The organism is Bacillus sp. UNC438CL73TsuS30 (genome assembly GCF_000482325.1).
Taxonomy (GTDB): domain Bacteria; phylum Bacillota; class Bacilli; order Bacillales; family Cytobacillaceae; genus Neobacillus.
Window position 1 is genome coordinate 314,995 of sequence record NZ_AXVA01000005.1, and the last position, 57,671, is coordinate 372,665.

Sequence of the window (57,671 nt, forward strand, 5' to 3'; positions counted from 1 at the left end):
AGGGCAACCCCAGTCGCTGTTGCTAATATGATGGCAGCCATCGCAAGGGGCGGTAAAAAAGAAATGGTCAGGGCTGTGTCTAAGATTGAATATAAAAATGGGACAACCATGGTGAATTTTCCAAAGCAGGATTTGGCTGGTGATACAATTTCCCCTTATACCGCTATGAAATTGCAAAAATTGTTAAGGGAAGTTGTAAAAAACCCTAATGGTACGGGAAAATGGTTTCAGGACCTGCCCTATGAAGTTGCCGGGAAATCAGGTACTGCAGAAACGGGTAAGTTTCAGGACGGAAAGCAGCTTCATAATAAATGGTTCGCAGGGTATTTTCCTTATGAGAGCCCTAAATATGCGCTGGTAGCCGTAAATTTAGATGTGTATGACAATGAGGGCGGGGTTAATTTATTATTTGCTGACATGGTCAAAATGCTGTATCAACACGATCATGGTAAAGAATAGTACTTTTCGAATGGTTTAAGGGATATCTCTTCAAGTTCACGGCAATTCATGTTAGAATGTTGACAGCTTTATTTTTAGGAGGAGAGTAACTTGAATAACGATTTTGATTCTCGATCGGGATACAGAGCAAAACGTAAAAAGACAAATTTAATATTAAATAGTTTGATTGTCGTTGTAATCGTCTTAATTGTTTTCGTTGCTTACAGAATCTTTGCGTCAGGTGATAGCAGTGCATCACCGAAAAATGATGTTCAACATACAACTGAAAAACAAACAACACAAAATAAGACTCAAACTGAATCTGCTGAGGAAACCAATACATCTGTAGCAGATGAAAATGCTTCCTCTGATACTGCAACAGACGATACATCAGTAGAAGATCAAGAGGGCAGTACAAATGATACACAGGAAAAAGCTACAGACGAAGAAAATACCGCTAATGACGAAAAAACCACTGAAAATAAAGATTGGAAACCAGTCGGTACTACGCAAACAGGGGAACATACTCCTGTATATGATACAAGCTCAACGGACTGGCAGGAAATGCTTAATGCAATTTCCTCTGCAACCGGTTTGGACCAAGATAATATGATTGTTTGGCATTTAGGCCGAGACCGAAGCAAGCAGAATGCTTCGATTGGTACGGTATCATCAAAAGATAAAAAACAAAATTACACAGTCTATATTGAATGGGTTGACGGTCAAGGCTGGAAGCCGACAAATGTAGAAAAAAACTAAGGATGGGCCTAGCGGCTTCATCCTTTTTTTTATTGTTTAGGCTTGTGCTGTTCCATGTTTTCTTTTAAACAAAGTAATTGGAACGGAAATCAAAAACCAGGTTTAACCATATATATTGAGTAAAAAAATGTATTATGGTAACATAGTATTTGTCTAATCCATAGCATACTTATAGGAATTATATGTTTTCATCAGGAGCGTGGAAATAATGGGCAGAGAATTTTTAGATCTATTTGAGCAATGGGCAGATTCATATGATGATACAGTCATTGGCTGTGATCAAGAGTATAAAGAAGTATTTTCCGGATATGAAGAAATTTTAGATTTAGCAGCTTTCCAGTCTTCTGGTCATGTGGTAGAGTTTGGGGTTGGGACTGGAAATCTGACCAAAAAGCTATTATCACGTGGTTTAATCGTAACAGGAATTGAGCCTTCCTCGTCCATGAGGGAAATTGCTCTCCAAAAACTAAATAACCAAGTCGTGGTTCTTGATGGAGATTTTCTAGAGTTTCCGGAGATCAAAAACATCGATACCTTTGTAAGCACCTATGCCTTTCACCACCTGACAGATGATGAAAAAGCGGCTGCAGTTGAAAAATATAGCAAGCTTCTTTTAAAAGGTGGTAAAATAGTGTTCGCGGATACGATGTATGAATCCGAGGAAGATTATAATAATGCAATAGAAAAAGCAAAAAGCGAAGGCTTTCATAACCTGGCAAACGATTTGGCAACTGAATACTATACAACAATTCCTGTGTTAAAAAATATATTGGAAAATAACGGATTTAGTGTTTCATTTAAAAAATGTAACGAGTTTGTTTGGTTAATGGATGGAGTCAAACGCTAGAAAGAGGTAAGTAATGAAAATCGCAATCATTGGAGCAATGGAAGAAGAAGTAGTTTTATTAAGGGACAATATCGATGGAAGAAGTCAAGAAACTGTGGCGGGCTGTGAATTTACCTTTGGACAAATGCATGGGGCCAATGTAATTTTGCTGCGGTCCGGAATTGGAAAAGTAAATGCAGCGATGTCTACAACTATTCTGCTTGAAAAATATAAACCTGATTGTATTATCAACACAGGGTCTGCAGGCGGATTTAATCCGTCGCTTAACGTTGGGGATGCAGTCATTTCAACTGAGGTTCGCCATCACGATGTCGATGTAACGGCATTTGGTTATGAGTACGGGCAGGTCCCTCAACTTCCTGCAGCCTTTACAGCAGATCAAAAATTAATTGAAGTTGCGGAAAATGCCGCAAAAGAGCTTGAGAATTTTCAAATTGTAAAAGGAGTAATTGCAACAGGAGATTCTTTCATGGAAGACCCTGCACGGGTTGATTTTGTCCGCTCCAAATTTAATGACCTGCAAGCTGTTGAAATGGAAGCTGCTGCAATTGCCCAGGTAGCCCATCGATTTGGTGTTCCATTTGTGATTATCCGTTCCCTTTCAGATATAGCAGGAAAAGAATCAGAAGTTTCATTCGACCAGTTTATTGATCAGGCAGCACGTCATTCGGCCACTTTAGTGATGAAGATGGTAGCAGCATTAAGATAGACTTGGAAAGTGGTGAAAAAATGAATATTTATAAAAATGTTCATGAATTAATTGGTCAAACACCTATGGTAGAAATTACGCATTTTCCGTTGCAGGAAGGTGTCCGATTATTTGCAAAGTTAGAGTTTATGAATCCGGGTGGAAGTATTAAGGACCGCCTCGGTGTGGAACTATTAAACGCGGCCTTTGCAAGTGGAAAAATCAGTGAAGGCAGCACGGTCATTGAACCAACCGCAGGAAATACGGGGATCGGCCTAGCACTTGCGGCCATCAATAAAGGCATCCAAGTCATCTTGTGTGTTCCGGAAAAATTCAGTATTGAAAAACAGGAGTTAATGAAGGCACTGGGAGCAAAAATTGTGCATACTCCAACAGAAAAAGGAATGACGGGTGCTATTGCAAGAGCGGAGGAACTTCTAAAGGAAATTCCGAATTCTTATTGCCCACAGCAATTTGGTAATCCGGCAAACCCTGAGACGTATTATAAAACACTCGGCCCGGAAATTTGGGAGCAGTTGGATGGCCAGGTGGATGTTTTTATAGCTGGAGCAGGAACCGGCGGAACTTTTATGGGAACGGCCCGGTATTTAAAGGACCAGAAAAAAGAAGTAAAAACAGTTATCGTAGAACCGGAGGGATCTATCTTAAATGGAGGAGAATCCGGTCCGCATAAAACGGAAGGAATTGGAATGGAGTTCCTTCCAGGATATATGGACCCAGTCTATTTTGATTCGATTCATACCGTTTCTGATGACGATGCATTTGCCCTTGTAAAGGAATTAGCGGCAAAAGAGGGCCTACTGGTCGGAAGCTCTACAGGTGCGGCATTTTATGCTGCCTTAAAAGAGGCAGAAATAGCAAAACCAGGGACAAATATTGTTGTCATCTTTCCTGATGGCAGTGAACGATACTTGAGTAAAAAGATTTTTGAAGGGGGAGTTTAGGGTGAAAAGAAAAACAAAATTAATTCATGGCGGCATTAGTGAAGACCCAGCAACAGGTGCGGTATCATTTCCGATTTATCAAGTAAGTACGTATAAACAAGAGGGGGTAGGAGGCCATAAAGGCTTTGAGTATTCTCGAACCGGGAATCCAACCAGACACGCACTTGAAGAGCTGATTAAAGATATTGAGGGCGGTAAGGCAGGTTTTGCCTTTGGCTCTGGTATGGCGGCGATTACTGCCGTTTTCATGCTGTTTAATAGCGGTGATCATGTCATTCTAACAGATGATGTATATGGCGGTACCTTCCGTGTGATGACCAAGGTCTTAAACCGAGTCGGGATTGATTCCACTTTTGTTGATACAAGCAATTTAGAAAATATTAAAAAGGAAATTAGACCAAACACAAAAGCCATTTACTTAGAAACACCAACCAATCCGCTTTTAAAGGTAACCGATATTGAAGCAGCGGCTAGGATGGCAAAAGAACATAATCTGTTAACGATTGTTGATAATACCTTCTCAACACCATATTGGCAAAACCCGCTTGAGTTTGGAGTAGATATTGTCCTTCATAGTGCGACTAAATATATTGGTGGGCATAGTGATGTTGTTGCAGGTCTAGTTGTTGTGAACGACGACCAGCTTGCCGAAGACCTTCATTTTGTTCAAAATTCTACTGGCGGAATTTTAGGACCTCAGGACTCATGGCTTCTGATTAGAGGGATAAAAACATTAGGAATTCGCATGGAAGAAACGGAAGCAAATACAAAGGAAATTGTTGAATTTTTGCAATCACACCCTAATGTGAAAAAGGTCTATTATCCTGGGCTTGAAACCCATCCAAATCATGCTATTGCGAAAAAGCAAGCCCGCGGCTTTGGCGGTATGGTTTCATTTGATGTTGGCAGTGCGGAAAATGCCGACAAATTATTAAGCAGGGTAAAATACTTTACATTAGCTGAAAGTCTCGGCGCCGTAGAAAGTTTAATTTCTGTGCCGGCTAGAATGACGCATGCATCAATCCCTGCCGAACGTCGTGCAGAATTAGGAATTGTAGATGGTTTGGTCCGTATTTCCGTTGGACTTGAGGATGTTGAAGATTTAATCGATGATTTAAAACAAGCGTTAAAATAAATCCCTTGACCCGGCTCAAATGCAGCCGGGTTTTTTTAGTTCACTTTTTTCTAAAATTTACATCCTATTTCCATTTTGGTTTATATGGTAAAGTAGGTTAGTAGATTCTAAGAAAAGCAGGTGAACAGCATTGAAAACACAAACAAAACATCTTTTTGAGAAGATGGTGGACTTTAAACGGTTTGCAACTGTCTTATTAGCTGTCGGTGTCTTTTTTTACTTAGGCGTAATCATTCCATCGGGGTCAAAGGATCCAACGGATTTAAATATTATGATGCTTGTATCAGCAAGTTTTTTAGCTGTTTCCATTTTATTTTTTGCTCAGGCGAAAATGTACAAAATGAAATTAATGGAAATGGAAGATGACCATGAACATAACTCAAATTAATTAGCGTTCCAAAAAGTGACGTCCAGATTGTCGAGAAAGGTAATTTTTCTCGGCAATTTTTAATTTTGTTAAATGATCTTTATTAAAAGGTTGTCCATGCTAATGGGCCTGTTGATTTCCGCTCCAGGTGCTTCGCTTTCCGCGGGCGTGCCGGGGAGCCTCCTCGGCGCTTTGGCGCCTGTGGGGTCTCCCCTGCCCCGTACTCCCGCAGGAGTCTTCGCACCTTCCGCTCCAATCAACAGGGAGCTTTTTACTAGTACTCCTCCCATATATATCATGTTACGGCTTATACTACTTGAGCGTCTCCGAAATTAACTTCCTTGTCTGAATCAGGGGTCCATTCGGACTCAATCATCTTCGAAATTAACATCCCTGTCTGAATCAGGGCTCCATTCGGACTCAATCATCTTCGAAATTAACATCCCTGTCTGAATCAGGGGTCCATTCGGACTCAATCATCTTTGAAATCAACATCCCTGTTTGAATCAGGGGTCCATTCGGACTCAATCATCTTTGAAATCAACATCCCCTGTCTGAATCAGGGGTCCATTCGGACACGACCGGCTTTGAAATCCACACCCCCTGTCTGAATCAGGGTTCCATTCGGACTCGATCGCCTTGGAACTCATCAGCTTTGTACAATAGTATTTATGCGAGTATATTTAGTAAGAGAGCAACAAAGTTTACGAAAATAGCCTATTAAAAAGAATATTGGGATCAAATGGGCATCATTATCCTCGCTAAAAATGGGGATTTTATTCAGGTGTAAGAAAAAAACTATATATTATCAATCAGGTGAAGGTGGTTGTCCGGAACTTATTCATCAAACGCCCGCGGAAAGCGAAGTGCCTGGAGCGTAAATCAACAAACCAATTGAACAGCCTATATATTAACCTTTTTATAAAATTAACACGGTGAAATGATAAAGAAAGTGAATAAATTAAAGGCTATCGAAAGTTCGACAGCCTGAGCCTTCCTAAAAAGGACGCTTATTTTTTTTGTCTATTTTGAAAAAATTGTTAAAAAGAGGTTTACAAAGTAAGGTGATGTGGATATAATTACCGTAGTTAGTAAAAAATTCTAAAAGGAGGTCGAATCAAATGATGATGGTATTAATTCCAACAGCAGCGAAATTTAATAAACTAAATAATGTGCATTCGACCAGACTGGAATGGATTGCTTAACGTATTTTACTATACATATCCATGCCGCAGGGAGAATGACGCCTTGCGGTATTTTTGTGCCTAAAATTAGCTAATGCTAAAAGCCGCAGGAGGAGTTGCTTCTTGCGGCCTTTTTGTGCCCTTTTTACAGTCCCTTTGGATATGTACTGCATAATGTGTAGAGGTTGTGTGAATTTCTTTAAAGGAGGTGAAAACTAATGACCCTGAATATTTTATTCTTTTCAATTACGATCAAAAAGCGAAAAATGAGCCTTGAAGAAGCTGTTCAGCAGGAAATGGTTGAAAAGCTCTATGAGCAAACTAAAGATCGGCAAAGCTCCATGTATCACATATTTTAATTGCTGCTAGAAAAATAAATCTGTTTTAGGAGGTGAAATCTAATGACCCTGAATATTTTATTTCTTTCGATTACGATTAAGAAACGCCGGATCAGTGTTGAGGAAGCAATGCATCAAGAAATGGTTGAGAAGCTTTACGAGGAAAATAAAGATCGGCAAATTTCCATGCATCATTGGATGTAAGTACCAAAAATTCGCTAATAAAGAAAGGTGGTTTTATATATGATTTATTTCATTCAAGGAAGAAAAGCTAGTTTGTGGGTTATGAAAGATACCACCTAACGACGTTAAATAGGAGGTTATGGTAATGCCGTTGCATTTTGTTTTATTATCACTTTTCCTAAGGGCTAAGAAAAAGAAGTCATCCTGAATCTGTTTATCCTATGCTTTGATTGTTAACAAAATGTTCACAACCCTTGAAGATAGATACTGTGAAAATATGATAAATTCTAATTAGACATAACAGAATCATTCTTAAAGGGGTGGGGAATATGTTGTTTATGGTTGCACTTTCTCTTGTCATTACAGGAGCGATTGCCTGTTATATCGCCTCAGAGGTAGCAGCGTAATGATTAAACTCAAGTACCAACCGTTCCAATGGTTGGTGCTTTTTTTTATTGAATCTTAAAATACTTTAAGAAATAAAAAATAATGGACAGACACAATCTCCCTGTTTTCTACATAGGAATTAGTTATAGGCACTAGTCTAATATGGCTCGGGGGTGGAGATGCATGTCTGGAATTTTTACGGCTCTCGGTTATTTAGTAAAGGAATTTCTTTTTCTTGTTTCCTATGTGAAAAATAATGCTTTTCCACAGCCCTTATCTGCTGCTGAGGAAAGAAAATATCTTCGTTTAATGGCAGAAGGGGATTCACATGCACGCAATATGCTGATCGAACATAATCTTCGTCTTGTCGCCCATATCGTCAAAAAGTTTGAAAATACTGGTGAGGATTCAGAGGATTTAATTTCAATCGGAACCATTGGATTGATTAAAGCAATCGAGAGCTATTCTGAAGGAAAAGGAACAAAGCTTGCCACTTATGCCGCAAGGTGTATTGAAAATGAAATTCTCATGCACTTAAGGGCACTGAAGAAAACAAAAAAAGATGTTTCCCTTCACGATCCAATTGGGCAGGACAAAGAAGGAAACGAAATTTCTCTCATTGATGTACTCAAATCAGAATCAGAGGATGTCATCGACACCATTCAATTAAATATGGAACTTGAAAAAATCAGAAAATACATTGATGTCCTTGATGACCGGGAAAAAGAAGTCATTATTGGCCGCTTTGGACTCGATTTGCAAAAAGAAAAGACCCAACGGGAAATTGCAAAGGAACTTGGGATTTCAAGAAGTTATGTATCGAGGATTGAAAAGCGAGCCCTTATGAAAATGTTCCATGAATTTTATCGAGCGGAGAAAGAGCGAAAGAAAAATCGCTAAAGAAAAAAATGGAGCGGGATTAATCCTGCTCCATTTTTCCATTCTTTAAGAGAACCTTCCAATTCTTACCGCCATCTGTTGTTTCATACACATCATTCTTATAGGTTGTAAAAGCAATTTCCTTCTTGTTTTTCGGATTAACTGCTAAATAAGTAATCGGATTATCATAATCCAAGAAGGGGATTTTCCAATTTTTTTGGCTGTCATTTTTAGGGTTAATGGTTTTTAATAAGATGTTTCCATCTTCGACACTTGAATATAAGAGGTCATTATCCATAAAGGTTAGGGCTGTTACCATTACAGGCTTTGTAATCAACTTCATTGTATTTCCATTGTCTTCTGAGTAATAAATACCTGACCTCGTTGACATGGCCATTAAATCACCGTTAATAGGGTGAACGGCAATCATACCGAGCGAATCAGCGGTAAAATCTTTGAATTCACTCTTTTTCCAGCTCATCCCGTTATCCTTTGAATAATTGACACCGGGTGCTAGTTTGTCGGTTTGTTCTTCATTAATGACATAAATGCATTTGCCTGAATAGCTTGCGGCCATGAAATGAAAATCCTTTTGACCATAAAAAGCCAATTGATCGATTGTTTTGGCTTTATCAATGCTTTGAACTAATCCAAGCGGATTCTTTAAATCCGTTCCTTTTTGCGGATGACCGCTTGCCAAAAATCCCTTTTCAGTTGCCTGAAATCCCATATAGTCATGGAGATTGGTGGTTGTTTCAAACCATTTTGAATCCTTATACATTTTCAAGCCATCATGGGCGGCAATATAAAGCTTATTGTCATTACCAGGATAACCAATCCCATGGATATGATCCACTTTTAAAGTCTTTGCCTCGATAATCTTATAGGGAATGTTAGTTTTAGTATTTTTTGTTTCTTCTTGTGGTTTCTGGCTTTGACCTTTATTTGAGCAGCCGGCGGCAACCACCATTAATCCTAATAAAATAGTAAAAGTAATCTTTTGAATCTTCACTTCTTCTCCTCCTGAACGAACCAAAAATCATAATCCTCCACGGATCTCTTAATGAATCCTTTTCCTTCCACTTATACCCCAGTCTCTGCAAAGTTGTCAAATTTCTAATTACTTTACCTGAAAATAGAATTCTTTGAAATATAAACATATAATAAATTTGTACATATATAAAGGAGGGAAAAACATTGACGGCCGTTACATATTCAGATGTTTGGGATCTAGATGTGATTTTTAAAGGTGGGAGTGATTCTCCTGAATTTACTACTCACATACAAAAAACAGAACAATTAATTCAGCTTTTTCAAAAAAAGGTTAATCAGTGGGCACCTAAAAATAATCTGGAGGATAAGATCTATTTACATGAGTTATTAGTAGATTTTGAGAGCGCTGCCAAAAAGCTGCGTCAAGCAGGGGCATTTGTTGGCTGCTTGCAGGCACAAAACACGGAGGATCAAAAGGCGAACCAACTTGATGCGAAAGTTACGAGTTTAAGTGCTGTTTTTCAGACAGCTCTTGCAGGCTTTGACAACCTACTAACTTCAATTAGCGATTCCCTTTGGGGACAAATGGTAAAGGATGAGTCATTGAATGACCTTTCTTTTGTGTTAAATGAACGCCGAGAACGGGCGAAGGATAAATTATCGAAGGAAGAAGAGGCATTAATCAATGCCCTTGGGGTAGATGGCTACCATGGCTGGGGACAGTTATATGACTTAGTAGTAGGGAAAATTAAAATTCCATTTACAGAAAATAGCGAAGAAAAGCTGCTGTCAGTCGGTCAGGCATTTAATAAATTTTCAAGCCCTAATCGAGAGAATCGCGCCGAAGTATTTAAAAATTGGGAGAAAGCCTGGGGAGAGCAGGCAGATCTTTTAGCTAAAACATTGAATCACCTTGCAGGCTTTCGTTTAAGTGTTTACGAAAAAAGAGGCTGGGAAGATGTATTAAAGGAGCCGCTTACGATCAGCCGCATGGAAAAAGCAACCCTTGAAACGATGTGGACCGTCATAACAGAAAGTAAGGAACTGCTTGTCCAATATTTAAACCGAAAAGCTAAACTGCTAGGTTTAGAAAAATTAAGCTGGTTTGATTTAGATGCCCCATACGGCAAGACGGAATCTAAAGTTTCTTATCAGGAAGGTGCAGAATTTATCCAACAGCAGTTTTCACATTTTGGCGAAAAAATGGCGGCATTTGCCCGAAAGGCTTTTGAAGAACAGTGGATTGAAGGCGAGGATCGTCCTGGAAAAGCACCAGGTGGTTTTTGCACCTTTTTTCCGGAAAGTAATCAATCACGAATTTTCATGACCTATTCAGGGACTCCATCCAATGTCTCCACACTTGCACATGAATTAGGGCACGGCTTCCACACATTTGCAATGAAAGGTGTCCACTATTTAAATCGAAATTACGCAATGAATGTTGCAGAAACAGCCTCTACCTTCGCTGAAATGATTGTTGCCGATGCCGCCGTAAAAAATGCAAAAAATGAAGAAGAAAAGCTTGTTCTCCTGGATGATAAAATTCAGAGAACGGTTGCCCTATTAATGAATATTCACGCGAGGTTCTTGTTCGAAACAAGCTTTTATGAAGAAAGAAAACAAGGTCCTTTGTCGTCAACAAGGTTAAATGAACTGATGCTCTCAGCGCAAAAAGAAGCGTATTGTGATGCCTTAGATGAATACCATCCATTATTTTGGGCCTCAAAGCTTCATTTCTTTATTACAGGAGTACCGTTTTATAACTTCCCGTACACCTTTGGATATTTATTCTCATTGGGGATTTATGCAAAGGCTCTTGCGGAAGGAAAAGGATATGAAGAAAAGTATATTGCCTTGTTGAGGGATACGGCTTCCATGACCGTAGAGGATCTGGCAGAGAAGCATCTGCAGGTTGATTTGACACAAAAAGATTTCTGGGAACAGGCCGTAAAACCTTGCTTGGATGATATTGTTGAATTCCTTGAATTAACGAAGGATAAGTAAGAACAATAAGCGAAAAGCCCGGCAAAAAGGATCGCCGGGCTTTTTCGATTAAATTATACTTTTTTAAGTTTAAAGGAACTGACCATAAGAAATGATAAAATAATAATGATGAATAAGAAGGTCTGAGGCGGCAGATAGGGAATAGCAAGAAAGCTTAGGGTGACTAAACAGCCTGCTGCTGTAATCGGTAATCCTGTAAAATAGCCATTGCTCTCGGTAATGTTAAAACGTGCTAATCTAAAAGCACCACATCCGATGTAAAATACAGTAAAAAACGATCCGGGACCGCCAAAATCGTTTAAGATTCCTTGATACAATAATAGTGCCGGTGCGACTCCGAATGATATAATATCACTCATGGAATCCAATTGTTTACCCAGCTCTGATTCAATGTTGAATTTTCTAGCAATCATTCCGTCAAATCGATCGGCTAATGCTGCAATAAAGATTAATAACAGGCTTAATCTTAGGTTTCCGTGAATTCCTAAAACAATTGCAAAACCGCCTAATGATAGGTTTGTTAAGGTGATAACATTCGCTGTTTGGCTTTTAAGTTTTTTTATTGTTTGATCAACAACGTCCGATAAAAACATCTCCGCTCACTCCTTTTTAATTAAACGGGAGAGAATCAATTTTTCTAAGTATTTACTCTATAATATTTAATATTAAGGGTTTTATGACTAATCGTAAAGAGTATTTTTACACTATTTGGGGGGAATTCAATGCTACAGCCTTTTTATCGGCTATTAATCGAATTAACAAATGGAAGGTGGACATCGTTCCTGTTAAAACGGTTTGCCCGTTCTCGAATCAGCCGTATTGCTGTCCCGTCCTTTGCAAAGGTTTATCGATTAAATCAGGAGGATATCGAAAATTCCTTTCAAGATTTTCCTACACTTCATGATCTTTTTATTCGAAAGCTGCGGAAAGATGCGAGACCGGTGGATATAAGTTCAAATGCAGTTGTAAGTCCGGTAGATGCCGTAATTGAAGATATTGGACCCATAAAAGAAACCAGCGAAATTGTGGTTAAGGGGAAAACCTATTCAATAGAAGAGATGCTTGGAGATCATTCAGTGTTAGAAAAGTATTTAAATGGGAAGTACATCATTCTTTATTTGAGTCCAAGTCATTATCATCGCATTCATAGTCCCGTTGATGGCACCATTACAAAACAATGGACCTTAGGAAGGAAATCCTATCCGGTGAACAAATGGGGCCTGAAATATGGCGTAAGAACCCTTGCAAAAAACTTCCGGGTGATCACGGAACTTGAAACTCAATTTGGACATGCGGCTGTTGTAAAAGTGGGGGCAATGTTTGTAAATTCGATTGAAACTACCCACAATGGAAGTCAATTAAAAAAAGGCGAAGAAATGGCTTATTTTAGTTTTGGTTCCACCGTGGTCTTATTATTTGAAAAAGGGATGTTCGAAATGGACTCCTCTATCCATCCGCCAAAAGAAATTAAGGTTGGAGAGAAAATTGGAAAAATCGGTAAATGACCCTGTGATCACGGCACTTAAATGTGCCGTTTTCAAATGCAAAGAAAAAAGCCCGAATTCGGGCGTATTCAAAAATGGTTAGGAAGAAATTTTAATTTTATTAAATAGAGAACGCCGGTGAATTTCCGTTTCAATGAGGCGAATAAAATCAGTACTTAAATTTAATTCTCTAGCTTTAAAATAGGATTCAATCAATAATTCATCTGAAAGTTTACGCATGGCAGAATTCACCTCCAATTTAATGGTTCTAAAAAGATAAAAACAAACATATAATGTAGATTCATTTGCTGTAACCTAAATCTACCAAATATATTAAATTAGAACAACCGTTCCAGTTATCCACATAAATGGGTGGATAACTTGTGATTAATTTGTTTATAAATTTTCAAAATCTGGATATTTCAATGGGTATAATGTTAATAATGTTATCCACAAAAGCCCAAAAGGGAGGATTTTGTCGAAAAATATTTATAAATAATTAATATACTTTGAAACAAAGGGTAAAATTGGTTATGATGATACAAGGAAAAGCAGAGCAGCTTGATTTGGTGCTTAAGCTAGACAATTCTTAAAGTCCTATTTAATGAGGTGTAAGCTTCGTGTTAAAGCAATTTTTACCGGATGAACATGTGAAGAGCATTCTAGACATAAATCCAAATGAATTAAAAAAACGAGGAATTAAGGGGATTATTACGGATTTAGATAATACCCTTGTCGAGTGGGACCGTCCCAATGCAACCCCTCAATTAATTTCTTGGTTTGATGAAATGAAAAAGCATAATATTCTTGTCACGATTGTTTCAAATAATAATGAAGATCGTGTGAAGGCATTTTCTGACCCGCTGAAAATTCCGTTTATCTTTCGAGCGCGTAAGCCGATGGGACCTGCTTTCCAGAAGGCGATTTCCCAGATGGGCATTAAAAAAGAAGAAACAGTAGTAATTGGGGATCAGCTATTAACAGATGTACTAGGCGGGAATCGGAGCGGATTATATACCATCCTTGTCGTACCTGTTGCGCAAACCGATGGGTTTTTTACTAAATTCAACCGGTTTGCCGAACGAAGAATTATGAATTGGTTTCGTAAAAGAGGCCTAATTCAATGGGAGGATTAATGTGTGAGTGAACAGCAAAATATTTGCCTGGGCTGTGGTGTTAAGGTTCAGACGGAGGACCCAAGTGAATTGGGTTACGCACCGAAAGCTGCATTAGATAAAGAAATCTTAATTTGTCAAAGATGTTTTCGGTTAAAACATTATAATGAAGTTCAAGATGTTAGCCTAACCGATGATGACTTTTTAAAAATATTAAATGGACTTGGCAGTACAGATGCCCTGATTGTCATGCTGGTCGATATCTTTGATTTTAATGGCAGCTGGCTGCCTGGTTTACACAGGTTTGTTGGTAATAATAAGGTATTACTTGTTGGAAATAAGGTGGATTTATTACCGAAGTCGGTAAAGCATCATAAATTAATCAACTGGATGAAACAGGAATCAAGAGAACTAGGCTTAAGACCGGAGGAAATTCTTCTCGTTAGTGCGGCCAAAGGGCAGTATATTAAAGAGGCAGCAGCCGTTATCGATGAAATGCGTGACGGAAAGGATGTATATGTGGTCGGTTGTACCAATGTAGGAAAATCGACTTTTATTAATCGAATTATTAAAGAAGTAACTGGGGAAGAGGATGTGATCACCACATCACATTTTCCTGGTACTACTTTGGATATTATTCAAATCCCGCTTGATGATGGGAATTCCTTAACTGACACACCTGGAATTATTAATCACCATCAAATGGCCCATTTTGTTGATAAACGTGATTTAAAAGTGATTACACCGAAAAAAGAAATTAAGCCAAAGGTGTTTCAATTAAATGAGGGACAAACTTTATTTTTTGGCGGACTGGCAAGATTTGATTACGTCAGTGGGGGTCGAAAATCTTTTGTATGTTACGTTTCAAATGAATTAAATATTCACCGCACTAAGACAGAAAACGCTGAAGACCTTTATCAAAATCATGTTGGCGAAATGCTGACCCCTCCACGACAGGAGCAGCTGGATACGTTTCCGGAGCTTGTTAAACAAGAATATGTGATTAAAGAAGGAAAAACAGATGTTGTTTTTTCCGGACTCGGCTGGGTAACCGTTAACGAACCTGGTGTAACCGTCGTCGCATACGTACCAAAAGGCGTACAAACATTATTAAGGAAATCATTAATCTAAACTTAAGTTGATCGGAGCGGAAATCAACAACAAGTTTAACAATGCCAATATAACAGAGAGAATGGGGAGAAACAGGTGAAAAAGCTTTTTGCAGTGTTGGGAGATCCGATTGGGCACTCAATGTCCCCAGTCATGCATAATGACTTATTTTCTTTTTATAACATCGATGCGCATTATCTTCCTTTTCAAGTGAAACCAGAGAATTTAGGGGATGCCGTAAAAGGCTTAAAGGCAATCGGTGCCGGGGGATTTAATGTAACTATACCGCATAAAAGTGCAATCATCCCTTTTTTGGATGAAGTGGATGAATTAGCTCTTCAGATTGGGGCAGTGAATACAGTTGTAAATGAAAACGGCAAATTCATTGGCTATAATACAGATGGACTGGGGTTTTTAAAAGGCTTGGCTGATGACGGTATTTCCATAACCGAAAGCAAAGTATTAATTATTGGCGCTGGCGGGGCAGCAAGGGGGATTTATTTTACGATTGCAAAAAGCGGACCAAAAGCTGTCGATATTGCCAATCGGACGGTTGAAAAGGCTGCGAAATTGGTTGAGGAATGTCCATTCCAAATCCCTTCAAAAGCGATTTCGTTAACCGAAGCAGCTGAAAAAATGGGAGAATATGACTTAATTATTCAAACGACCATGAGTGGGATGTCCCCGAATCTTGATGAGCAGCCAGTAAGCATGGAAAATATTCAAGATCAGGCACTTGTTTGTGATATCATATACAATCCGCTTGAAACAAAGCTTCTACGAGAAGCAAAACAAAAAGGTGCCAGGATTCAAATTGGAATTGAGATGTTTGTGTATCAAGGGGCACTTGCATTTGAAAAATGGACAGGTATTTTCCCTGATGCGAAAAGAATGAGAGAGAATGTTTTACAACAGCTGGGAGGCACATCAAATGTTAACAGGTAAACAAAAAAGGTTTTTACGATCAAAAGCACATCACCTAGACCCTATTTTTCAAGTAGGCAAGGGTGGCGTAAATGAAAATATGATTAAACAAATTTCGGATGCCCTAGAGGCAAGGGAATTGTTTAAGATCAGCATTTTGCAAAACTGCGATGAGGATAAAAATGTAGTGGCTGAGCAGCTTGCTGAAGGAACCGGGGCTGAAATTGTCCAAATTATTGGTCATACCATTGTCCTCTATAAGGAATCTCTTGAAAAAAAGCAAATTGTACTACCATAAGAAACTAGGGAGGCGCTTTTCATGAAGAAGGTTGGAATATTGGGAGGCACATTTGATCCACCGCATTATGGACATCTTTTAATTGCAAATGAGGTCCTTTCCGTACTTCAGCTTGATGAGATTCGATTTATGCCGAATCAAGAGCCTCCTCACAAGAAGAAAACACAATCAGTTGATAATCATGATCGAATAAATATGCTGAATCTAGCCATTGAAGGTAACAGCGCTTTTAAAATTGAAACGATTGAGCTTGAAAGAACTGGTCCATCCTATACCATTGATACGATAAAAATCTTAAATTCGCGGGATTCTGATGATCAATTTTACTTTATTATTGGCGCTGACATGATTGAATACCTGCCGAAATGGAATAAAATTGACGAACTGATTAAGCTCGTACAATTCGTTGGTGTTGAGAGACCTAACTATAATCATTTGACTGAATATCCGATTCAATATGTAGATGTACCTGCTGTTGATGTTTCGTCAAGTATGATTCGAGAACGTCTCAAGGATGGCAGGACGATTCGTTATTTATTGCCTGACTCGGTAATTCGTTATATTGAGGAGAAACAGCTATATGGAACCAAATGAGGCACTTAAAGTCGTAAAGGAACAATTGACAGACCATCGTTATCAGCATACGCTTGGGGTGATGGAAACAGCAATAATCCTTGCTAAACAGGTTGGTGCAGATGAAAAAAAAGCAGAATTGGCAGCAATTTTTCACGATTATGCTAAATTCCGGTCGAAGGAAGAAATGAGAGAAATTATTCTCACTCAAGGGTTTCCACAAGATTTATTGGAATATAATGCAGAATTATGGCATGCGCCAGCAGGGGCTTATTTAGTGGAAAAGGAAGCAGGGATTACTGACACTGATGTCCTCACGGCTATACGCTATCATACTTCCGGCAGACCAGGAATGTCTCTACTTGAGAAGGTAATCTATTTAGCGGATTATATTGAACCTGGAAGACACTTTCCTGGCGTAGAAGAAGTAAGAGCGATGGCAAAAGAGAATTTGGATAAAGCTCTAATTAAATCGATTCAGAATACAATCATCTTTTTATTGAAAAAAAATCAACCCATTTACCCTGAAACGTTTCAAACCTATAATGATCTTGTCAAAAAACTGGAGGATTGATGAATGAACAATCAAGAATTACTTAAAATTGCGGTTAAAGCTGCCGATGACAAAAGAGCGGAAGAGATTATTGCCCTGAATATGAAGGGAATTTCCTTAATTGCTGACTACTTTATTATTTGCCATGGAAATTCTGATAAGCAAGTACAAGCCATTGCTAAAGAAATGAAGGAAAAGGCAGAGGAACACGGTTATGATGTAAGAAGAGTAGAGGGCTTTGATGAAGCAAGATGGGTCTTGATTGACCTCGGCGATGTGGTTGCCCATGTATTCCATCGAGAAGAACGCAGCTATTATAACCTCGAACGTTTATGGGGAGATGCTCCACATGAAGATGTTCTCAGTGAGTTAAATTCATGAGTTACGAACAATTTGCCTATCTATATGATGAACTGATGAAGGATGCTCCCTATGAAGAGTGGGTCAGATTTGTTCAGGATAGGCTGAAAGAAAACGGTGATAGTGGTATTCGTTTTCTTGATTTAGCATGCGGGACTGGCGAACTGTCGATTCGGTTCGCCAAGGAGGGTTTTGATGTTACAGGAGTCGATTTATCAGAGGATATGCTCGCTGTAGCTCAAGCAAAGTCTGAAGAACAGGGGATGTCTATTTCATTTTATCAGCAAGATATGACCAAGTTGGAGGGGCATGGTTCATTTGATGTTATTGGGATCTTTTGTGACTCGCTTAATTACTTGAAAACCGAAGAGGAAGTTCTTCAAACTTTTTCATCGGTATATCAGCATTTGAAACCGGGTGGAATATTCATTTTTGATGTTCATTCGATTTTCAAAATATCTCAAATTTTTATCAATCAAACCTTTGCATTAAATGATGAACATGTCTCTTATATATGGGATAGCTTTCCGGGTGAGTTTCCAAATAGTGTGGAGCATGACCTCAGTTTTTTCGTTTTAGATGAAAAGTCTGGAATGTATGACCGATTTGACGAACTTCACTTTCAACGAACCTATCCTGTGGAGGACTATAAAAATTGGTTGCATCAAGCTGGTTTTGGTTTTGAAGAAATCAAAATATATGCAGATTTTGAAAATACAGCTCCATTGCCACAATCTGAAAGAATCTTTTTTGTGGTCAGTAAAAAATAAAAGCCATCTTTTTTTAAAAGATGGCTTTTTATAGAGGAATTTGTCTATTAATGGCGAATTAATGATTAAAGAACTGCAGCCCGACCTTCTCAAGATCCTCGTCAAACTTTGCGTGTGTGGCTTGAAATAAATGCTCGAAAACTTCACCTATTTCTTTTTCCAGCACCTTGATTCCCTCACCTGTTATGCCGCCCTTTACACAAACCTTTTCTTGTAATGATGGTAATGTATAATGCCCTTGTTTAATTAGCTCTCCTAAACCAACAATCATTTCACTTGCTAGTATGGTTGCCGTTTCTTCATCAATTTCCGTTTCTTTCACGGCTGCTACGACAAAGCGCTGGAGTAAATAGCTAAAAAATGCAGGGCCGCAGCTGACGATATCGGAGGCAACTCTCGTTATCTTCTCATCGATAAAAACCGGAACAGAAATCTTCGAAAACAGATTCTCCACTTTTCTCTTCCATACATTATTACAATGGTCTCCATAGGTGATTAATGAAACTCCCGACAGCGCCCGGTTCGTTATGCTTGGAATTACCCGGGCAGTTGAACAAGTAACCTTCTGTTCTATTTGGATGGTACTAATAGGGCTTGTAATTGAGATCACGCATTTGTCTTCATTTAAATAGGGATTGATTTCTTCGAGAATTTTGTACACATCAAGTGGCTTTACACAAATAAACACGAGATCGGATTCAACCGCCACCTCTGCTGCATTGTTCCCAACTCTTAGTTTTTTATATTTATCTTTAAGCAGCATCGCTTTTGATTTTGTTCTGTTTGTGATCAACGTTGAAGAAGGGGAAATGGCTTTTCCATCGATTAAAGCTTCCACTAAAATCCTCCCCATATTTCCGGTGCCGATGAAACCTATATTCATTGTTCCGACCCTCCTTTGCATACAAGTTTCTCTTTTAACAATATGAAAATCAATAGCGAAATATACCTTTAGAAAGGATGGTTCTTTGTGAAAGATTGGTTTACGGAACATAAGCTCTTTGTAGTTATGGCTGTATTAATTTCTATAGGTGGAATTTATTATTTTTTTATTTATCAAGCCAATCCTGCCTCTGTAACGGCGCCACAACTGAATAGCATGGAAAGTGAGCTTCAAGGAGAGAACACGGCCAAGCAACCGGTAGAACCGGCAAAGGAGGAACAAAAAGCAGAAGCGATTATGGTGGATGTGAAAGGACAAATTAGGCACCCTGGAGTATACCCTGCTACAACAGGAGAACGGGTGATTGATTTGATTGAGCGTGCAGGTGGTTTAGCAAATAAAGCAGACGAAAGCGGGGTGAATTTTGCTGAACATGTTCAGGATGAAATGGTTATTTATATTCCTGCGAAAGGGGAAACAGATTCTCCTCCTGCCGCTATTGCAGGAAGCGGCCAAATGGGTTCTACCGGAGGAACTCCTGCCAACACAAAAGTGGATTTGAATAAAGCGGATGATACTCAATTACAAACCTTACCGGGAATTGGCCCTGCAAAAGCTGCTGCAATCCTTGAATATCGTGAAACATCTGGTGGGTTTAAAACGGTTGAAGATTTAAAAAACATCAGTGGAATTGGAGATAAGACCTTTGAAAAGCTGAAAGATTTGGTAGAAGTTCACTGATTTCTTTAGTTTGACCAAATGAAACATCCCCATTACACTTAAATCAGTGATTAATGAAGTTTTGGGGGAGTCGAGAATGGAAAGAATTTCGTGGGATCAATATTTTATGGCACAGAGCCATTTGCTTGCTTTAAGAAGTACATGCAGCCGCCTAATGGTAGGGGCGACGATTGTTCGCGATAAACGGATTATTGCCGGCGGTTACAATGGCTCGATTGCGGGAGGTGACCACTGTATCGATAAGGGTTGCTATGTCATTGACAATCATTGTGTGAGGACCATTCATGCTGAAATGAATGCATTGCTTCAGTGTGCGAAATTTGGTGTCCCTACTGCAGATGCAGAAATATATGTGACACATTTTCCTTGTCTGCAATGTTGTAAGTCCATCATTCAGGCAGGAATTAAAACTGTTTATTATGCTGAGGATTATAAAAATCATCCCTATGCAATCGAGCTTTTTCAACAGGCAAAGGTTCATGTCGAAAAAGTAGAATTAAAGGAACAAAGCATTGATTTTAGCACGCTAAATCAATAAGGAAATTATAATAGCGCCGGAATTCCCAACCGACCGGCGTTTTTGTTTCTTTAATTCAGAAATGGAGAAATATCATGAAAGGAAAATATTTCTATTTTGCCTTTTCCGCCTTACTGGGTGTTTTATCTTCGCTTATTATAGCCATTCCATTTATTTTAGTAGCAATTGTTTTCTTTTCCTTAGTGTTTACATATAAAAAGTACTCTTCCCCGCAGTTATTCCTCCTGATTGTTTTTTTCCTAGTGTTTTTCCTGTCCGCCCAGCATGCCAAAATTACCAGCCAAACGGTCATTCCATCGAGTACGAAGGTATTTTACCTAGAGTTCACGGATGAAACGAAAATAGATGGAGATTTATTGCAGGTAATGGCAAAGGAAAAAGCGTACAAAGAAAAACTCTTAATTCGTTACCGGATTCATACGGAGGCTGAAAAGGGAGTTATAAAAAATAAAAGTTTTTATGGTAGGGTATGTAAGGTCTCAGGAGAATTGTCTAAACCTTCGATTGCTAAAAATCCGAATGCCTTTAACTACCGTGAGTATTTAGCGAATAAAAAAATTTATTGGATCGTTGAGACCCAGAAAAATCCTCTTCAAACCTGTATTCCCCAAAAATTCACACCGATTGTTTTTATTAAAGAGCTCCGTTTTTTCGGTATCCATTACCTTGAAACTCATTTTCCACCGGAAATCTCCTCTCTTTCAGCTGCTTTAATCTTTGGGGATCGAAGCCTGCTTAGTCCTGAAGTTTTAGCTGATTATCAAAAAACGGGAATTGTTCACCTGCTCGCTATATCCGGTTTACATGTATCTCTTTTAATTGGAATGGTTTACTATATTGGGATTCGAAGTGGTCTCACAAGAGAATTTATGACGCAAATTCTGCTCTTTTTACTGCCAATCTATGCTATTTTAACTGGCGGGTCCCCATCCGTCATTCGTGCTGTTTTAATGATTTTTCTTGTCCTTATAACGGTAAAGTGGAAAAATAAAATAAAGTTGCTCCCAATTGATGCAATCAGCATTGCTTTTATCCTCTATTTACTCATAAATCCCATGGTCGTTTATGATGTCGGTTTTCAGCTATCATTTACAGTAAGCTTTGCGATTATCGTATCCGCCAAAATTATCCTCAAGAAATATCAAAATAGCTTAGCGAAAATGCTGGTAACATCGATTATCGCCCAATTAGCTTCACTTCCATTACTGCTTTACCATTATTTTGGGGTTTCGTTGATCAGCATTGCAGCCAACCTGCTGTATATCCCTTTATTTTCATTTGTTTTTCTTCCTGGTTTATATTTATTATTTTTTATTCAAATTATTTTTCAAACAACTCCTTCCATCCTGCTTTCATTTTTTATTAAAACCATTACGCTTTCCAATCAACTAATTCATTATCTTTCTGATTTTTCTATCGCCCTTTTTGTTCCAGGCAGGCCTGGAATTCTTTTCCTCATTCTATATATGGCTGCCATTCTTACTGTTTTTTTTGCATGGGAAACTCCTTCCTATGTAAAAAAGAAACTCCATATTGTTGTCCTAACCGGCTTTTTAGTAAGTTTTCAGATCGTATGGAATTGGCTGAACCCAGTTGGAGAGGTGACAATGATTGATGTTGGGCAGGGGGACAGTATTTTGATTCATCTCCCATCTGGGAAAGGAAATTATCTGATTGATACAGGCGGGACTGTCTCCTTTACAGAAGAAAACTGGAGGAGGAGAGAACAGCCTTATGAAATCGGAAGAGATGTCGTTATCCCATTTTTAAAAGGAAGGGGAATTACGAAAATTGACAAGCTTATTTTGACCCATGGGGACATGGACCATATTGGCGGTACATTCGCGATCCTTAAGGAAATGAAGATTGAACAAATTCTTATGCCTTCTGTTAAGGAACCATCAAATACTGAATTGAAAATTATTCATGAAGCGAAGAAAAAGGGCATTTCAGTCAAGAAGGTTTCAAGAGGTATGACATGGAGAATAAAGGAAAATTTATTTTATGTTCTGTCTCCTGAAAAAAACTTTGAAGGAGAGCGGAACAGTGGTTCTATCACCATATTTGCTAAAATTGGCGGCCTTACTTGGTTCTTTGGCGGTGACCTTGACAAAGAAGGAGAAGAAAGGGTCATTCATCACTATCCCGAATTAACTGTCGATATATTAAAGGCGGGGCATCATGGAAGTAAAACCTCGAGTGCAGAAGACTTTATTCAACAAATAAAGCCGAGAGTTGCGCTCATTTCGGCCGGTGAAAAAAATCGATTTGGTCACCCGCATAAGGAAACATTAGATATTTTAAAAAAGTATCATGTGTTTATTTATCGTACGGATCAACAAGGGGCCATTACCTACCATTTTTATAATGGACATGGAACCTTTTCAACCTTTCTGCCATAGGATAAAACATATTCAAAATAAATTAATTCCTGTAAAAAATAGCAAAGAGACTGCAGTACACTGCAGTCTCCTGAAATTAAGTATGTAGCTAATTTATTAGGATCCAATTAACTTAATGACTGTTGCAATAATAAACATAATGGCAAAAAAACCAAATGAAACCCCAAAGCCTACTCCAGAATCAATAGCATCGTTCCGTTTACTTTGAACATCTTTCTCGAATTCATTCACAGTCTACCCCTCCTATTTCAACATATAGTATATGATATTTAAGTAAAAAAATCCAGCGTACTTAGAATTTTGCTCCACAGTGCAATGCTTAAAAAATGGCAATTTGCTTTCCTAAACTGACAAGAGTTAACACAAATAGTTTGTTCCGTTCCGTCCAAAATAATAGTACAAAAGAAACTCCGCCGAGCGATGATGGTTCCTAGGGCTAATGTTGCAGGCGTTCAATATAGATCGGGAATTGGTACTATCCAAAAAGCTGCCAATTCCCTTTAACTACTTGTCAAATCGTCCAAGCTTCTTTACGATAAGAAAAGAGATTTTTTTTTCGGGGAGCGTAAAGTGATGGTATTGGATATTTGGAAGAAAATAAAAAAAGGGGATTTTGCTCCCGTTTATTTATTGTACGGGAAAGAGGCTTTTTTAATAAATGAAACAAAGCAGCTGTTACTCGACCGGCTTTTAAAAGAGGATGAGAAGGATTTTAATTACACCGCCTATGATTTAGAAGAAACACCAATCGAGGTTGCCTTAGAGGATGCCGAAACCTTTCCTTTTTTAGGTGATAAAAAAGTAATTTTTCTACATAACCCGCAATTTTTAACCTCTGAAAAAATAAAAGAAAAGATTGACCATAATTTATCCCGGTTTGAAACCTATCTGAAGGAGCCGGCGCCTTATACGGTGTTGGTCATTTCCGCACCGTATGAAAAACTGGATGAACGGAAAAAAATTACGAAGGAATTAAAACGAACGGCAGAGGTCGTCGAAGCAAAAAAACTGAATGAACACGAATTAAAATCATGGGTGAAAGAACGTGCAAGAGGGTATGGAATTGATATCGAACCGAGTGCTCTTGAGTTATTACTGACACTTGCAGGTACCAATATGTTTATGTTATCTAGCGAAATGGATAAACTGGCCTTATACGCCCAAGATGAAAAAATGATTCATGCTGATATGGTAGAAAAGCTGGTGTCGAGAACATTAGAACAAAATATTTTTACCTTGATCGAAAAAGTAGTGTCCCGGAAATTGGATGAAGCTCTGAGGATTTATTTTGATTTACTAAAACAAAATGAAGAGCCGATTAAAATTTTGGCTTTACTTTCCGGACAGTTTCGCTTGATTTATCAAGTGAAGGAGCTTTCGAGAAGAGGTTACGGGCAGCAGCAGATTGCCGGTTTTTTAAAGACTCACCCCTTCAGGGTTAAATTGGCTGCCGGCCAGACAGATAAATTTACGGATGAGGAATTGACAAACTTAATGAATTTGCTTGCCGAGGCAGATTATCAGATGAAGACCGGCGGGATGAATAAATCGCTGTTAATTGAAATGCTGCTGTTCCGCCTGAAAAAGTAAGTGAATATAAGAAAAAAACGATTCCAATCTGGAATCGTTTTTTTGGCTAATTATAGAGCATTCGCTTTTTTAGCAAGGCGAGATTTTTTACGAGCAGCAGCGTTCTTATGGATAAGACCTTTTGCAGCAGCCTTGTCTAATTTACTTGCAGCAGTAACGAAAGCTTCCTTTGCAGCAACAGCATCATTAGTAGTAACAGCAGCTTCTACTTTTTTAACAGCAGTACGCATTGCAGATTTTGCAGTTGTATTTTGAGCGTTACGTGCTTCGCTTGTTTTCACACGCTTAATAGCAGATTTAATGTTAGGCATTACATTCACCTCCTAAAGAGAATCGAGACTATATGAACTCGACTTTAACATTCATTCACAATTATTCAGAACAAGAGATATTTTATCAAACGAACGCTTATATTGCAATACTAGAATTATCGCTTGCATGTTTTTAAGTAAAAGGGGAAAAAATAGGAAATAGTATTTTTGGATGGGAGCGTTGTCTACTATGAAGGAGCAATCAATTGATCTTAGTAAATACTCTATTCGAACAGACCTGGCTATTGAGGCAAGGGAGATGGTACTTGCCGGACGAGGGGACTCAGTCCAGCAGGAGGAAAATCTATCCCAAATTGAAGGCGTCATAATAAAAGAAAAAGATGTGGATGATATAAAAGTTTCATTAGTAGAAGTTACCAAAGAAGGAGAAAAACAATTAGGTAAAAAAGCTGGGAGATATTTAACACTCGAAGTGCAGGGAATACGTGGGCAGGACACAGAGCTGCAGAAAAAAGTAGAAGCGATTTTCGCGCATGAATTTGCCCATTTTTTAGAAGGGACAGGCATTAAAAAAACGCACTCCTGTCTTGTGGTAGGGCTGGGGAATTGGAATGTTACTCCTGATGCACTTGGGCCGATGGTTTGTGAAAATCTGTTGGTAACCAGACATTTATTTCAACTTCAGCCTGAGAATGTGGAAGAAGGATATCGCTCTGTTAGTGCATTGTCACCAGGTGTTATGGGGTTAACTGGAATTGAGACAAGTGACATCATTTTTGGTGTGGTTGAAAAAACAAAACCTGATTTTGTCATTGCCATTGATGCCTTAGCCTCTCGATCGATTGAGCGTGTAAATTCGACGATTCAAATTTCTGATACAGGTATCCATCCCGGGTCAGGGGTTGGTAATAAAAGAAAGGAATTAAGTAAAGAAACTTTGGGAATTCCTGTCTTTGCAATTGGGGTGCCAACCGTCGTGGATGCGGTTTCGATTACGAGTGATACGATTGATTTTATCCTTAAACATTTCGGAAAAGAACTGAAGGAAGGAAATCGTCCGTCGAGATCGCTTGCACCTGCCGGAATGAGCTTTGGGGAAAAACGAAAGCTGACGGAAGAGGATTTACCGGAAGAAAAGCATCGAAAAACCTTTTTAGGGATTATTGGGACATTATCGGATGAAGAAAAGAGAAAATTAATTTATGAGGTTCTATCGCCGATTGGCCATAATTTGATGGTCACACCAAAGGAAGTGGATGTTTTTATTGAAGACATGGCGAATTTAATTGCCAATGGCTTGAATGCATCGCTTCACGGGGCAGTCAATCAGGAAAATGCCGGATATTATACGAGGTAGATTTACTTAGGGTTCCTTCTTCTACTAGGAGCCCTTTTGGTGTCTATTTTGAATGCAGGTTCTATTAACTCTAGTATCGACATAATCTTTACTAGAAAAGGTATAAAGAAAGGATGCCGTTGTATGAAATTATTTATGCTTAAGAGTTTAGGGATTGCAGCTTTGATGTTTATCTCTGTTTTAGCGGGAATGCAGCTGGCTAATGATGGGATTCATCGAATGAAGGGTTATAATGATCCTAATTTTCAAAAGGCTGTTACGATAGAGGATAATGGAAATGACTTGCATGCCTCGGTATTGGGAAATCAAATTACCAGCCATGATATCGAAACAAAAAAGAAAAAGCTAGAAGAGATGAATGCATTTAATCTATTCTCTTCAATGGGCAAAAAAATGTCCGACGGAATTTCGAGTGCTTCAGAAAAATTAGTGGAAAGCATTTCTAAGTAACGCGAATGCGGTACCAGACAAGGCGCTTCCGCTTTTCTATTTTCACTTTTCATTGAATCTTGATTATCCTACTGCTATAATCAAAAATAGTGTACTTGTGCGAGTATAGTAGGAGTGAACGACCATGAACAGAGAAGACAAACTCAAACGACAATCAAAGATTAGAAATTTTTCAATTATTGCCCATATTGACCATGGGAAATCAACGTTAGCAGACCGAATTTTAGAAAAAACGAATGCATTATCATCCCGCGAGATGAAAGATCAGCTTTTAGATTCAATGGACCTCGAGCGTGAGCGCGGAATTACGATAAAGTTAAATGCTGTACAATTAAAATACAAAGCAAAAGATGGAGAAGAATATATTTTCCATTTGATTGATACACCGGGACACGTCGACTTTACCTATGAGGTATCAAGAAGCCTTGCTGCCTGTGAAGGCGCGGTATTAGTCGTTGATGCTGCCCAGGGAATTGAAGCACAGACACTTGCAAACGTATACCTTGCTTTGGATAACAATCTTGAAATTTTACCTGTTATTAATAAAATTGACTTGCCGAGTGCTGAGCCTGAAAGAGTTCGTAATGAAATTGAAGAAGTTATTGGCTTAGATGCATCTGAGGCTGTTTTAGCTTCTGCAAAAGCAGGAATCGGAATCGAAGAAATCCTCGAACAAGTGGTAAAAACAGTACCAGCACCAACTGGAGACCCTGAAGCGCCATTAAAAGCCCTTATTTTTGACTCTCTTTACGATGCCTATCGCGGCGTTGTTGCCTATATTCGTGTGGTAGAAGGATCCGTCAAGGTTGGCGATAAAATTAAAATGATGGCTACTGGAAAAGAATTTGAAGTAAATGAAGTAGGTGTGTTTACTCCAAAGGCTATGATGCTCGACGAATTAACCGTTGGTGATGTCGGCTTTTTGACTGCATCGATTAAAAATGTTGGCGATACCCGTGTCGGGGATACCATCACAAATGCAAAAAATGGCGCTGTTGAGCCGCTGCCAGGTTATCGTAAACTAAATCCAATGGTGTATTGTGGACTTTATCCAATTGATACTGCCAGATTTAATGACCTTAGGGAAGCACTTGAAAAACTTCAATTAAATGACTCTGCCCTTCAATTCGAACCTGAAACCTCACAGGCACTGGGCTTTGGCTTCCGTTGCGGTTTTTTAGGACTTCTTCATATGGAAATCATTCAGGAACGGATTGAACGTGAATTTAAAATCGATTTGATCACAACTGCGCCGAGTGTTATCTATCATGTTTATATGACAGATGGAACACAATTGAATGTAGATAATCCGTCCAACATGCCGGAACCGCAAAAACTTGACCGCGTCGAGGAGCCGTATGTAAAAGCAACGATGATGGCTCCGAACGATTATGTTGGTGCGATTATGGAACTTTGCCAGTTAAAACGTGGAATTTTCGTTGATATGCAATACCAGGGAGAAAACCGGGTCAGTATCATTTATGAAATTCCATTGGCCGAAATTGTTTACGACTTCTTTGACCAGTTGAAATCAAGTACCCGGGGTTATGCATCTTTCGATTATGAACTGATTGGTTATAAACCATCCAGTCTGGTAAAAATGGACATATTATTAAATACGGAAAAAGTCGATGCATTAAGCTTCATCGTCCATAAAGATTTTGCCTATGAACGTGGGAAAGTCATTGTTGAAAAGCTGAAGGAGTTAATTCCAAGACAGCAATTTGAAGTGCCTATTCAAGCGGCAATTGGTCAAAAAATTGTTGCACGATCCACAATCAAAGCAATGCGTAAAAACGTATTAGCTAAATGTTATGGCGGAGATATTTCTCGTAAACGTAAGCTCTTGGAAAAGCAAAAAGAAGGTAAAAAACGGATGAAACAGGTTGGATCTGTTGAAGTACCGCAAGAAGCCTTTATGGCGGTACTAAAAATGGACGACAACAATACAAAAAAATAAATGAACAGGAGGTTAGGATCTGTCTGGTATCAGGCAAGTCTAACCTCTTTTTGTTACTAAAATTGAAGGTGAAAAAATGATTAGTGCAGCCTATTTTCATATCCCATTTTGTGAGCATATCTGTCATTATTGTGATTTTAATAAAGTGTTTTTAAAAGGTCAGCCGGTTGATGAATATTTGGATGCCCTTAATAAAGAAATGATACTGACCGTAGAACAATTCCCAACGAAAAAAATAGACACGATTTTTGTTGGGGGAGGGACACCGACTTCGTTAAACGAGCAACAGCTTTATCGATTTTGTGAAAATATAAATCAGAACCTGCCAATAGGTGAAAATTACGAGTTCACCTTTGAGGCGAATCCAGGGGACTTAACAAGGGAAAAATTACAAATATTAAAGGATGCAGGGGTTAATCGAATCAGTCTTGGTGTTCAAACCTTTAATAATGAGCTGTTAAAGAAAATCGGCAGAGTACATCAGGCAAAGGATGTTTTCCAATCAGTTGTAAATGCAAAAGAGGTTGGTTTTGAGAATATCAGCGTTGACCTAATCTTTAGCCTGCCGTCGCAGACTATTACGGATTTAAAAGAAACTTTAACAGAGGCTTTTTCTTTAGATATTACCCATTACTCAGCTTACTCCTTAATCATTGAACCAAAGACTGTTTTTTATAATCTTTTGAAAAAAGGCAAGCTGCCAACCCCAGGGGAAGATACGGAGGCTGCGATGTATGATTTAATGATGGAGGAAATGGACAAACATGGTTTTAAACAATATGAAATCAGCAATTTTTCAATTCCAGGCTATGAGAGCAGGCACAATCTTACCTATTGGAATAACGACTATTATTATGGATTTGGAGCAGGAGCACACAGTTATGTAACTGGGGTCAGACGATCCAACATAGGCCCTTTAAAAAAATATATCGATCAAATAAATCATGGAAATCTTCCAGTCCTTGAAGAACATCCTGTATCGTTTGTGGAACAAATGGAAGAGGAAATGTTTTTAGGTTTAAGAAAAACAGAAGGTGTTTCCATATCTAAATTTACATCCAAGTTTGGAAAAAATCCTCTTGAGTTGTTTCGGAAAGAAATAGAGGATTTAATAAACAAAAAGTGGCTGGAAATCAACGATGAATATATCTTTTTAACGAAAGAGGGACGATTTTTAGGAAATGAAGTTTTTCAATCGTTCTTGGGAGTTGTTTAGCCCTAAGGTGTTTCTTCTTTTCGATTGCAAATGATTGACACCTTCCCCCCTTTTTGATAATTTATTAGTAGAATTAGCACTCGATGGTTATGAGTGCTAACAGAGGTGATGCGTGTGTTAACAGATCGTCAATTGTTAATTCTTAAGGTGATTGTTGATGACTTTATTCGATCTGCACAACCTGTTGGCTCAAGAAGTTTATCGAAGAAGGAAGAAATTTCGTTTAGTTCGGCAACGATTCGGAATGAAATGGCTGACCTTGAGGATTTAGGCTTTCTAGAAAAAACTCACACTTCATCAGGCAGAGTTCCATCAGAATTAGGTTATCGTTATTATGTGGATCATTTGCTTTCACCACAAAAGCTAAATCAGCATGATGTTTCCATTATTCAATCGCTTTTTGCAGAGAGAATTTTTGAGTTTGAAAAGATCATTCAAAAATCTGCAAAAATACTATCTGAATTAACGAATTATACGTCGATTGTCCTAGGACCGGCGGCAAGTATTAATAAACTTAGGAAAATTCAAATTATCCCATTAAATAAAGAAACAGCAGTTGCTATCTTTGTTACGGATACAGGACATGTAGAAAATCGTACTTTTTATTTGCCTCCTTCTGTTGATGCGAGTGATTTAGAAAAAACCGTTAATATTCTAAATGAACGGCTGACGAATGTTCCTCTTGAGGAATTAACCGGTAAAATTTATAAAGAAGTTGCCCTGTTACTGAAACAGCATATTCATAATTACGATTTTATGATGAAGACGATCACTGAATCCTTGAAAATGCCTGTGAATGAAAAACTTTTCTTGGGCGGTAAAACCAATATGTTAAGTCAGCCTGAATTTCACGATCTATCCAAAATTCGCGGTTTGTTAACTATGATTGATCAGGAAGATTGGCTTTATAACCTAATCAGAAAAGAATCGGAAGGGCTAAATGTCAAAATCGGCCGTGAAAATGAAATTAGTGCAATGGAGAATTGCAGCCTGATTACGGCTACCTACTCTGTTGGGGCGGAAAAATTAGGGACGATCGCCATCCTCGGCCCGACCCGCATGGAATATTCACGTGTCATTAGTTTACTTCAGTTGCTTAGTAAGGATTTAAGTTCAGTCCTTACGAAACTGTATCAAAACAATTAGCACTGGTAATATTGAGTAAGGGTGAAATTTCCTAGTGTTTCGCCCCTCTTACCATGAATTGGGATATTTTAATAAATGATGTTAAATGCTTTAAGGGAGGTGAGTAAGTTGACGAACGAGAAACAAAATACGATGAATGAAGAAATGGCTAAACAGGCACAAGAAGCAAATCAAAAGGTAGAACTTACTGAGGAAAATACAGCAGAGACTGTGTTTGCTGAGGAAGGGACAACAGGTGAAACAACCGTTCAGGACCTTTTAAAAGAAATAGAGGGATTGAAAAACAAATTAGATGAAGCTGATAACCGTTATCTAAGGCTTCAAGCTGATTTTGATAATTTCCGCCGTCGTTCTAGATTGGATCAAGAAGCGAGCGAAAAATATAGAGCACAAAAGCTAATCACAGATTTATTGCCTGCATTGGATAATTTTGAAAGAGCCATGAAAGTGGAAGTGGACAATGAACAGGCAAAGTCACTGCTTCAAGGTATGGATATGATTTACCGTGGTATAGTGGACGCCTTGAAAAATGAAGGCGTGGAACCAATTGAAACAGTTGAAAAAGAGTTCAATCCACATTTGCATCAGGCTGTGATGCAGGAATCAAACGAAAACTATGGTTCAAATATTATCATTGAGGAGTTCCAAAAAGGTTATTTATTAAAAGACCGAGTGATTCGCGCATCAATGGTAAAGGTAAATCAATAAGCCTACATATTATTTTAGGAGGAAAAGGCAATGAGTAAAATTATTGGTATTGACCTTGGTACAACAAACTCATGTGTTGCTGTACTTGAAGGCGGCGAGCCAAAAGTTATTCCAAATCCAGAAGGAAACCGTACGACTCCATCTGTTGTAGCATTTAAAAATGGTGAACGCCAAGTAGGGGAAGTGGCAAAACGCCAAGCAATTACAAACCCTAATACGATTATTTCAATTAAACGCCATATGGGTACTACTCATAAAGAGGATGTGGAAGGAAAGAGCTATACTCCACAAGAAATTTCAGCCATCATCCTTCAATACTTAAAATCTTATGCAGAAGATTATCTTGGCGAGCCAGTAACAAAAGCGGTTATTACTGTTCCTGCATACTTTAATGATGCAGAGCGCCAAGCAACAAAGGATGCAGGGAAAATTGCCGGTCTAGAAGTTGAACGTATTATCAACGAACCAACTGCTGCCGCTTTAGCGTACGGTTTAGACAAAACGGATCAAGATCAAACGATTCTTGTTTATGATCTTGGCGGCGGTACCTTTGACGTTTCCATTCTTGAACTCGGAGACGGTGTATTTGAAGTTAAAGCAACGGCTGGTGACAATCGCCTCGGCGGTGATGATTTTGACCAAGTCATTATTGATTATCTTGTAGAACAATTCAAAAAAGAAAACGGAATTGATCTTTCTCAAGATAAAATGGCTCTTCAGCGCCTTAAAGATGCTGCTGAAAAAGCAAAGAAAGATTTATCAGGTGTTACTTCAACACAAATTTCCCTGCCATTTATTACGGCGGGTGCTGCTGGACCGCTTCATTTAGAAGTAACGATGTCTAGAGCGAAATTTGAAGAATTGTCAGCATCACTTGTAGAGCGTACAATGGGACCTACTCGTCAGGCACTAAGTGACGCGGGCCTTTCTCCATCTGAAATTGATAAGGTCATCCTAGTTGGGGGTTCAACAAGAATTCCAGCTGTTCAGGAAGCGATTAAGAAAGCTACTGGAAAAGAGCCGCACCGCGGTGTTAACCCTGATGAAGTCGTGGCAATGGGGGCTGCTATCCAAGGTGGCGTTATTACTGGGGATGTAAAAGACGTAGTATTACTAGACGTAACTCCTTTATCCCTTGGTATTGAAACTATGGGCGGGGTGTTTACCAAGTTAATCGACCGTAACACAACAATCCCAACATCTAAATCTCAAGTATTCTCTACTGCAGCTGACAATCAAACTGCTGTTGACATTCATGTTCTTCAAGGTGAGCGTCCAATGGCAGCGAATAATAAAACATTGGGAAGATTCCAGTTATCTGATATTCCACCAGCACCACGTGGAATTCCGCAAATCGAAGTAACATTCGATATCGATAAAAACGGTATTGTAAATGTCCGTGCTAAAGATCTTGGTACTAATAAGGAACAGCAAATTACGATTAAATCTTCTACTGGCCTTTCTGATGAAGAAATTCAAAAAATGGTGAGAGAAGCAGAAGAAAACGCTGAAGCGGATAAGACACGAAAAGAAGAAGTAGAGCTACGCAATGAAGCAGACCAGCTTGTCTTTACAGCGGAAAAAACGTTAAAAGACCTTGAAGGCAAAGTCGATGCTGCTGAAGTGGCAAAAGCAAATGATGCCAAGGATGCATTGAAACAAGCCATTGAAAAAAATGATTTGGATGAAATCCGCAGCAAAAAAGATGCATTACAAGAAATTGTTCAGGCTTTATCTGTTAAGCTTTACGAAGAAGCTGCGAAGCAAGCACAGGCACAGCAAGGAGCAGAAGGCTCAAGCGCTGGCGGTAAAGATGACAATGTAGTAGATGCAGAATTTGAAGAAGTAAAAGACGATAAGTAATAAATGAAAGAGAACATATGGAAAAGGTCAAAGTCAGTCGAGCGGCTTTGGCTTTTTCTTTGATTATTTATTATATGGACATTAAGCTTTTTATTCTTGCAATATAAATCTTTAGAGTGTTAAAATAACCTTTATGTAAATGTTTCGGGAGTGGAAATCATGAGTAAACGGGATTACTATGAGGTGCTGGGAGTTAGTAAGAGTGCTTCAAAGGATGAAATAAAAAAAGCATACCGTAAGCTCTCCAAAAAATATCATCCAGATATTAATAAAGAGCCGGATGCAGCGGATAAATTTAAGGAAATAGCTGAAGCTTATGAAGTATTAAGTGATGATCAAAAAAAGGCGCACTATGATCAATTCGGCCATACTGATCCAAATCAAGGATTTGGCGGCGGAGCTGATTTCGGAGGCGGCTTTGGCGGATTTGAGGATATCTTTAATACGTTCTTTGGCGGCGGCGGTTCTAGAAGAAGAGATCCAAATGCTCCAAGGCAGGGTGCTGACCTTCAGTACACGATGACGGTAACTTTTGAGGAAGCAGCGTTTGGTAAAGAAACCGATATTGAAATTCCCCGCGAGGAAACATGTGGAACCTGCAGCGGTTCCGGTGCTAAGCCGGGAACAAAGCCGGAGACTTGTAACCATTGTCATGGAACAGGTCAATTAAATGTTGAACAGAATACTCCGTTCGGCCGAATTGTTAATCGTCGGACATGTCATTATTGTAATGGAACGGGGAAAGAGATTAAAAATAAATGTTCAACCTGCGGCGGAACAGGAAAAGTGAAAAAACGGAAAAAAATCCATGTGAAAATCCCTGCTGGTATTGATGATGGCCAACAATTAAGGATGGCTGGTCAAGGAGAAGCGGGTATTAATGGAGGTCCAGCGGGAGATCTTTATGTAGTTTTCCATGTGCGTGACCATGAGTTTTTTGAAAGAGATGGCGATGACATTTATTGTGAAATGCCAATTACCTTTGTTCAAGCGACATTGGGGGATGAAATTGAAGTCCCTACTCTGCATGGAAAGGTTAAGCTAAAAGTGCCTGCAGGAACTCAAACAGGAACCCAGTTCCGCTTAAAAGGAAAAGGTGTTCCAAATGTTCGCGGCTATGGTGTTGGTGATCAACATATCATTGTCAAAATCATTACGCCGACCAAGTTGAATGATAAACAAAAGCAGCTTCTTCGCGAGTTTGCTGATATTAGTGGAAATGCACCAATTGGTGAACATGAAGAAAGTTTTTTCTCTAAAGTAAAACGTGCCTTTAAAGGTGAGTAAGGATTGGAGTTGGTAGTATGAAATGGTCCGAAATTAGTATCCATACAACAAATGAGGCAGTCGAACCGATTTCTCATATATTGCATGAGGCCGGAGCGAGCGGTGTAGTCATTGAAGATCCATTTGAGCTGACAAAGGAGAGGGAAGACCAATTCGGGGAAATCTACCAACTTAATCCCGACGATTATCCGGAGGAAGGGGTAATTGTCAAAGCGTATTTACCTGTAAATAGTTTTTTAGGGGAAACGGTGGATGCCATTAAGGAATCAATCAATAATTTGATTATTTATAATATTGATATTGGCTTAAATAAGGTGACCATCAGTGAAGTGAATGAAGAAGAATGGGCTACCGCCTGGAAGAAGTATTATAATCCAGTAAAAATTTCTGAGAAATTCACGATCGTTCCAACATGGGAAATTTACACTCCAGTGAGCAGTGATGAACTAATCATTGAATTGGACCCTGGGATGGCATTTGGAACTGGAACACACCCGACAACCGTTATGTGTATACAGGCTCTAGAAAGAACCGTTAAGCAAGGTGACAGAGTAATTGATGTTGGTACAGGTTCCGGCGTATTAAGTATCGCAGCAGCCATGCTTGGTGCTCATGACGTCAGGGCTTATGATCTTGATGAAGTCGCAGTTACCCAAGCTAAATTGAATATCAAGCTGAATAAGGTGAGTGAGCCTGTCTCTATTTCGCAAAATAATTTGCTTGATGGTGTGGAAGAGACTTCTGCGGATGTCGTTGTGGCTAATATTTTAGCTGAAGTGATACTAAGGTTTACCGATGATGTGGCAAAGGTCTTAAAACCAGGTGGGTGCTTTATCGCATCCGGCATTATTCAGCAAAAGAAAGACCAGGTCAAAGAGGCTCTTGTTGAGTCTGGCTTTGAAATAACAGAAACGATTTTAATGGAAGATTGGGTTGCGCTAATTGCTAGAAGGGTATAATGGATAAAAAAGGAGCTTAGACTCCTTTTTTTAATTTCATGGCTTTAAAAATCAATATTTTTTTAGTAAAATAAAGAGTAAAATGTTTTTAAAGAGGGTGCATCGTGTGCAACGCTACTTTGTTAAAGACCGAGCAAACGGAAATCGTTTTATGATTGATTCCGAAGATCGACATCATATTTTAAAGGTCATGCGCATGCATATTGGTGATCAACTCATATGTGTGGACCCGCAGGGGAAAACGGCTGTATGTGAAATTGCAGAAATTACCGATGAACAAGTCGTTGCAGACGTTGTACAATGGAAAGAAGAAAATTCTGAGCTTCCGATTTCTATTACAATCGCCAGCGGTCTGCCAAAAGGAGACAAGCTGGAGTGGATTATTCAAAAGGGGACTGAACTTGGTGCCCATAAATTTATGCCCTTTTCAGCGGCAAGGTCCGTTGTAAAATGGGATGAAAAAAAAGCAGCGAAAAAAATAGAGAGATGGCAAAAGATTGCCAAAGAAGCTGCGGAACAATCCCATCGTGCTATTTTACCAGAAGTATCCAACTTGGTGAGCTTTAAAAATTTGCTTGCGGAAAGCAAAAACTTTGACTATAAATTAGTTGCATATGAAGAAGAAAGCCGAAGTGGAGAAACTTCGATTTTTTCTTCCACTCTTCAAAAAATGGAAAATGGTCAATCACTTTTATTTGTTTTTGGACCAGAAGGTGGATTAACGGAGGAAGAGGTTCGGCTTTTAAAAGAAAATGGTTTTTCTATTTGCGGATTGGGTCCGCGAATTTTACGAACGGAAACGGCGCCGTTATATTCACTTGCGGCGATTTCCTATCATTTTGAATTAATGAGGTGAGTTCTAATGGCAACAGTCGCGTTTCATACACTTGGATGTAAGGTAAATCATTATGAAACTGAGGCCATTTGGCAGTTATTTAAACAAGAAGGTTACGAACGGGTCGATTTCGAAGCGATTTCCGATGTATATGTGATTAACACTTGTACGGTAACAAACACGGGTGACAAAAAAAGCCGACAAGTGATTAGAAGAGCTGTAAGGAAAAATCCAGATGCTGTTATATGTGTCACCGGTTGTTATGCACAAACATCCCCGGCAGAAATTATGGCCATTCCCGGGGTGGATATTGTCGTGGGAACACAGGACCGGATTAAAATGCTTGGTTATATTGAGCAGTATAAAAAAGAGCGTCAGCCAATTAATGGCGTAGGGAACATTATGAAAAGCCGTGTTTATGAGGAACTGGATGTACCTTCATTCACAGATCGAACACGTGCTTCCTTAAAAATCCAAGAAGGCTGCAATAATTTTTGTACCTTCTGTATTATTCCATGGGCACGCGGCTTAATGAGATCACGTGATCCAAAAGAAGTCATTCATCAGGCACAGCAGCTTGTGGATGCCGGCTATAAAGAAATCGTGTTGACAGGTATTCATACCGGCGGTTACGGAGAGGACATGAAGGATTATAACCTTGCAGCGCTCCTTCGTGATTTAGAAGCGCAGGTGAAAGGATTAAAACGCCTTCGTATTTCATCGATTGAGGCAAGTCAAATCACTGACGAAGTCATTGAAGTCATTAAATATTCAAATATTATTGTCCGCCATTTGCATATTCCGATTCAGTCCGGATCGAATACGGTCTTAAAGCGGATGCGCCGGAAATATACGATGGAATTTTTCGCTGAAAGATTGGATCGTTTAAAGGAAGTACTTCCAGGTCTAGCTGTTACATCTGATGTAATTGTTGGTTTCCCGGGTGAAACAGAAGAAGAGTTTATGGAGACTTATCATTTTATTAAGGAGCATAAATTCTCTGAACTCCATGTCTTCCCGTATTCTAAAAGGACTGGTACTCCTGCTGCACGAATGGAAGATCAAATCGATGAGGAAGTTAAAAATGAGCGGGTTCACCGTCTCATTACTCTTTCTGATCAATTGGCGAAGGAATATGCTTCACAATTTGAAGACGATGTTCTTGAAGTCATACCGGAAGAAGAATATAAAGAGGAACCAAATTCCGGTTTATATGTTGGATATACAGATAATTATTTAAAAGTTGTACTTCAGGCAACAGAAGAAATGGTTGGGAAAATTGTAAAAGTGAAAATTACGAAAGCTGCATACCCTTATAATCAAGGGCAATTCGTTCGGATCGTTGAGGATACTCCAGTAAAAGAATTGTTTATAGAAGAAGAAGCTGCCATGTAAGGACCCTATATTCGGGTCCTTTTTTCTTTGAAAGGGGTATCCTATATTCAGCAGCAGATTTCATTTTACTTCGCCATATCCATTGAATCGTGAAGGGAGCAAACAAATGACAACTGTCAAGATCGCTGCAATGATTGATCATACTTTGTTAAAACCGGATGCAACGAGGCAACAAATTGAAACTCTTTGCCAAGAGGCAAAAGAGTATAAATTTTTTTCCGTTTGCGTGAATCCAGCATGGGTAAAAACTTGTAGTGATTTATTAAATGGAAGTGATGTTAAGGTTTGTACGGTGATTGGCTTTCCATTAGGAGCCACAACATCCGAAACAAAGGCATTTGAAACAAAAAATGCGATTGACCACGGTGCTGATGAAGTTGATATGGTTATTAATATTGGGGCATTAAAGGACCATAACGACCAATTAGTGGAAAGTGATATTCGGGCTGTTGTGGATGCTGCAGAAGCAAGGGCGTTAACTAAGGTAATCATTGAAACAAGTCTTTTAACTCAGGAAGAGAAGATTCGTGCCTGCCAGCTTGCCGTTCAAGCTGGTGCTGACTTTGTAAAAACCTCTACAGGTTTTTCTTCCGGTGGAGCTACAATAGAGGATATTGCGTTGATGAGGCAGGCTGTGGGTCCGGAACTGGGTGTAAAAGCATCCGGCGGGGTTAGAAGCACTGAAGATGCACTGAAAATGATTGAGGCGGGTGCAACAAGAATTGGAGCAAGCTCAGGTGTTGCCATTCTTAAAGGGCTAACCGAAACAAGCTCCTATTAAAAAAGACGGCCGCGGCCGTCTTTTAAAGGTTTCCTTTTTGAGGTGCTTTTCTTAAAATACCTGCCGAAATGACAGTCGTATTGGCATCGTTATTGGTAAATTAAAAAGTTAAACTCGCCATAATGGCGAGTTTCTTCATTAGGAATACAAAAACCCCTTCCCGTAATGCATCACTTTGAGGTTCTCTTAGATTTTTGGGTAAAACCCACTCCTTTTTAAATAAGAGGTCTCGTCCTTAATCTAGTAACCAGCAAAAGTAACATAAGCGAAGATTTTTCGGTTAAATGAAGAATGGAGTTCATTTCGGGGTAAATAAGGGAAGATTTTCCGAGTATGCAAAGCAAAATCCCCCATTTTCACGTTTTTCGAGTCAATAGGCGAAAAATCTTCGTTTATTTAAAGCTTTTTGTATGAAAATTTCTAATTAAGCGAAATTGGTTCGTCTATTTATCTGATCGGGTGTTAACCTAATCCCCCAATCTATAAACGGTGCTGCAAATGACAGAAGTTTTGACTTTATTTTTTAATTGTACAATATTTATTATCCATCATAATAAAGATGTCAATTGCTATATCAAAGTTAATGAAATTTCGTATTAACCTTGATAAATAAAGAAAAAGACGTATGCCAATTCATACGTCAATTCTTATGCCTTTTAATAAAAATGCATCCGAAAACGGAACCCTATAGCCGTCTTTTTAAGCTTTTTTTCCATGTAAATATAAAATCATTTCTCCAAATTTTGTCGCAAACGGCAAAACAATAATGGAAGTAGCCACATTAAAGATCACGCTAATATGTGCAAGTTGTACATCTTTATGGCTGGCCAGCAGGTCTGCATGTTCGGATAGATAAGGGATGAGCGGGATAAACAGTGCAACCCCAAAGACATTCAGCCATACATGGGCATATGCCGCAAGCCTGGACTCTTTACCACCCCCAATGGAAGCAATTATAGCTGTAATACAAGTCCCAATATTGGCACCAAGCATGATGGCAATTCCGGCGTCGAGCTGAAGGAGCCCGGCTGTTAAAAATCCCATTGCAATCCCCGTCATGGCGGTGCTGGATTGAATTATAGCTGTAATGAATGTTCCGGTAAGCAAACTAAGAAAAACATGATCATTAATTGAAAGAATAAATTTATTTATATAGCTCAGCGATGTTAAAGGATGTGCTAATAATTCAAATCCTTTCATTGCCGTGAACACAGAAGCAATTCCGAATAAAAGCATCCCGATGCTTCTCGCCTTTCGATTTTTAAGGATGATTAGAAAGGCGCCTAAAATTGCTAATGGTGCTAAAATAGCATCTATATCAAAAGTAATTAACTCAGTCTTAAAGGTTGTTCCAATATTTGTTCCTAAGATAATCCCAATCGATTGCGGGAAGGTCATAATCCTTGCCGAAATCAATCCAATTGTGATGACCATGACGGCAGAACTGCTTTGGAGCAGGGCCGTGATAAATGTCCCGGTTACCATTCCTTTTAAAGGGGTCCTCGTTAATTTAATCAGCCATGTCCTCAATTTTTCTGCAGATAAATTGAATAATCCAAACCTTATAACGGTCATTCCAAATACAAATAATAAAATACAAAGAACAAATAATATGATGTATAGCATGTCTTTAGGCCCCCTTGCTTCATTCTATGGCCAAGATTGTTAGGACATGCCACTTTTAGAGAAAAATTAAACCATATTTTCATTAATTATTCTTGTCCATTATGAATAAAAAATTAAAAAGCTTGGATAAGCACCTGTAATTAATATTGACCTTGTTTCAAGGTTATATTATAATTGCAAGGTACATGGATTGAATGTAAGTGTGTTGTGTTTCGGAGGGAGGGAAAGAGAATGTCTAAAACCGTCGTTCGTAAAAACGAATCGCTTGAAGATGCTCTTCGTCGCTTCAAACGTACTGTATCAAAAACAGGTACTTTGCAAGAGGCAAGAAAGCGCGAATTCTACGAAAAACCAAGTGTAAGACGTAAGAAGAAGTCTGAAGCAGCAAGAAAACGTAAGTTCTAAGAGAGGGTGTAATTTATGAGTCTTCTCGAGCGTTTAAATAACGAAATGAAACAAGCAATGAAAAACAAGGAAAAAGACAAACTCAGTGTGATTCGGATGGTTAAAGCTTCACTGCAAAATGAAGCGATTAAGCTCGGTTCAAGTGAGCTGTCTGAAGAACAAGAGTTAACAGTACTTTCTCGCGAAGTAAAACAACGCAAAGACTCCCTCCATGAATTTGATAAAGCAGGTCGCGAAGACCTTGTTGATAAATTGCGCACGGAACTATCGATCGTCGAGTTGTATATGCCAAAACAGCTTACTGACGAAGAGGTATCGGATATTGTAAAAGAGACAATCGCTGAAACCGGTGCAACATCAAAAGCGGATATGGGAAAAGTGATGGCTGCGATTATGCCGAAGGTAAAAGGTAAAGCAGATGGGTCACTTGTAAATAAACTTGTACAACAACACCTTTCATAATTATTCTGACATCAAAGCCGCAGGCATTTAATGCCTGCGGTTTTTATTTTATGTTTAAATATATTCAGTTGAGTAACTTTAGAAACGCGTTTTGCTTGTTTAAGGGAAAAGAAACGAGGTTGCATTGCCCGATGGAAAGGATTTTTCACCTATAAGGGAAAAGAAACCTTATTTTAATACGAGAAAAACATTTAGAAGGTGAAACTTTAACCAATGTCGAACGTAAATATAGCAATAGATAGAGAAGGGGGGATTTCATTGGCTGCTTTTCTTACGGATCCAATTGTCATAACCGTTCTATTAACCATCGCTGGTGTTGGTATTGTCATGGAACTTTTTTCTCCCAAATTTGGGATACCTGGGTTTATTGGTGTGTTTGCACTCCTATTATTTTTTTACGGACATTATCTCGCCGGACTTGCTGGTGTTGGGTCATTTGTCCTTTTTGTTGCCGGAATTATCCTCATATTTTTAGAATTATTTCTGCCGGGGGCAATCTCCGGGACTCTTGGTTTGGCAGCGCTTATCTTCAGTCTTTTCTTAGCTGGCGGAGACACCCTGCAAATGGGCATCTCCATTTTAATCGCTTTATTCTTTTCGATTTTGATGTTTTTTATTATGATCAAAATTTTTGGTAAAAAACTTGTTCTCTTTAATAAAATGATTCTCTTTGATTCAGCAAGAAAAGAGGATGGGTATGTCTCTAATATCAATCGAACAGACCTTTTGGGCATGGAAGGGACAGCTCTCACCATTTTACGCCCGGCTGGTACTGCCATTTTTAACACTGAACGGGTGGATGTGGTCAGCGAAGGAGGCTTTATTGATCAACATGCAAAAATAAAGGTCATTAAGGTTGAGGGAGCACGTATAGTTGTGAGAGAAATTAAATAATTAGGAGGTTGTTTCATTATGCCAAGCGGAACGATTTTTGTCATTGCAATTATTATTGTCGCACTCATTTTCTTAGGGATTTTATTATCCTTTGTTCCTGTGATGCTTTGGATTTCAGCACTTGCTGCCGGTGTACGTGTAAGCATCTTTACACTGGTTGGAATGAGACTTAGAAGGGTAACGCCAAGCAAGGTAATTAATCCGTTAATAAAGGCTCACAAAGCGGGGTTAAACGTAACGACCAATCAGCTTGAAAGCCATTATCTGGCCGGAGGAAACGTTGACAGGGTTGTAAACGCCCTTATTGCCGCACACAGGGCTAATATTGAATTATCGTTTGAACGCTGCGCAGCCATCGATCTTGCGGGCCGTGATGTGTTAGAGGCTGTGCAAATGAGTGTCAATCCTAAAGTGATTGAGACCCCCTTTATCGCGGGTGTCGCAATGAATGGGATTGAAGTTAAAGCCAAAGCAAGAATTACCGTTCGGGCCAATATAGAGCGTCTTGTCGGGGGGGCAGGTGAGGCAACGGTCGTGGCACGTGTAGGGGAAGGGGTTGTATCAACCATTGGTTCCTCTGAAAGCCATAGTAAAGTGTTAGAAAACCCTGATTCCATTTCGCAAACCGTTTTATCTAAAGGACTAGATGCTGGAACAGCTTTCGAAATTCTTTCCATTGATATTGCGGATGTTGATATTGGTAAAAATATTGGTGCGGAACTTCAGATGGAGCAAGCGGAAGCGGATAAGAAAATTGCCCAGGCAAAAGCGGAAGAACGACGGGCTATGGCTGTTGCCCAAGAACAAGAAATGAAGGCAAAAGTCCAGGAAATGAGGGCCAAGGTGGTCGAGGCTGAGGCGGAAGTACCGCTTGCTATGGCCGAAGCGCTTAAGTCTGGAAATATTGGGGTTATGGACTATATGAATATTAAAAATATCTCAGCGGATACGGATATGAGAGGATCGATAGGCAAGATAACGGGTGATAAAAAAGACGATCGCTAAAACGGCCGCCATCCATACGGAATAATTTAAGGAGGACCGGTCATGGAAACCATTATTTTTTTGATTATTATCGGTGTTCTGTCATCCGTTTTTGGAAAGGCAAAAGCAAGTAGGACACCATCAAAAAATAAATCTTTCACGTTTAATCAATTTGATGAATTTCGTGAACTTTTTTCGGAAAAAGTTACGCCAAAACAAGAAAAATCTATTAACAGAATAGAAGAACCTACAGTCACTCCGCGGAATATCGAAATCAACTATAACCAAATTAAGCAAGAAGCTGAATCGATCGCCACTGGGGTCAGCAGGGTGCATGAGAGGCAAAGAGCTGAAGATTTGAAGCCCCAGGCATTGGATAAAGAAGATCATAATGAATTAATTTCAGATAGTCCTGATGCGCAAACCTTAATTAATGGAATCATCTGGTCGGAGATCTTGAGTGCTCCTAGAGCAAAAAGACCGTTTTATTCAAGAAGACGCTAAAATAATAAACCTGGTTTTGAAAAGGAAAAAGATGTGCTAGAACCTCCTTACATTTCATAAATATGAGATGAAAGGGGGTTCTTTTTTTATGGCAAAAAAATGGGGGCAACTTGTCCGGAATTGGATGACAAAGAATATGGATCTTCCTCAAGATGTCATGATGGATTTACCCCGTATCACGATGATTGGTCAGATTCATATCTATATCGAGAACCATAAAGGTTTATTGACCTTTACTGATAAAGAACTCCGCCTGCTCTTAAAACAAGGGCAGCTTTTGATAAAAGGTAAGTCCTTCGTGATTAAAACCATTTTACCTGAAGAGATTTTATTGGAAGGAAGAATTGATCAGGTCATCTATATAACTGAAAATCCGGGAGGAACAAAATGAAAAACCAATGGATTGAATTTTTATTTGGCAGAGTTACAGTAAAGGTTACGGGGAGAGGAATTGAAAGATTCTTAAATGTACTAAGCAGAAATGGCCTGCTCGTTTGGAATGTTAAAAGGCATGGAACTGAAACGATTACGTTTAAAATGAGGCTGCAGGATGCACTAAAAATAAGAAGGTTTGCCCGAAAAAGTGAATGTTCCATCAGTTTCTTACAGCGGAGCGGTGTTCCGTTTATATTTAAAAGATTATTAAAAAACAGCGGCTTTTTGGCAGGAGCTGCTTTGTTTTTACTTATCATTTTAGTGTTATCCAATGTTATATGGGGAATTGAAATTAAAGGAGCTAAGCCTGCAACAGAGCACAAAATTCGTAAAGAATTGGACAAGATGGGGGTGAAAATTGGCAAACTACAGTTCTTTGTTGATAACGTGGAAGGTATTCAAAGAAGGCTGACTAACAATATCAACGACCTTACATGGGTCGGTGTGGAGTTGAACGGGACAACCTATCACTTTCAAGTGGTTGAAAAAAATGAGCCAAAGAAGCCTAAAACATTTGCCCCTAGGAATTTAGTCGCTAAGAAGAAAGCTATCATTGCTAAAATGTATGTAGAAGATGGACAACAAGTCGTTAATATCAATGATCATGTTGAGCGGGGTCAATTACTGGTTTCAGGTGAAATCGGGATGGAAGGCAAAACAAAAGCAATTGCTGCAAAAGGAGAGGTATGGGGAGAGACGTGGTATAAAAGTCACGTAGAACTCCCCTTTGAAACCAATTTTACTGTTTTCAACGGTAAGGAAAAGGAGAAACATTTTGTAAAGGTAGGAAATTTTGAAATTCCTGTATGGGGGTTTGGAAAGCCGGAATTTAAGGAATATGAAACAGAAACGAATGATCACAAAATTCACTTTTTAAAATGGGAATTGCCTGTTTCCTTTGTTAACAAAACTCTCCGTGAACGTGAAGAAATTAAAAGAAGTTATACTGTAAAACAAGCTGAACAAATTGCACTTGAAATGGCTAAAAAAGAAATAAAAAGTCATTTAGATGAAGATGCTATTATAAAGGACGAAAAAATTTTACACAAGTCAATTAAGAATGGTAAAGTTATACTAGATATCCATTTTAAGATAATCGAAAATATAGCAATCGGACAACCAATAACCAAGGAGATACATGAATGACAGTAAACCTAAAAACAATCAATATGCAGCTGGAAAATCCAAATGAGGCGATTGCGCTTTTAGGAAATGCAGATGCTAATATTAAAATTATCGAACAAGAATTAAATGTTTCAGTCGTCACTAGAGGGGAATCTGTTAGCTTATCTGGGGATGAAGAAAAGGTTATTCTAGCGGGACAGGTTCTTGACAAATTAGTTGTATTAATTCGTAAAGGAATAAACATTAACCAAAGGGATGTTCTGTATGCCCTTCGCATGGCTGAAAAAGGTACACTAGAGTACTTCGTCAATATTTATGATGAAGAAATTGCCAGGACAGTAAAAGGAAAATCGATTCGGGTTAAAACAATTGGTCAAATGCAGTATGTAACAGCAATTAAGAAGAATGACCTTGTGTTTGGAATTGGTCCGGCAGGTACAGGTAAAACCTACCTAGCAGTCGTCATGGCTGTCAACGCGCTAAAAAATGGTCAAGTAAATAAAATTATTTTAACCCGGCCTGCTGTTGAAGCGGGTGAAAGCTTAGGATTTTTACCCGGTGATTTAAAGGAAAAAGTTGATCCGTATTTAAGGCCGCTGTATGATGCGCTTCATGATGTTTTGGGAGCAGAGCATACCGGAAGGCTGATTGAGCGTGGTACAATTGAAATCGCCCCGCTTGCTTATATGAGGGGACGGACATTAGAAGATGCATTTGTTATTTTAGACGAAGCCCAAAATACAACGAATGCCCAAATGAAAATGTTTATAACCCGTCTTGGATTTGGTTCGAAAATGGTTATTACCGGAGATCAAACACAGGTTGACCTTCCAAAAGGGGTTAAATCGGGTTTAATTGTTGCGGAGGAAATTTTATTAAATGTTAAGGGCATTTCATTTATTTTCTTAGAGCAAAGTGATGTTGTCCGTCATCCATTGGTAGGCAGGATCATTGAAGCATATGAAAAGAAAACAGTAAAACATTAAAAATGGGGATAGACCTTAAAAAATGGGTTTATCCCTTTTTTTTATTTTGTTATAATGATTAATCCATTCTATTTTGCAGATGAAACTTATCGTAAAAACTGTTATCATTTTACATAAAGCTTGAATCAAGAAAAACAGCTAGTTATTGACAAAATTTTATCCGATTAAAATGAAACGTACATACTGATTTGATTTTTATGGTTTTAAAAACCCATAATAATGGTAAAGAAACCTTGCATTTGGGTCTTCTAGGGAGGATAAAGATGGAAAAAATGCAGCAACATTTTATTCGAATACGTAAGCTGTTAGATTATACGTTTTTTCGTGTATTATTTTTTCTTGTTTTAGGATTAGCTTTATATGCTTCGATGTACAGTAATGTAAAACCTGAAAAATTGGACTTAAGTTTGTTTTCTGTTGCTGAAAAAACAATACGATCTCCTGCGACCATTGAGGATAAGAAAAGTACAGAAATTAAGCGGCAAGAAGCGGTGGACCAAGTTCAGGATGTCTATACTCTAAAAAAGGAATATACGCAAAACAGAGTGGATTTAATTACCTCCATTTTTGATACGGCTTCAGAAATTAATGATGAGGAAAGTAAGAGCACAAAAAAAGAGAATGACGTAAAAACCACTCATGACGAAGAGCCTAGTGTTTCTGAAAAGGTGTCAAAGTTAAAGGATAATTTAACTGAAAATGTTACCAAGGATTTACCTGATTCTGTTTTTACTGCACTGGTACAGGCTGATAAAGATGAACTCTCGATCACCAAGGATTTAACCGTTACCGCGATTAATAATGTTATGACCAAAAGAATTTCTACGAATGATGTGGAGAATGCCAAAAAAAGGGTGGAAGAGGAATTAAAGTATTCGACTTTGAATGATAACCTTAAAAGTGCAGCCATAGAGCTCGGCAGATATGCAGTTGTGCAGAATGAATTTTACGATCCAGTGGCAACGGAGGATTTAAGAAAGCAGGCTGCAGAAGGTGTGGAATCTGTGAAAATCCTTCAAGGGCAAATTATCGTGGAGGAAGGGGAATTAATTAATCAGGAAATTTATCGGCAGTTAAAACTTGTCGGTTTATTAGATAATGAAAAATCTTATAAACCATTCCTGGGATTATTTATTCTGATTACCATTATTCTCTTAGCTGTTAACTATTATTTTTATCAAACAAAAACCCAGCAGGAAAAACGTCAGACAAATCTGCTTTTGTTTGGGATTATTTTTGTCCTGTCCATCTTTATTTTAAAGGTCATTAGCATGCTGCAAATCTTTAATTATTCAGGGATTGGCTATTTATTCCCGGCAGCAATGGGCGGGATGCTGATTAAGATTTTAATTGATGAAAAGCTTGCGATTCTAACATCGATTATTTTGGCGGTTTGCGGCAGTATTGTCTTCAATGAAGGTGTAACTGGAACCTTAAATTTTTCAGAAGGAATTTATATTCTTTTTAGTTCACTTGCAGGAATTTTGTTCTTAAGTTCTCATAACCAGAGGTCAAAAATATTACAGGCCGGTTCGATTACAGCAGGTGTCAATCTTATCACGATTTGGGCGTTAATGTTTCTTCCAAATGGCCAATTTTCCGGTCTGGAATATGGGTATTACTTTTTAACTGCACTCGTTTCAGGCATTGCCTCTGCTGTTTTAACCATTGGTTTGCTCCCTTTATTTGAAGCTAGTTTTGGGATTCTTACAACCATGAAGCTGATAGAATTATCAAATCCGAATCATCCGCTTTTAAGAAAAATATTAATGGAAGCACCGGGTACTTATCATCATAGTGTCATGGTAGCGAACCTTTCAGAATCAGCCTGTGAAGCGATTGGGGCAAATGGTTTGTTAGCACGGGTCGGTAGTTATTATCATGATATTGGGAAAACACGGAGGCCAAACTTTTTTATTGAAAATCAAATGCATCTTGAAAACCCGCATGACAAACTGCCGCCGGAAAAAAGTGCGAATATCATTATTGCCCATGTGACGGATGGGGCCAATGAATTAAAGAAATATCATATGCCAAAAGAAATTATCGATATTGCAGAACAACATCATGGAACCTCATTACTAAAGTTCTTTTACCATAAGGCACTGCAAAATGAAGAGGAACCTAAGGAAGAGGATTTTCGTTATCCTGGTCCAAAAGCACAAACAAAAGAATCGGCTATCGTTGGAATTGCCGATAGTGTCGAGGCCGCTGTCCGCTCTCTTACACAGCCTACTCCACTATTAATCGAATCCCTTGTTAAAAAGATTGTCGCGGATCGTCTCCAGGATGGGCAGTTAAATGAATGTGATTTAACTTTAAAAGAACTTGAAGCGGTAACCCATACTTTATGTGAAACATTGAAGGGGATTTTTCACTCGAGAATTGAGTATCCAGAAATGACTAAGAAGGTGAAGCAAGCATGAATTTAGTGATTGATTTTTTAGATGAAACGAATGAATTGTCTGATGAACAAATCAAAGAGATTGAAAATCTGTTAAACTTTGCTGCTGATAAACAGAAGATCGAAGATGGAAGCGAAGTTTCTGTAACATTTGTTTTGAATGACAGGATACAAGAAATAAATCGTGAATATCGCCATAAAGATTCCCCAACAGATGTCATATCCTTTGCAATGGAGGAGCCTGGGGAAGGGGAAATTGAATTAGCAGGCATGGAAATGCCACGCGTTTTGGGTGATATTATCATCTCGATTCCAAAAGCAAGGGAACAAGCTGAGGAATATGGGCATACCTTTTTACGGGAGCTTGGTTTCCTCTCCGTTCATGGATTTTTGCATTTATTAGGCTATGATCATATGACGGAGGAAGATGAAAAGGAAATGTTTACGCTGCAAAAGGGAATTTTAGATGAATATGGACTCACGAGGTAAGGGTAAAACAATTCCATTACTACGTTCCTTTGCTTTTGCAATAGAAGGGATTAGGACAGCTATAATAGCTGAAAGAAATATGCGGATTCATCTCCTTTTTTCTTTCCTTGTAATCGGAGGATCATTTTTCTTTTCGATAACGAGAATGGAATGGCTGTTTATCATTTTAGCAATTAGCGGCATGTTTGCCTTAGAGCTAATCAATTCAGCAATTGAGCGTGCTGTTGACCTTGTGACGGAGGAATATCACCCGCTTGCCAAACAAGCTAAGGACCTTGCTGCGGGTGCTGTCTTCCTTTATGCCATTTTTTCGGTTATCATTGGAATCATTGTATTTTTTCCATATATCCGAGAGTTATTTTCGTAAACTTTTTCAACTGTTCTTAAAAAAATAGTGGGAATTGTACAGATGTTTACAGATAATTGACTTTTGGGAAAATTCTAAATTTTTTTATTACGTTTTTGCTACAAGTAATGATTTTAATTGGAAAATGAGGTAAAATAAAGTAAGCAGAAATTTCCTGCTTGAAAGGAAGAAGATTTGTGAACATTCAGCAACTAATTGAAGAAGCAAAAAAAGCAAGAGAAAAAGCCTATGTTCCTTATTCAAAATTTGGTGTTGGTGCTGCACTGCTGACAACTGATGGAAAAGTTTATCATGGCTGTAATATCGAAAACGCTGCATATAGCATGTGTAATTGCGCTGAGCGAACGGCCCTTTTTAGTGCCTATGCGTTAGGAGATCGGGATTTTCAATTGTTGGCAGTTGTCGCAGATACTGACCGTCCATGCTCTCCTTGTGGTGCATGCCGCCAAGTTATTTCTGAGCTATGCCCTAGGGACATGAAAGTCGTATTAACGAATCTAAAAGGTGATACTTTAGAAATTACAGTGGAAGACTTACTTCCTGGTGCTTTTTCACAGGAGGATCTGCATGCTGAATAATTGGAACGAAAACAAAGGCTATAAATCAGGGTTTATTTCCATCATAGGAAGGCCAAATGTAGGAAAATCAACATTTCTAAATCGAGTTATTGGTCAAAAAATTGCCATTATGAGTGACAAACCGCAGACGACTCGAAATAAAATTCAAGGTGTGCTCACACTTGATGATACCCAGATGGTTTTTATCGATACACCTGGTATTCATAAACCAAAACACAAATTAGGCGACTTTATGATGAAGGTTGCTCAAAATACACTAAAAGAAGTGGATTTAGTTTTATTTATGGTAAATGCAGAAGAAGGATTTGGCCGTGGCGAGGAATTTATTCTTGAAAAATTCCAAACTGTCAACACACCGATTTTTCTTGTGATTAATAAAATTGATCAAATTCACCCTGATAATTTATTGCCGATTATTGAGTCTTATAAAGAAAAATATCCGTTTAAAGAGATTGTTCCAATTTCAGCCCTTGAAGGAAACAATGTCGAACGTCTTTTGGAACAAATAAAGACATATTTGCCGGAAGGACCGCAATATTATCCAGCGGATCAAGTAACTGACCATCCGGAAAGGTTTATTATTACAGAGTTGATAAGAGAGAAAGCGCTTCATTTAACAAGAGAAGAAATCCCTCATTCCATCGCAGTCGTTCTTGATAAAATTGAACGTCCAGCGGGGAAAGATATTATTAATGTAATGGCAACCGTTATAGTTGAAAGAGACTCGCAAAAAGGGATTATTATTGGAAAACAAGGCAGTATGCTCAAGGAAATTGGTAAACGTGCCCGGGTGGATATTGAAAATCTCCTTGGGTCAAAGGTATTTTTAGAATTATGGGTAAAAGTCCAAAAAGATTGGCGGAATAAAATGTCCCAGCTTCGCGATTTTGGCTTTAATGAAGATGAATATTGAACGAATCACCCTAACTAAAATATTATCCTTTCAATCAAATTATGCATGGACAACATTAACAAATTTTTCGTCTTATGATTTTGGCAAAGGCAGGCTATGATAAGTGTAAGGTTTGGGATATTTAAGGCTAGTCTAAATAATGAAAGGTGGGGTTTTCGATGATGGATTTTACGTGGAAAGTATTTACCCAAACAGGTAATATTGACACATATCTTCTCTTTAAAGAGCTTGAGAAGGAAAACCAAGAAATACCCGGAAATCAGAATGAAGATCTAGCGGAACTTGATTTTCCCATTTCATAAGCACGTCTTTCGCATCCATTGGATGGTGATATCATGCTTCAGAAATGTGAAGGAATCATCATTAGAACGACTGATTACAGTGAAACAAATAAAATTGTAACCATATATACCAGGGAATGGGGGAAGGTTGGCGTTATGGCTAGAGGAGCAAAAAAACCTAACAGCCGGCTATCCTCTATTACCCAGCTTTTTACACATGGATATTTTCTTATCCAAAAGGGTACTGGCCTTGGGAGTTTACAGCAGGGCGAGTTGGTTACTTCATTGCGTTCAATTGGTGAAGATATATTTTTAACGGCATATGCGAGTTATATTGTTGAATTAACGGATAAATGTACAGAGGACCGAAAGCCAAATCCTTATCATTTTGAATTGTTATTTCAAACATTAAATTATTTAAATGAAGGTTACGACCCTGATGTTTTAATGAATATTTATGAGATGAAAATGTTAAATGGACTAGGATTGTATCCAACATTAAATCAATGTTCCGTTTGTGGCAGTACAGACGGGCATTTTTCTTTTTCCATTCGAGAAGGCGGGTTAATCTGCCATCGTTGCTTGGAAAAGGATCCCTATCAATTGAAAATTTCACAGGCTACAGTAAAATTACTGCGCTTATTTTATTATTTCGACTTATCAAGGTTAGGCAATATTTCAGTAAAACCAGAAACAAAAGCGGAGTTAAAAAAGGTCATTTCAACATATTATGATGAATATTCCGGACTTCATTTAAAAACAAAAAAGTTTTTAAATTCTATGGATCAATTTCGAAATCTTTTATGAATGTTGAATGGTGTGTTGACTTTTTACTGTGTTTTAGGTAATATTTTCTTTAAAATAAATAGTTGCCATGATGGAAAAGAGTACTTAGAAACTTCTATAAAAGCGAACCTAGGATGGTGGAAGCTAGGGTATAGAACTCCAAGGAAGGGCGTTCCTGAGCAATCATGTGTTGAAATGCACATTTAAAGAGGCTGACTTTACTTTCAGCAAATAGGGTGGAACCGCGGGTTAACTCTCGTCCCTATGCTTATTCAAGAGCATAGAGACGGGAGTTTTTTATTTTATTGGCTTTGTTAAAGAACAATGATGATTTTTAAACAAAGTTGATTGGAGCGGAAGGTGCGAGACTCCAGCGGGAGCAGCGGGACAGGTGAGACCCCACAGGCGCTTTTAGCGCCGAGGAGGCTCACCGCCCGCCCCGCGGAAAGCGAGCATCCTGGAGTGTAAATCAACAACCAGTATAACACAGCCATTTTATTAAAAAAGGAGACGAAAAAAATGAGTGTAACAATGGAGCAAATTGTATCCCACGCTAAACATAGAGGCTTTATTTTTCCGGGATCTGAAATTTACGGAGGACTTGCAAATACATGGGATTACGGCCCATTAGGTGTTGAATTTAAAAACAATATTAAACAAGCTTGGTGGAAAAAGTTTGTACAGGAATCCCCCTATAACGTAGGTTTAGATGCAAGTATCTTAATGAATCCTAGAACATGGGAAGCTTCCGGCCATATCGGTAATTTTAATGACCCAATGATTGACTGTAAGAACTGTAAAGCTAGACACCGCGCCGATAAATTAATTGAAAATGCTCTTGAAGAAAAGGGTATTGAGATGATTGTAGACGGTCTATCTTTTGATAAAATGGAAGAGCTCATTAAAGAGCACAACATTGCCTGTCCTGACTGTGGAAGCCACGATTTCACCGGGATCCGTCAATTTAATTTAATGTTTAAAACTTTCCAAGGGGTAACCGAAACAAGTACGAATGAAATTTTCCTTCGTCCTGAAACAGCCCAAGGAATTTTTGTTAACTTTAAAAATGTGCAAAGAACGATGAGGAAGAAACTTCCATTTGGTATTGCGCAAATTGGCAAGAGCTTCCGTAATGAAATTACACCGGGTAATTTCACTTTCCGTACAAGGGAATTTGAACAAATGGAATTAGAGTTCTTCTGTAAACCGGGAGAAGAGTTGGAGTGGTTTAATTATTGGAAGGAATTTGCTGAAAAATGGCTGCATTCATTAGGTTTAAATAAGGAAAACTTGCGTCTCCGCGATCATTCGGAAGATGAACTTTCACATTATAGTAATGCAACCACTGATTTTGAATATAAATTCCCGTTCGGCTGGGGAGAACTATGGGGCGTAGCTTCAAGAACTGATTATGATTTAAAACAACATATGCAATTTTCCGGTGAAGACTTTAATTATATTGATCCGGAAACAAATGAAAGATATATTCCGTTTTGTATTGAGCCTTCATTGGGAGCAGATCGTGTAACTCTTGCATTTCTTATTGATGCTTACGATGAGGAACAGCTTGAAGATGGAACATCACGTACTGTGATGCATTTCCATCCGGCTTTAGCTCCAATCAAGGCTGCAGTTCTTCCGTTATCGAAAAAACTTTCTGAGGAAGCAAAAGAAGTGTTTGGCACATTATCTAAATATTTTACTGTGGATTATGACGAAGCAGGATCAATTGGTAAAAGGTATCGCCGCCATGATGAAATTGGAACGCCTTACTGTATTACCTATGACTTTGACTCAAAAGAGGATCAGATGGTTACAGTAAGAGATCGGGATACTATGGAACAAACACGTATTCCCATTGCTGAACTTGTAAGCTTTTTACAAGAAAAGATGGTGTTTTAAGAAATTTAAAAAGGTGCGGGATTCCGCACCTTTTTGAAATGTTATCTTTTTAACTTAAGATAAAAATCGTATATAATATTGCTAACGAAGATTAATTGTCGCTATATTCATGAGCGAGTAAGGCGGTGAGGAAAATCGAACTGACAAAAAGGCAAGAGCACATTTTACAAATTGTTCAGGATAATGGTCCGATAACGGGAGAACATATTGCTGAACAATTAAATCTGACAAGAGCCACGCTTAGACCGGACTTAGCTATTCTTACGATGGCCGGATATTTAGACGCACGGCCTCGTGTTGGGTATTTTTATACAGGCAAATCTGGAACCCAGCTTTTAACGGAAAACTTGAAAAATTTTTTAGTAAAGGATTATCAGTCTATTCCCGTTGTAGTGAATGAGAATGTTTCAGTATATGATGCGATTTGTACAATGTTCCTAGAGGATGTGGGTACATTATTTGTAGTGGACCAAAACACCCTTTTGGTAGGGGTTTTGTCCCGGAAGGATTTATTGCGGGCGAGTATAGGGAAGCAAGAGCTGACATCCATACCTGTCAACATCATCATGACAAGAATGCCCAATATTACAATGTGTGAAAAAGAAGACCTATTAATTGATATTGCCCAAAAATTAATTGATAAACAAATTGACGCTTTACCGGTAGTAAGAAAGACTGACAAAGGTTTCGAAGTAATTGGCAGAGTTACGAAAACAAATATTGCAAAAGCTTTTGTTGCTCTTGGGAATGAATAAGGTAAAGAATTTGCAGAGGAGCTGTTTAAGGGGAATGAATATACCGATTATTTATGTTGTATCTGATTCAGTGGGGGAAACCGCTGAATTGGTAACCAAAGCAGCAATTAGCCAATTTAATGGATCCGGGATGGTTTTAAAAAGATATCCCTATGTTGAAGATAAGGAACATATTGATGAAGTGATTTCGCTGGTATTAATGGATCAAGCGATGATTGCCTTCACGTTGGTAAAACCTGAAATGCGTACATATATGATGGAAAAGGCAAATGAATCGGGAATCCATACGGTTGATTTAATGGGTCCATTGATGGATCAAATTCAGATTTTTAGCGGGAAAACACCTTTATGTGAACCAGGGTTAGTAAGAAAATTAGATGAAGATTATTTTAAAAAGGTTGAGGCTATTGAATTTGCTGTAAAGTATGATGATGGAAGGGACCCGCGCGGAATTCTTAAGGCAGATATCGTGTTAATTGGGGTATCAAGAACTTCAAAAACGCCTTTATCGCAGTATCTTGCGCATAAACGGTTAAAGGTTGCCAATGTTCCTTTAGTACCGGAAGTAGACCCTCCTGAAGAATTATATAAGGTTCCCGCCGAGAAATGCTTTGGACTAAAAATCAGCCCTGAAAAATTGAATAATATCAGAAGAGAACGCTTGATTGCCTTAGGGTTAAATGATAGCGCCAGCTATGCGAACATTGAGCGGATTAAGGAAGAATTATCTTTCTTTGATCAAGTTGTACAGAAAATCAGCTGTCCGGTAATTGATGTAACCAATAAGGCAGTGGAAGAAACCGCGAATGTCATTTTAAATTATTTTCATAAAAATAGACGGTGACACATAATCTCTCTTGATTATGTGTTTTTTCTGTAAACAATTGGCTTGAAAAAAAGAAAATAAAATGATGGTAAAATCAAAATGAATATACTATAATAAAAAATTGTGATAAAAATGAATCTTTTAGGTTTAGACTTGCATGTGAACGAATAAACTATTTATTGTTAGATGTCAAGGAAACTCGTCTAAAAAAAATTCGACATAAATCCTTTTATAAAAGTTACCGGCTAAAGAAGGAATATGTGGGTTGATGTAGAATTATTACTACTATTAACGGCAGACCGACTTTTTTTGTCGATGCGACTCTTGCCCAGTAAAAGAGGAATTTGTCGAAATTGCTTCTGTTTTTTCTGATAAAGTTTTTTTTGTCGCTTCCTATGATTCATCATAGAATAAAGGTTTCTACATACCAGCTTGAAAATATGTTTGATTCTAGGAAAGAAGCCGCTGATTTGGGAAAGGATCAAAACCTTTTAGTTCACAAGACCGGGCAAAATTTATCATGCATTTAAGAAAAAAATGTCGAAAATTGAAGGAATTTAATTATTCTTTGTAGAATAATTGTTTGAACAAATGGAGTTGTTTTTCATGGCTGACCGAATTGCAGATGAAAAAATAGACCAAATTCGTCAGGCTGTTGATATAGTTGAAGTAATCAGTGATTATGTTCAACTTAAAAAACAGGGTAGAAATTATTTTGGATTATGCCCATTCCATGGAGAAAATACCCCATCATTTTCCGTTTCATCCGATAAACAAATTTTTCATTGCTTTGGATGTGGCGCGGGCGGGAATGCTTTTACCTTTTTAATGGAGCTTGAAGGTATCTCTTTTCAAGAAGCTGCTGTGAAGCTGGCAGAAAAGGCGAATGTTGAGCTTCAATTGAATTTCTCCCAAGATGGAAAAGAGAAACGAATTTCAAAAGATCTTCAATCCATGCAAGATGCTCATGAACTTTTACGTAAATTTTATCATCACTTGCTTGTAAACACAAAAGAGGGTCAGCATGCTTTAGAATATTTGCTTAAAAGAGGCTTTACCAGGGAATCGATTGATAAGTTTCAAATAGGCTATTCTTTAAATTCATGGGATTTTGTTTATAAATTTCTTACAAAAAGAGATTTTCCACCGGAATGGATGGAGAAAGCCGGTTTGATTATCAAGCGTGAAAAGGACGGAACCTATTTCGACAGATTTAGGGATCGTGTCATGTTTCCGATTTTTGATCGAAATGGTAAAACGATTGCTTTTTCAGGGAGATCTCTAGGGGCTGACGAGCCCAAATATTTAAATAGTCCCGAAACAGCAATCTTTAATAAGAGTAAAATTTTATATAATTTTCATTTGGCAAGGCCAAGTATGAAAAAAACTCAGCAGGCTGTTTTATTCGAAGGCTTTGCAGATGTTATTGCTGCAGATCGGGCCGAAGTTGAAAATGGGATTGCTACCATGGGTACGGCGCTGACAGAGGAGCATATATCCTTGTTAAGGCAAAATGTTCAATCTGTTTTGATTTGCTACGATTCCGACAAGGCCGGAATTGAAGCGGCCTATCGTGCAGGGAGATTGCTTGGCGATAAGGGTCTTCAGCTTAAAGTAGCAATGATGCCCGAAAACAAAGACCCAGATGAATATATTAATAAATTTGGCCCTGAAAAGTTCCGCAATGAAGTAATTAGCGCAAGCTTAACCTGGATGTCTTTTAAATTCCTTTATTTTCGAAGAGGAAAAAATCTTCAGCTTGAAGGAGATAGGCTAACCTATATCGAAGAAATAATTAAGGAAATAAGTAAATTACCAATGGCTGTTGAAAGGGATCATTATCTAAGACAGCTTGCGGCTGAATTTTCGTTATCGCTCGATGCTTTAAAGCAACAGCAAAAACAAATCTTTTTTGCAGAAAAAAAGAAATCAAATGCGACCAATGTACCGCTTAATAAAACAATCATTAAGCCGGTGAAAGTGAATGATTTAAAACCTGCACACATCAATGCAGAACGGTACTTAATAGCCCATATGCTTAAAAATAGAGATGTTGCCTACAAGGTACAGGATTTATTGCAGGGGCAAACGTTTAATGTGGATGAACATCAGGCAATAATAACCTATCTGTTTGGATTTTATGAAGAACATCTCCAGCCTGACTCAAGTGCTTTTTTATCCTATATCCAAGATGATAATCTCAGAAGTTTGG

General features: G+C 38.5%; 61 protein-coding genes, 1 pseudogene and 1 other annotated feature (2 of these 63 only partly in view). Of the genes and pseudogenes, 55 read left to right on the forward strand and 7 right to left on the reverse strand.

Annotated elements, in window-relative coordinates; all coding sequences use genetic code 11:
• From M028_RS0101675 to sigK, 10 genes are all read left to right on the forward strand, one after another.
• A protein-coding gene (locus M028_RS0101675; protein ID WP_026572366.1) for a peptidoglycan D,D-transpeptidase FtsI family protein crosses the window boundary here: on the forward strand, positions 1-459 show its 3' portion. 1,302 nt of this gene lie to the left of the window's left edge; the window shows 459 of its 1,761 coding nt (coding positions 1,303-1,761); its start codon lies off the left edge, out of view; its stop codon occupies positions 457-459.
• A gap of 90 nt (positions 460-549) precedes the next feature.
• Positions 550-1,197 carry a YrrS family protein gene (locus tag M028_RS0101680; protein ID WP_026572367.1) on the forward strand — a complete coding sequence of 216 codons (648 nt, stop codon included), beginning with the start codon at positions 550-552 and terminating at the stop codon, positions 1,195-1,197.
• Between the two features lie 208 nt (positions 1,198-1,405).
• Positions 1,406-2,044 carry a class I SAM-dependent methyltransferase gene (locus M028_RS0101685; RefSeq protein ID WP_026572368.1) on the forward strand — a complete coding sequence of 213 codons (639 nt, stop codon included), beginning with the start codon at positions 1,406-1,408 and terminating at the stop codon, positions 2,042-2,044.
• Between the two features lie 13 nt (positions 2,045-2,057).
• A complete protein-coding gene (gene mtnN / locus M028_RS0101690) occupies positions 2,058-2,753 on the forward strand; it encodes a 5'-methylthioadenosine/S-adenosylhomocysteine nucleosidase (protein WP_026572369.1) in 696 nt (231 codons plus the stop codon).
• Between the two features lie 20 nt (positions 2,754-2,773).
• A complete protein-coding gene (locus tag M028_RS0101695) occupies positions 2,774-3,697 on the forward strand; it encodes a PLP-dependent cysteine synthase family protein (RefSeq protein ID WP_026572370.1) in 924 nt (307 codons plus the stop codon).
• Position 3,698: 1 nt separating this feature from the next.
• On the forward strand, positions 3,699-4,832 hold the full coding sequence (locus M028_RS0101700; protein WP_026572371.1) for a bifunctional cystathionine gamma-lyase/homocysteine desulfhydrase: 1,134 nt from the start codon (positions 3,699-3,701) through the stop codon (positions 4,830-4,832).
• A gap of 130 nt (positions 4,833-4,962) precedes the next feature.
• Positions 4,963-5,220 carry a YrhC family protein gene (locus M028_RS0101705; RefSeq protein ID WP_026572372.1) on the forward strand — a complete coding sequence of 86 codons (258 nt, stop codon included), beginning with the start codon at positions 4,963-4,965 and terminating at the stop codon, positions 5,218-5,220.
• Between the two features lie 1,381 nt (positions 5,221-6,601).
• Positions 6,602-6,742, forward strand: a complete 141-nt coding sequence (locus M028_RS31795) for a YrzI family small protein (protein ID WP_081810617.1) — start codon at positions 6,602-6,604, stop codon at positions 6,740-6,742.
• Between the two features lie 42 nt (positions 6,743-6,784).
• A complete protein-coding gene (locus M028_RS31800; protein ID WP_081810618.1) occupies positions 6,785-6,925 on the forward strand; it encodes a YrzI family small protein in 141 nt (46 codons plus the stop codon).
• A gap of 549 nt (positions 6,926-7,474) precedes the next feature.
• On the forward strand, positions 7,475-8,191 hold the full coding sequence (gene sigK, locus M028_RS0101730) for an RNA polymerase sporulation sigma factor SigK (protein WP_026572373.1): 717 nt from the start codon (positions 7,475-7,477) through the stop codon (positions 8,189-8,191).
• A gap of 19 nt (positions 8,192-8,210) precedes the next feature.
• Here sigK and M028_RS0101735 read toward each other — a convergent pair whose 3' ends face one another.
• Entirely contained in the window at positions 8,211-9,182 is a 972-nt protein-coding gene (locus M028_RS0101735; protein WP_035423652.1) for a F510_1955 family glycosylhydrolase, read from the reverse strand.
• Positions 9,183-9,367: 185 nt separating this feature from the next.
• On the opposite strand from M028_RS0101735, the gene M028_RS0101740 reads away from it, so the two are divergent.
• A complete protein-coding gene (locus tag M028_RS0101740; RefSeq protein WP_026572375.1) occupies positions 9,368-11,167 on the forward strand; it encodes a M3 family oligoendopeptidase in 1,800 nt (599 codons plus the stop codon).
• 53 nt (positions 11,168-11,220) lie between these two features.
• Here the strand turns inward: M028_RS0101740 and pssA are convergent, their stop codons facing one another.
• Positions 11,221-11,760 (reverse strand): CDP-diacylglycerol--serine O-phosphatidyltransferase, encoded by a 540-nt coding sequence (gene pssA, locus M028_RS0101745; RefSeq protein WP_026572376.1) that lies wholly within the window; start codon positions 11,758-11,760, stop codon positions 11,221-11,223.
• Positions 11,761-11,889: 129 nt separating this feature from the next.
• Between pssA and M028_RS0101750 the strand changes: the two genes are divergently transcribed.
• Positions 11,890-12,672: a phosphatidylserine decarboxylase gene (locus M028_RS0101750; RefSeq protein WP_026572377.1), complete on the forward strand. Its 783-nt coding sequence runs from the start codon at positions 11,890-11,892 to the stop codon at positions 12,670-12,672.
• A 78-nt stretch (positions 12,673-12,750) separates the two neighbouring features.
• Here M028_RS0101750 and M028_RS0101760 read toward each other — a convergent pair whose 3' ends face one another.
• Positions 12,751-12,891 carry a sporulation histidine kinase inhibitor Sda gene (locus M028_RS0101760; RefSeq protein WP_026572378.1) on the reverse strand — a complete coding sequence of 47 codons (141 nt, stop codon included), beginning with the start codon at positions 12,889-12,891 and terminating at the stop codon, positions 12,751-12,753.
• Between the two features lie 380 nt (positions 12,892-13,271).
• On the opposite strand from M028_RS0101760, the gene M028_RS0101765 reads away from it, so the two are divergent.
• From M028_RS0101765 to M028_RS0101800, 8 genes are all read left to right on the forward strand, one after another.
• Entirely contained in the window at positions 13,272-13,787 is a 516-nt protein-coding gene (locus tag M028_RS0101765; protein WP_026572379.1) for a YqeG family HAD IIIA-type phosphatase, read from the forward strand.
• A 3-nt stretch (positions 13,788-13,790) separates the two neighbouring features.
• The gene (yqeH, locus tag M028_RS0101770) at positions 13,791-14,897 is read left to right on the forward strand and encodes a ribosome biogenesis GTPase YqeH (RefSeq protein WP_026572380.1); all 1,107 of its coding nucleotides are present in this window, start codon (positions 13,791-13,793) and stop codon (positions 14,895-14,897) included.
• Between the two features lie 75 nt (positions 14,898-14,972).
• Entirely contained in the window at positions 14,973-15,821 is an 849-nt protein-coding gene (gene aroE / locus M028_RS0101775) for a shikimate dehydrogenase (RefSeq protein ID WP_026572381.1), read from the forward strand.
• The gene (gene yhbY, locus M028_RS0101780) at positions 15,808-16,098 is read left to right on the forward strand and encodes a ribosome assembly RNA-binding protein YhbY (RefSeq protein WP_026572382.1); all 291 of its coding nucleotides are present in this window, start codon (positions 15,808-15,810) and stop codon (positions 16,096-16,098) included. The genes aroE and yhbY overlap by 14 nt, the downstream gene beginning before the upstream one ends.
• Before the next feature lie 21 nt (positions 16,099-16,119).
• On the forward strand, positions 16,120-16,692 hold the full coding sequence (locus tag M028_RS0101785) for a nicotinate-nucleotide adenylyltransferase (protein WP_026572383.1): 573 nt from the start codon (positions 16,120-16,122) through the stop codon (positions 16,690-16,692).
• Complete coding sequence (yqeK, locus tag M028_RS0101790; protein ID WP_026572384.1) at positions 16,679-17,245, forward strand: bis(5'-nucleosyl)-tetraphosphatase (symmetrical) YqeK; 567 nt, start codon at positions 16,679-16,681, stop codon at positions 17,243-17,245. Before M028_RS0101785 ends, yqeK begins: the two co-directional genes overlap by 14 nt.
• A gap of 3 nt (positions 17,246-17,248) precedes the next feature.
• The gene (gene rsfS, locus M028_RS0101795; RefSeq protein WP_026572385.1) at positions 17,249-17,605 is read left to right on the forward strand and encodes a ribosome silencing factor; all 357 of its coding nucleotides are present in this window, start codon (positions 17,249-17,251) and stop codon (positions 17,603-17,605) included.
• Complete coding sequence (locus M028_RS0101800) at positions 17,602-18,354, forward strand: class I SAM-dependent DNA methyltransferase (RefSeq protein WP_026572386.1); 753 nt, start codon at positions 17,602-17,604, stop codon at positions 18,352-18,354. The genes rsfS and M028_RS0101800 overlap by 4 nt, the downstream gene beginning before the upstream one ends.
• A 58-nt stretch (positions 18,355-18,412) precedes the next feature.
• On the opposite strand, the gene comER is transcribed toward M028_RS0101800, so the two are convergent.
• The gene (gene comER, locus M028_RS0101805) at positions 18,413-19,237 is read right to left on the reverse strand and encodes a late competence protein ComER (RefSeq protein WP_026572387.1); all 825 of its coding nucleotides are present in this window, start codon (positions 19,235-19,237) and stop codon (positions 18,413-18,415) included.
• Between the two features lie 87 nt (positions 19,238-19,324).
• Between comER and M028_RS0101810 the strand changes: the two genes are divergently transcribed.
• The 3 genes and pseudogenes from M028_RS0101810 (at position 19,325) to M028_RS0101820 (ending at position 22,918) form a co-directional block, all read left to right on the forward strand.
• Complete coding sequence (locus M028_RS0101810) at positions 19,325-19,978, forward strand: helix-hairpin-helix domain-containing protein (RefSeq protein WP_026572388.1); 654 nt, start codon at positions 19,325-19,327, stop codon at positions 19,976-19,978.
• Between the two features lie 76 nt (positions 19,979-20,054).
• Positions 20,055-20,495, forward strand: a pseudogene (locus M028_RS0101815) (ComE operon protein 2); the annotation flags it as partial.
• A gap of 95 nt (positions 20,496-20,590) precedes the next feature.
• The gene (locus M028_RS0101820) at positions 20,591-22,918 is read left to right on the forward strand and encodes a DNA internalization-related competence protein ComEC/Rec2 (protein WP_026572390.1); all 2,328 of its coding nucleotides are present in this window, start codon (positions 20,591-20,593) and stop codon (positions 22,916-22,918) included.
• Positions 22,919-23,014: 96 nt separating this feature from the next.
• Here the strand turns inward: M028_RS0101820 and M028_RS31805 are convergent, their stop codons facing one another.
• Positions 23,015-23,149, reverse strand: a complete 135-nt coding sequence (locus M028_RS31805; protein WP_026572391.1) for a YqzM family protein — start codon at positions 23,147-23,149, stop codon at positions 23,015-23,017.
• Between the two features lie 342 nt (positions 23,150-23,491).
• Here M028_RS31805 and holA point away from each other — a divergent pair, with 342 nt between their 5' ends.
• The gene (holA, locus tag M028_RS0101830; RefSeq protein WP_026572392.1) at positions 23,492-24,508 is read left to right on the forward strand and encodes a DNA polymerase III subunit delta; all 1,017 of its coding nucleotides are present in this window, start codon (positions 23,492-23,494) and stop codon (positions 24,506-24,508) included.
• A gap of 50 nt (positions 24,509-24,558) precedes the next feature.
• Here holA and rpsT read toward each other — a convergent pair whose 3' ends face one another.
• Positions 24,559-24,819 carry a 30S ribosomal protein S20 gene (gene rpsT / locus M028_RS0101835; protein WP_026572393.1) on the reverse strand — a complete coding sequence of 87 codons (261 nt, stop codon included), beginning with the start codon at positions 24,817-24,819 and terminating at the stop codon, positions 24,559-24,561.
• 190 nt (positions 24,820-25,009) lie between these two features.
• Here rpsT and gpr point away from each other — a divergent pair, with 190 nt between their 5' ends.
• The 12 genes from gpr to deoC all read left to right on the forward strand — a co-directional run bounded on the left by gpr (position 25,010) and on the right by deoC (position 38,737).
• A complete protein-coding gene (gpr, locus tag M028_RS0101840) occupies positions 25,010-26,137 on the forward strand; it encodes a GPR endopeptidase (RefSeq protein ID WP_026572394.1) in 1,128 nt (375 codons plus the stop codon).
• Positions 26,138-26,260: 123 nt separating this feature from the next.
• A complete protein-coding gene (locus tag M028_RS0101845; RefSeq protein ID WP_026572395.1) occupies positions 26,261-26,587 on the forward strand; it encodes a DUF3679 domain-containing protein in 327 nt (108 codons plus the stop codon).
• Positions 26,588-26,711: 124 nt separating this feature from the next.
• On the forward strand, positions 26,712-28,547 hold the full coding sequence (gene lepA / locus M028_RS0101850) for a translation elongation factor 4 (protein ID WP_026572396.1): 1,836 nt from the start codon (positions 26,712-26,714) through the stop codon (positions 28,545-28,547).
• Positions 28,548-28,623: 76 nt separating this feature from the next.
• Positions 28,624-29,763 carry a radical SAM family heme chaperone HemW gene (gene hemW / locus M028_RS0101855; protein ID WP_026572397.1) on the forward strand — a complete coding sequence of 380 codons (1,140 nt, stop codon included), beginning with the start codon at positions 28,624-28,626 and terminating at the stop codon, positions 29,761-29,763.
• Between the two features lie 114 nt (positions 29,764-29,877).
• Positions 29,878-30,909, forward strand: a complete 1,032-nt coding sequence (hrcA, locus tag M028_RS0101860) for a heat-inducible transcriptional repressor HrcA (RefSeq protein WP_026572398.1) — start codon at positions 29,878-29,880, stop codon at positions 30,907-30,909.
• Positions 30,910-31,017: 108 nt separating this feature from the next.
• Positions 31,018-31,617: a nucleotide exchange factor GrpE gene (gene grpE, locus M028_RS0101865; RefSeq protein WP_026572399.1), complete on the forward strand. Its 600-nt coding sequence runs from the start codon at positions 31,018-31,020 to the stop codon at positions 31,615-31,617.
• 30 nt (positions 31,618-31,647) lie between these two features.
• Positions 31,648-33,480: a molecular chaperone DnaK gene (gene dnaK / locus M028_RS0101870; protein ID WP_026572400.1), complete on the forward strand. Its 1,833-nt coding sequence runs from the start codon at positions 31,648-31,650 to the stop codon at positions 33,478-33,480.
• A gap of 159 nt (positions 33,481-33,639) precedes the next feature.
• Positions 33,640-34,767, forward strand: coding sequence for a molecular chaperone DnaJ (gene dnaJ / locus M028_RS0101875; protein ID WP_026572401.1), 1,128 nt, complete (start codon positions 33,640-33,642; stop codon positions 34,765-34,767).
• A 17-nt stretch (positions 34,768-34,784) separates the two neighbouring features.
• Positions 34,785-35,726, forward strand: coding sequence for a 50S ribosomal protein L11 methyltransferase (gene prmA / locus M028_RS0101880; RefSeq protein WP_026572402.1), 942 nt, complete (start codon positions 34,785-34,787; stop codon positions 35,724-35,726).
• Positions 35,727-35,832: 106 nt separating this feature from the next.
• Positions 35,833-36,582 carry a 16S rRNA (uracil(1498)-N(3))-methyltransferase gene (locus M028_RS0101885; protein WP_026572403.1) on the forward strand — a complete coding sequence of 250 codons (750 nt, stop codon included), beginning with the start codon at positions 35,833-35,835 and terminating at the stop codon, positions 36,580-36,582.
• A 6-nt stretch (positions 36,583-36,588) separates the two neighbouring features.
• Positions 36,589-37,956, forward strand: a complete 1,368-nt coding sequence (gene mtaB / locus M028_RS0101890) for a tRNA (N(6)-L-threonylcarbamoyladenosine(37)-C(2))-methylthiotransferase MtaB (RefSeq protein ID WP_026572404.1) — start codon at positions 36,589-36,591, stop codon at positions 37,954-37,956.
• A 106-nt stretch (positions 37,957-38,062) separates the two neighbouring features.
• Positions 38,063-38,737, forward strand: coding sequence for a deoxyribose-phosphate aldolase (gene deoC, locus M028_RS0101895; RefSeq protein WP_026572405.1), 675 nt, complete (start codon positions 38,063-38,065; stop codon positions 38,735-38,737).
• Between the two features lie 699 nt (positions 38,738-39,436).
• Here deoC and M028_RS0101900 read toward each other — a convergent pair.
• Positions 39,437-40,363, reverse strand: a complete 927-nt coding sequence (locus tag M028_RS0101900) for a Na/Pi symporter (protein WP_026572406.1) — start codon at positions 40,361-40,363, stop codon at positions 39,437-39,439.
• Between the two features lie 231 nt (positions 40,364-40,594).
• Between M028_RS0101900 and rpsU the strand changes: the two genes are divergently transcribed.
• The 19 genes from rpsU to dnaG all read left to right on the forward strand — a co-directional run.
• On the forward strand, positions 40,595-40,768 hold the full coding sequence (gene rpsU / locus M028_RS0101905; protein ID WP_026572407.1) for a 30S ribosomal protein S21: 174 nt from the start codon (positions 40,595-40,597) through the stop codon (positions 40,766-40,768).
• A 15-nt stretch (positions 40,769-40,783) separates the two neighbouring features.
• Positions 40,784-41,230 (forward strand): GatB/YqeY domain-containing protein, encoded by a 447-nt coding sequence (locus tag M028_RS0101910; protein WP_026572408.1) that lies wholly within the window; start codon positions 40,784-40,786, stop codon positions 41,228-41,230.
• 258 nt (positions 41,231-41,488) lie between these two features.
• A complete protein-coding gene (locus tag M028_RS29225) occupies positions 41,489-42,124 on the forward strand; it encodes an NfeD family protein (protein WP_155925397.1) in 636 nt (211 codons plus the stop codon).
• An 18-nt stretch (positions 42,125-42,142) separates the two neighbouring features.
• Positions 42,143-43,129 carry a flotillin-like protein FloA gene (floA, locus tag M028_RS0101920; RefSeq protein ID WP_165976251.1) on the forward strand — a complete coding sequence of 329 codons (987 nt, stop codon included), beginning with the start codon at positions 42,143-42,145 and terminating at the stop codon, positions 43,127-43,129.
• A gap of 42 nt (positions 43,130-43,171) precedes the next feature.
• Positions 43,172-43,612: a hypothetical protein gene (locus M028_RS0101925; protein WP_026572410.1), complete on the forward strand. Its 441-nt coding sequence runs from the start codon at positions 43,172-43,174 to the stop codon at positions 43,610-43,612.
• Positions 43,613-43,700: 88 nt separating this feature from the next.
• A complete protein-coding gene (yqfC, locus tag M028_RS0101930; protein WP_026572411.1) occupies positions 43,701-44,003 on the forward strand; it encodes a sporulation protein YqfC in 303 nt (100 codons plus the stop codon).
• Positions 44,000-45,193 (forward strand): sporulation protein YqfD, encoded by a 1,194-nt coding sequence (gene yqfD, locus M028_RS0101935; protein ID WP_026572412.1) that lies wholly within the window; start codon positions 44,000-44,002, stop codon positions 45,191-45,193. The genes yqfC and yqfD overlap by 4 nt, the downstream gene beginning before the upstream one ends.
• Positions 45,190-46,158, forward strand: coding sequence for a PhoH family protein (locus tag M028_RS0101940; protein ID WP_026572413.1), 969 nt, complete (start codon positions 45,190-45,192; stop codon positions 46,156-46,158). Before yqfD ends, M028_RS0101940 begins: the two co-directional genes overlap by 4 nt.
• A gap of 263 nt (positions 46,159-46,421) precedes the next feature.
• A complete protein-coding gene (locus M028_RS0101945) occupies positions 46,422-48,584 on the forward strand; it encodes an HD family phosphohydrolase (RefSeq protein ID WP_026572414.1) in 2,163 nt (720 codons plus the stop codon).
• Positions 48,581-49,051 carry an rRNA maturation RNase YbeY gene (gene ybeY / locus M028_RS0101950; protein ID WP_026572415.1) on the forward strand — a complete coding sequence of 157 codons (471 nt, stop codon included), beginning with the start codon at positions 48,581-48,583 and terminating at the stop codon, positions 49,049-49,051. Before M028_RS0101945 ends, ybeY begins: the two co-directional genes overlap by 4 nt.
• On the forward strand, positions 49,029-49,418 hold the full coding sequence (locus M028_RS0101955; RefSeq protein WP_026572416.1) for a diacylglycerol kinase family protein: 390 nt from the start codon (positions 49,029-49,031) through the stop codon (positions 49,416-49,418). Before ybeY ends, M028_RS0101955 begins: the two co-directional genes overlap by 23 nt.
• 176 nt (positions 49,419-49,594) lie before the next feature.
• Positions 49,595-49,996 carry a cytidine deaminase gene (locus tag M028_RS0101960; RefSeq protein ID WP_026572417.1) on the forward strand — a complete coding sequence of 134 codons (402 nt, stop codon included), beginning with the start codon at positions 49,595-49,597 and terminating at the stop codon, positions 49,994-49,996.
• Positions 49,986-50,909 carry a GTPase Era gene (gene era / locus M028_RS0101965; protein WP_026572418.1) on the forward strand — a complete coding sequence of 308 codons (924 nt, stop codon included), beginning with the start codon at positions 49,986-49,988 and terminating at the stop codon, positions 50,907-50,909. The genes M028_RS0101960 and era overlap by 11 nt, the downstream gene beginning before the upstream one ends.
• 158 nt (positions 50,910-51,067) lie before the next feature.
• The gene (locus M028_RS31810; RefSeq protein ID WP_081810619.1) at positions 51,068-51,211 is read left to right on the forward strand and encodes a YqzL family protein; all 144 of its coding nucleotides are present in this window, start codon (positions 51,068-51,070) and stop codon (positions 51,209-51,211) included.
• A 33-nt stretch (positions 51,212-51,244) separates the two neighbouring features.
• On the forward strand, positions 51,245-51,997 hold the full coding sequence (recO, locus tag M028_RS0101975; RefSeq protein WP_026572419.1) for a DNA repair protein RecO: 753 nt from the start codon (positions 51,245-51,247) through the stop codon (positions 51,995-51,997).
• A gap of 58 nt (positions 51,998-52,055) precedes the next feature.
• Positions 52,056-52,243 (forward strand) — a binding site (T-box leader).
• 252 nt (positions 52,244-52,495) lie between these two features.
• The gene (locus M028_RS0101980; protein WP_026572420.1) at positions 52,496-53,878 is read left to right on the forward strand and encodes a glycine--tRNA ligase; all 1,383 of its coding nucleotides are present in this window, start codon (positions 52,496-52,498) and stop codon (positions 53,876-53,878) included.
• Between the two features lie 125 nt (positions 53,879-54,003).
• A complete protein-coding gene (locus tag M028_RS0101985) occupies positions 54,004-54,633 on the forward strand; it encodes a helix-turn-helix transcriptional regulator (protein ID WP_035423590.1) in 630 nt (209 codons plus the stop codon).
• A 34-nt stretch (positions 54,634-54,667) separates the two neighbouring features.
• Complete coding sequence (locus M028_RS0101990) at positions 54,668-55,477, forward strand: pyruvate, water dikinase regulatory protein (protein WP_026572422.1); 810 nt, start codon at positions 54,668-54,670, stop codon at positions 55,475-55,477.
• Positions 55,478-56,065: 588 nt separating this feature from the next.
• On the forward strand, positions 56,066-57,671 hold the 5' portion of the coding sequence (gene dnaG, locus M028_RS0101995) for a DNA primase (protein ID WP_026572423.1). The gene runs 203 nt beyond the window's last position; 1,606 of the gene's 1,809 nt are visible here — the first part of the coding sequence; its start codon is at positions 56,066-56,068; its stop codon lies off the right edge, out of view.

Excerpts from the sequence above, each read along its gene's own strand:
- M028_RS0101820 (WP_026572390.1), top strand. The coding sequence starts at position 20,591 with ATGAAAGGAAAATATTTCTATTTTGCCTTTTCCGCCTTACTGGGTGTT.
- gpr (WP_026572394.1), top strand. The coding sequence starts at position 25,010 with ATGAAGGAGCAATCAATTGATCTTAGTAAATACTCTATTCGAACAGAC.
- M028_RS0101990 (WP_026572422.1), top strand. The coding sequence starts at position 54,668 with ATGAATATACCGATTATTTATGTTGTATCTGATTCAGTGGGGGAAACC.
- M028_RS0101940 (WP_026572413.1), top strand. The coding sequence starts at position 45,190 with ATGACAGTAAACCTAAAAACAATCAATATGCAGCTGGAAAATCCAAAT.
- rpsT (WP_026572393.1), bottom strand. The coding sequence starts at position 24,819 with ATGCCTAACATTAAATCTGCTATTAAGCGTGTGAAAACAAGCGAAGCA.
- yqfD (WP_026572412.1), top strand. The coding sequence starts at position 44,000 with ATGAAAAACCAATGGATTGAATTTTTATTTGGCAGAGTTACAGTAAAG.
- M028_RS0101845 (WP_026572395.1), top strand. The coding sequence starts at position 26,261 with ATGAAATTATTTATGCTTAAGAGTTTAGGGATTGCAGCTTTGATGTTT.
- era (WP_026572418.1), top strand. The coding sequence starts at position 49,986 with ATGCTGAATAATTGGAACGAAAACAAAGGCTATAAATCAGGGTTTATT.
- recO (WP_026572419.1), top strand. The coding sequence starts at position 51,245 with ATGCTTCAGAAATGTGAAGGAATCATCATTAGAACGACTGATTACAGT.
- floA (WP_165976251.1), top strand. The coding sequence starts at position 42,143 with ATGCCAAGCGGAACGATTTTTGTCATTGCAATTATTATTGTCGCACTC.
- M028_RS0101910 (WP_026572408.1), top strand. The coding sequence starts at position 40,784 with ATGAGTCTTCTCGAGCGTTTAAATAACGAAATGAAACAAGCAATGAAA.
- yqfC (WP_026572411.1), top strand. The coding sequence starts at position 43,701 with ATGGCAAAAAAATGGGGGCAACTTGTCCGGAATTGGATGACAAAGAAT.
- M028_RS0101760 (WP_026572378.1), bottom strand. The coding sequence starts at position 12,891 with ATGCGTAAACTTTCAGATGAATTATTGATTGAATCCTATTTTAAAGCT.
- M028_RS31800 (WP_081810618.1), top strand. The coding sequence starts at position 6,785 with ATGACCCTGAATATTTTATTTCTTTCGATTACGATTAAGAAACGCCGG.
- M028_RS0101900 (WP_026572406.1), bottom strand. The coding sequence starts at position 40,363 with ATGCTATACATCATATTATTTGTTCTTTGTATTTTATTATTTGTATTT.
- dnaJ (WP_026572401.1), top strand. The coding sequence starts at position 33,640 with ATGAGTAAACGGGATTACTATGAGGTGCTGGGAGTTAGTAAGAGTGCT.
- rpsU (WP_026572407.1), top strand. The coding sequence starts at position 40,595 with ATGTCTAAAACCGTCGTTCGTAAAAACGAATCGCTTGAAGATGCTCTT.
- sigK (WP_026572373.1), top strand. The coding sequence starts at position 7,475 with ATGTCTGGAATTTTTACGGCTCTCGGTTATTTAGTAAAGGAATTTCTT.
- prmA (WP_026572402.1), top strand. The coding sequence starts at position 34,785 with ATGAAATGGTCCGAAATTAGTATCCATACAACAAATGAGGCAGTCGAA.
- M028_RS0101695 (WP_026572370.1), top strand. The coding sequence starts at position 2,774 with ATGAATATTTATAAAAATGTTCATGAATTAATTGGTCAAACACCTATG.
- mtnN (WP_026572369.1), top strand. The coding sequence starts at position 2,058 with ATGAAAATCGCAATCATTGGAGCAATGGAAGAAGAAGTAGTTTTATTA.
- yqeK (WP_026572384.1), top strand. The coding sequence starts at position 16,679 with ATGGAACCAAATGAGGCACTTAAAGTCGTAAAGGAACAATTGACAGAC.
- M028_RS0101750 (WP_026572377.1), top strand. The coding sequence starts at position 11,890 with ATGCTACAGCCTTTTTATCGGCTATTAATCGAATTAACAAATGGAAGG.
- M028_RS0101945 (WP_026572414.1), top strand. The coding sequence starts at position 46,422 with ATGGAAAAAATGCAGCAACATTTTATTCGAATACGTAAGCTGTTAGAT.
- yhbY (WP_026572382.1), top strand. The coding sequence starts at position 15,808 with ATGTTAACAGGTAAACAAAAAAGGTTTTTACGATCAAAAGCACATCAC.
- hemW (WP_026572397.1), top strand. The coding sequence starts at position 28,624 with ATGATTAGTGCAGCCTATTTTCATATCCCATTTTGTGAGCATATCTGT.
- M028_RS0101955 (WP_026572416.1), top strand. The coding sequence starts at position 49,029 with ATGAATATGGACTCACGAGGTAAGGGTAAAACAATTCCATTACTACGT.
- deoC (WP_026572405.1), top strand. The coding sequence starts at position 38,063 with ATGACAACTGTCAAGATCGCTGCAATGATTGATCATACTTTGTTAAAA.
- M028_RS0101980 (WP_026572420.1), top strand. The coding sequence starts at position 52,496 with ATGAGTGTAACAATGGAGCAAATTGTATCCCACGCTAAACATAGAGGC.
- dnaK (WP_026572400.1), top strand. The coding sequence starts at position 31,648 with ATGAGTAAAATTATTGGTATTGACCTTGGTACAACAAACTCATGTGTT.
- M028_RS31810 (WP_081810619.1), top strand. The coding sequence starts at position 51,068 with ATGATGGATTTTACGTGGAAAGTATTTACCCAAACAGGTAATATTGAC.
- M028_RS0101785 (WP_026572383.1), top strand. The coding sequence starts at position 16,120 with ATGAAGAAGGTTGGAATATTGGGAGGCACATTTGATCCACCGCATTAT.
- M028_RS31795 (WP_081810617.1), top strand. The coding sequence starts at position 6,602 with ATGACCCTGAATATTTTATTCTTTTCAATTACGATCAAAAAGCGAAAA.
- mtaB (WP_026572404.1), top strand. The coding sequence starts at position 36,589 with ATGGCAACAGTCGCGTTTCATACACTTGGATGTAAGGTAAATCATTAT.
- lepA (WP_026572396.1), top strand. The coding sequence starts at position 26,712 with ATGAACAGAGAAGACAAACTCAAACGACAATCAAAGATTAGAAATTTT.
- pssA (WP_026572376.1), bottom strand. The coding sequence starts at position 11,760 with ATGTTTTTATCGGACGTTGTTGATCAAACAATAAAAAAACTTAAAAGC.
- M028_RS0101800 (WP_026572386.1), top strand. The coding sequence starts at position 17,602 with ATGAGTTACGAACAATTTGCCTATCTATATGATGAACTGATGAAGGAT.
- comER (WP_026572387.1), bottom strand. The coding sequence starts at position 19,237 with ATGAATATAGGTTTCATCGGCACCGGAAATATGGGGAGGATTTTAGTG.
- ybeY (WP_026572415.1), top strand. The coding sequence starts at position 48,581 with ATGAATTTAGTGATTGATTTTTTAGATGAAACGAATGAATTGTCTGAT.
- M028_RS0101925 (WP_026572410.1), top strand. The coding sequence starts at position 43,172 with ATGGAAACCATTATTTTTTTGATTATTATCGGTGTTCTGTCATCCGTT.
- holA (WP_026572392.1), top strand. The coding sequence starts at position 23,492 with ATGGTATTGGATATTTGGAAGAAAATAAAAAAAGGGGATTTTGCTCCC.
- rsfS (WP_026572385.1), top strand. The coding sequence starts at position 17,249 with ATGAACAATCAAGAATTACTTAAAATTGCGGTTAAAGCTGCCGATGAC.
- M028_RS0101685 (WP_026572368.1), top strand. The coding sequence starts at position 1,406 with ATGGGCAGAGAATTTTTAGATCTATTTGAGCAATGGGCAGATTCATAT.